Source organism: Streptomyces sp. ADI95-17 (assembly GCF_003846175.1).
GTDB classification, from domain to species: Bacteria; Actinomycetota; Actinomycetes; order Streptomycetales; family Streptomycetaceae; genus Streptomyces; species Streptomyces sanglieri.
Genome location: NZ_ML123047.1, coordinates 21,228 through 77,849 on the forward strand (window position 1 = coordinate 21,228; position 56,622 = coordinate 77,849).

A 56,622-nucleotide genomic window follows, 5' to 3' on the forward strand; every position below is an offset into this window, starting at 1 on the left:
GGGGCCGGGCGCGGCGCCGGCCCGCCGCTCCCGGCGACGCGGCAAGCGGCACTGACGGCCCGGAGGAGCCCGCTTGGGCCGGTTGCCGGACCCCCGGGGCTCGGACGGGTGGCATTATCACCCCAAGGGCCCCCACACGGCGCGACACCACCGTGCGCTCAACCGTCGTCCGCTCGTCCGTGCCAGGATCGGCGGTGCGATGACTGCCATGACTGCGACACAGACGCCCCCCGCCTCCCTCCACTCTCCCGTCATCGGGTGGTTCGACCAGCACGCCCGCGATCTGCCCTGGCGCCGCCCCGAAGCGGGCGCCTGGGGTGTGATGGTGAGCGAGTTCATGCTGCAGCAGACCCCCGTGAACCGGGTCCTCCCGGTGTACGAACAGTGGCTGGCCCGCTGGCCCCGCCCCGCCGACCTGGCCGCCGAGCCGCCCGGCGAGGCGGTCCGTGCCTGGGGCCGGCTCGGCTACCCCCGCCGGGCGCTCCGCCTGCACGGGGCCGCGCAGGCCATAACGGAGCGGCACGGCGGCGACGTACCGAGCGAGCACGGTCAGCTGCTCGCACTGCCCGGGATCGGTGAGTACACCGCGGCGGCCGTGGCCTCGTTCGCGTACGGACAGCGGCATGCCGTGCTCGACACCAACGTCCGCCGGGTGTTCGCCCGGGCCGCGTCCGGGATCCAGTACCCGCCGAACGCGACCACCGCCGCCGAGCGCAAGCTCGCCCGCGCGCTCCTCCCCGAGGAGGACGAACGGGCGGCCCGCTGGGCCGCCGCGACGATGGAGCTCGGCGCCCTCGTCTGCACCGCGAAGAACGAGGACTGCAACCGGTGCCCGATCTCCGGGCAGTGCGCCTGGCGGCTGGCCGGGAAGCCCGCCCATCAGGGGCCCCCGCGCCGCGGCCAGACCTACGCCGGAACCGACCGGCAGGTGCGCGGACGGCTGCTCGCCGTGTTGCGCGACGCCATGACACCGGTGCCGCAGTCGGCACTGGACGCGGTGTGGGACGAGCCGGTGCAGCGCGCCCGCGCACTGGACGGCCTGGTCGCCGACGGCCTGGTCGAACCGCTGGCCGGCGGGCAGTACCGGCTGCCGCTGAGCTGAGCTCCGTACCCGCCCCGCTCCCCCGTTGTTACACAACCGATGGACAGCCGTGCGTCGGCGTATGGCTGCTCCGCACAACCCCGTGACAACAGCTCCGTAGCGTCTTCTCCGTCAGCCCGACCGAACGATGGCCGGCGGCGGTTCTACGGGGATCCACGGGGACGGAGGCGGTTGGAATGGCGCACGGCGAGGTGCTCGAATTCGAGGACTACGTACGCACTCGGCACGACGCGCTGCTGCGCAGCGCGCGACGCCTGGTCCCCGACCCGGTGGACGCGCAGGACCTGCTCCAGACCGCCCTGGTCCGTACGTACGGCCGCTGGGACGGCATCGCCGACAAGTCCCTGGCCGACGCCTATCTGCGCCGCGTCATGATCAACACCCGTACCGAGTGGTGGCGGGCCCGCAAGCTGGACGAGGTTCCCACCGAGCAGCTTCCCGACGCGAGCGTCGAGGACGGCACCGAGCAGCGCGCCGACCGCGCCCTGCTGATGGACGTGCTCGGCGTACTGGCTCCGAAGCAGCGCAGCGTCGTCGTGCTGCGACACTGGGAGCAGATGAGTACGGAGGAGACGGCTGCCGCGCTCGGCATGTCGGCCGGTACGGTGAAGAGCACGCTGCACCGTGCGCTGGCACGGCTGCGCCAGGAGCTGGAGAGCCGTGAGGCGGCGAACCGGGAGACCGTGCTCGCCGAGGAGCGGCGCCCGGCCGCCGACCGTGCTCCGGCACGTGCGCGGACGCGGGCGGGCAGGCATATGGACGAACGGGGGCGGGAGCGTTGCGCGGCCTGACAGCCAGCGACGGCGGTGGCGGCGGCGACCGTGGCGGTGGAAGAGACGACGGTGGCCGTGCGGCCACCGTTCGACGTGGCCGGATCCTGACCGGCTGGGCGGCGAGCGCCACGACCCTGGTCGGCCTCGCCGCCTTCGGGCTGCTCACCGTCAGCTGCTCGACCGGCGGTACCGGCACCCGGGACGAGGGCCCGGCCGGCACCCAGCCCGTCGCCCAGGTCACGCCCAGCGGCGAGCCGTCCTCCTCCGCCCGGCCCTCCTCGCGGATCGACCCGGTGACGCTGCTCAAGCGGGACCCCAAGGTCAGCGAGCGGGTCCGGACGGATCTCAAGCCCTGCACCGGCTCCGAGTACCCGGTGGACACCTCGTACGGCACCATGACCGGCGGCCCCTCCCCCGATGTCGTGGTGAACGTGATGACCTGCGGCGATTCGGTGGGCGTGGGCACCTATGTGTACCGTCCGCGAAGCAACGGCTCGTACGAGAACGTGTTCGCCATCGAGCAGCCCGCGGTCTACGGCACCATCGACCGCGGTGATCTGGTGGTCACGACCCAGGTGTACGAGAAGAAGGACTCGGTCGCTTACCCCTCCGGCGAGGAAGTGATCACCTACCGCTGGGCGGGCAACCGGTTCAACGAGCACGACCGGGTGCACAACGACTTCAACCGAGCCGTCGGCAGCGGCGGAGCGGCTCTGCCAGGAGACGCCGAACCGGCGGGGAACTGAGAGCAGTCTGATGGCCGAGACCCACGTCCTGTTCGTCGAGGACGACGATGTCATCCGCGAGGCCACCCAGCTGGCGCTGGAGCGCGACGGCTTCGCGGTCACCGCCATGCCCGACGGCCTGTCGGGGCTGGAGGCGTTCCGGGCCGACCGCCCCGACATCGCCCTGCTCGACGTGATGGTGCCGGGGCTGGACGGGGTCAGCCTCTGCCGGCGGATCCGCGACGAGTCGACCGTGCCCGTGATCATGCTGTCGGCCCGCGCGGACTCGATCGACGTGGTGCTCGGCCTGGAGGCCGGTGCGGACGACTACGTCACCAAGCCCTTCGACGGGGCGGTCCTGGTCGCCCGTATCCGTGCCGTGCTGCGCCGCTTCGGCCATGCCACGGGCGGCCGGCCGGGCATCGGGGAGCCGGAGCCGCAGCCGGTCGGCGGGGTGCTGGTCTTCGGTGATCTGGAGGTCGACACCGAGGGCATGGCGGTTCACCGCGCCGGTGAACAGGTGGCGCTGACCCCGACCGAGATGCGGCTGCTGCTGGAGTTCTCCGCGGCGCCCGGCACGGTGCTCTCCCGGGACAAGCTCCTGGAGCGGGTCTGGGACTACGGATGGGGCGGTGACACCCGGGTCGTGGATGTCCATGTGCAGCGGCTGCGCACCAAGATCGGCCAGGACCGGATCGAGACGGTCCGCGGCTTCGGCTACAAACTCAGGCCATGAAGCGGCCCGCCCTGCGGACCGGAGTCCGCTGGAAGATCAGCATCGCGATCGCGGCGGTCGGCGCGCTGACCGCGGTCGCGCTCAGCTTCGTCGTCCACAACGCGGCCCGGGTCTCGATGCTGGAGAACGCCCGTGAGGTCCAGCTGGAGCGGCTGACGTACGCGCAGCTGTTGTACGAGGCGACGAAGACGAAGAAGACCGACCCCCGGTTCGGCGCCAAGCTCAACGATCCGACGATGCCGCGCAGCCTGCGCACGGAGACCGGCCGCAACCGGCGCGCCACCCATGTCGAGGAGACCGCCAAGGGCGTGCCCGACGTGTGGGCGGCCGTGCCGGTCGGCAACGGCGACGTGCTCTCGCTGCACACCCGGTTCGCCGGCCGCTCCTCCACGATCATGCGCGATCTCGACCGGGCGCTGATCATCGGCTCGGTCTCGGTGGTGTTCGGCGGCTGTGCGCTGGGCGTGCTGATCGGCGGTCAGCTGTCGCGCCGGCTGCGCAAGGCGGCGGCCGCGGCGGGCCGGGTCGCGCAGGGCAACACCGAGGTACGGGTCCGGGAGGCCGTCGGCGGTGTCGTCCAGGACGAGACCGACGAGCTGGCCGGTGCGGTGGACGCGCTGACGGACGCGCTGAACGCGCGGATCGAGGCGGAGCGCCGGGTCACCGCGGACATCGCGCACGAGCTGCGTACGCCGGTGACCGGTCTGCTGACGGCGGCCGAGCTGCTGCCGGACGGCCGCCCCACCGAGCTGGTACGGGACCGGGCGCAGGCGATGCGCACGCTCGTCGAGGACGTGCTGGAGGTGGCCCGGCTGGACAGTGCCTCGGAGCGGGCCGAGCTCCAGGAGATCGCGCTGGGCGAGTTCGTCAGCCGGCGGATCGCGCTGCTGGACCCGGATGTGCGGGTGCGGGTCGTCCACGAGTCCTGGGTCAACACCGATCCGCGCCGGCTGGAACGCATCCTCGGCAATCTGCTGGGCAACGCCGCCAAGCACGGCGCCACCCCGGTGGAGGTCACGGTCGAGGGCCGGGTGGTACGGATCCGCGACCACGGCTCCGGGTTCCCGGCGGCGCTGCTGCGGGAGGGGCCGAGCCGGTTCCGTACCGGGAGCAGTGACCGGGCCGGGCGCGGGCACGGTCTCGGGCTGACCATCGCCGCCGGTCAGGCGCGGGTCCTCGGGGCCCGGCTGACCTTCCGCAACGCGGCGCCGGAAGGGGCGGCGCCGGGGACGAACGGGGCGATCGCGGTGCTGTGGCTGCCCGAGCACGCGCCGACGAACACCGGCAGCTTCCCGATGCTCCAGGTGTCCGAGCAGCGGAGTCCGGACGAGGACGAGGGTGCGAAGGGTACGAAGGGCGCGAAGGCCGCGAAGGCCGGCCGCGGGCGGACCGGCGCCTGAGCCGGATATGACGGGAGGCTCCCGGGGCGCGCCCCGGGAGCCTCCTTCGTACACCGCTGTGGATCAGACGGACTCGGCCTGCTTGGTGGCCGGGCCCGCGCCGCGCAGCGGCACCTCCTTGACGAAGACCGAGGCGAACAGGGCGATCAGCCCGGCCACGACGCCCACCAGGAACGCGATGTGCGTGCCGGACGACACCGCGAACTGGTAGGCCTCACGCGCCGCATCCGGCAGCTTCGCCAGGCTCGCCGCGTCCAGCTGAGCGGACTTCTCGGTGGCCGCGCCGCCGCCGCGGGCCGCCATCTCGTCCTGCACCCGCCCGGTGAACAGCGCGCCCATGATCGCGACGCCGAAGGAGCTGCCGAGCGTACGGAAGAGGGTCGTCGCGGAGGAGGCGACGCCCATGTCCTTCATCTCGACGCTGTTCTGCGCGACGAGCATCGTGATCTGCATCAGGAAGCCCATGCCCGCGCCGAGCACCGCCATGTAGATGCCGGAGGTGAACCGCGTGGTGTCGACGTCCATCTGCGAGAGCAGGAACAGCCCGGTCGCCATCAGTACTGAGCCCACCACGGGGAAGACCTTGTACTTGCCGGTGCTGGTGGTGACCCGGCCCGCGACGAGCGAGACGACCATCATCGACAGCAGCATCGGCAGGAGCAGCAGACCCGAGTTGGTCGCCGAGGCACCCTGGACGGACTGCTGGTACAGGGGCAGGAAGAGCACCGCACCGAACATCACGAAGCCGGACATGAAGCCGACGACGGACATCAGGGTGAAGTTGCGGTTCTGGAAGATGTGCAGCGGAATGATCGGTTCTGCTGCCTTCGTCTCGACGAAGAGGAAGCCGACGAGCGAGGCGACACCGATCGCGGAGAGCTCCATGATCATGGCGGAGTTCCAGTCGTACTCCGTGCCGCCCCAGGTGGTCACCAGGACGATCGCGGTGATGCCGAGGGTCAGCAGCCCGGCGCCGAGGTAGTCGACCTTGGCCTGGGCGGCCCTGCGCTTCGGCAGGTGCAGCACGATGGTGACCATGGCGAGGGCGACCGCGCCCAGCGGCAGGTTTATGTAGAAGCTCCAGCGCCAGCCGAGGTGGTCGGTGATGGTGCCACCGACCAGCGGTCCGCCGATCATGGCGACGGCCATGACGCCGGCCATCATGCCCTGGTACTTACCGCGCTCGCGGGGCGGTACGAGGTCGCCGATGATCGCCATGACGCCGACCATCAGGCCGCCCGCGCCGAGTCCCTGGACCGCCCGGAAGCCGATCAGCTGGCCCATGTCCTGGGCCATTCCGCTCAGCACCGAGCCGATCAGGAAGATCACGATGGACGTGAGGAAGATGCCCTTGCGCCCGTACATGTCGCCGAGCTTGCCCCAGATGGGGGTGGAGGCCGCGGTGGCCAGGGTGTACGCGGTGACGACCCAGGACAGGTGCTCCAGGCCGCCGAGGTCGCCGACGATGGTCGGCATGGCCGTACCGACGATCAGGTTGTCCAGCATGGCCAGCAGCATCGTGATCATCAGTGCGAGCATCACCACCCGGACACTGCGCTGCGGCGTCTCGGGTTTCTCCGCCGGACGGTCGGCGACGGCCGCCTTCCCGCCGGCCGCCTTCTTCAGATCGGACATTGGTCCCCACTCCCCTGATCCCCTGTGCGGGCCGGACACTTACTTGCCGCCCGGCTAGTAACTACACTGGGGAAAGTAGACCCCCAACTAGCCGGGCGTCAAGTAAGTTTGTAGCAAAGGAGAGCTTCATGGGGAGCACGCCGCAGCAGCGCCGTGGAAACACGCGCCAGCGCATTCAGGACGTCGCTCTGGAGCTCTTCGCCGAACAGGGCTACGAGAAGACCTCGCTCCGCGAGATCGCCGAGCGGCTGGAAGTCACCAAGGCGGCGCTGTACTACCACTTCAAGACCAAGGAAGACATCCTGGTCAGCATCTTCGAGGACCTCAACCGCCCGGTCGAGGAGCTGCTCGCCTGGGGCAGGGAACAGCCGCGCACCCTGGAGACGAAGAAGGAGATCCTCGTCCGCTACAGCGCCGCCCTGGCCGCCGCCGCCCCGCTGTTCCGCTTCATGCAGGAGAACCAGGCGGCCGTACGCGACCTCAGCATCGGGAAGACCGTCAAGGAACGCGTCATGGGTCTGGTCGACCTGTTCATGGAGCCCGACGCCTCGCTGGCCGATCAGGTGCGCTGCTCCACCGCGCTCTTCACGCTGCACGCCGGCATGTTCACCATCAAGGACCTCGAAGGCGACCCCGAGGAGAAGCGCAAGGCCGTCCTCGAAGTCGCCTTCGAACTGGTCACCCGGGCACACCGCGTGGAATCCGCCGGGTAGCGGGACCGTCCCGGCCGGATCGGACCGAGACGCCCCTCTTGTACAGGGTCAGACCGAGACGCCCTTCTTGTGCAGGAAGCCGACCGGGTTGACCGCGGAGCCGTAGTCGGCGGTGTGCCGGATCTCGAAGTGCAGGTGCGGGCCGCTGGAGTTGCCGGTGTTGCCGGAGAGCGCGATCTTCTCGCCCGTCTTCACGGCCTCGCCGATCCGCACCTCGATCTTCGACAGGTGGGCGTACTGCGAGTACGTGCCGTCGGCGTGCTTGATCACCACGGCGTTGCCGTACGCGGGACCGTCGCCGCCGCCGTTGGGGCCGGCCTTCACCACGGTGCCGGCGTGCGCGGCCTCGACCTTGGTGCCGATCGGCACGGCGAAGTCCTGGCCGGAGTGCTTGTGGGCCCAGCGGCTGCCGTCGTTGCCGAAGCTCGCGCTCAGCTCGTAGCGGCTGACCGGGGCCTCCCAGCCGTGTGCCTTCTTCAGAGCGGCCTTCTTCGCCGCGGCCGCCTTCTTGATCGCCGCCGCCTTCTTGGCCGCGGTCTTCTCGGCGACCTTGCCCTGTACGGCTGCCTGCCGGGCGACCGAGTCGGCCGTGCCGGCGTCGATCAGGTTCACCGAATCCGGGGCGCCCGCGGTGCCGGCCGCGAACGCAGCGCCCGCACCGAGAACCATCGACGTCCCCAGACCGGCCGCCACGACGGCGCCACGGACACGGGACAGGGACGGGCGGCGGGAGTGCTGGAACGAAACGCGCTTCGACATATGCGGAGAACCTCCGGAGATGACTGGACCCGGCGCTTCGACCGGGCTGGCCATCCCTTGGTAACCCGCGCCCCGGCCATTGCTCAAACACCCCATCTACGAACAAAAGCCGTATCCGACGGCTCGGGAATTCGCCGCGACGGGTTTACGCCGACCCACTCCCGAACCCGTCGAAACTCTTGTTCCGGCCAGGTTTAACCCCAGTTCCAAACCGCTCGAACCGGACAGATCCCGGCGATCCAGGCATCGACCACTCCCGCACCGAAAGCCCCCTCCACCACGGGGCCGAAGGTCCCCGCCACGATCACGACACCCCCTCCTACCGCCCCTAGTAGGCCCGGAACGGGCTGTGCGCCTTGTCACCGCCGGCGGCCCCAGGGCTGTCCGTTTCAGGACCTTCGGCCTGTGCGCTGGCTAGGCTGATCCGACGACCACTCCGGGGGGGGCAGGCCATGGCCACTGACGGCGCAGGGACCAGCGACATGGACGGCATCGAGCTCGCCGATGCCGTCGAGTCGATCCGCAACCAGCTCATCGACGCCGCGGGCCGTGCCACCGGCCGCCCCGTGGCCTTCGAGGTCGGTGACATCCAGATGGAGTTCACCCTCGAACTCCGCAAGGAGATCAAGGGCGGCGGCAAGGTCAAGGCCTGGGTGGTCGAGGCGGGCGCCGACGCCTCCCGTGCGACCGGGCGCACCCACAAGGTCGCGTTCACCCTGAAACCGCGTGACGCCGCTACCGGCGGCCCCTGGCAGATCGGCCACGAGGACCCGGGCAGCACCGCTCACTTCGGCGGCGGGGCGCCCCGGCCGTGAGCACCGCGCCGCCCGCCGCACCCGCGGCACGCACGGTCGTCGTCCTCGGCGCCGGAACGGTCCAGGGCAGCGGCACCCTGCTCACCGACCGGCTCGTGCTGACCTGCGCCCATGTGGTCAAGGGCGGCGGCCGGGCCACCGTCGCCCACCCGCGCCTGCCGGGCCACCGGGCGGCGACGGTCGCCTGGATCGACCACGACCTCGACGCCGCCCTCCTGCTGACCGCCGACCCGGTGCTCCCGTACGCCCCGGTACGGCTCGGCGTCCTCCACGCCGAGCAGGCGCTCTCCGGCTGCGAGATCACCGGCTTCCCCGACATCCAGCGGTACGGCCCCGATGGGCGCCTGGAGGCCGACCAGTACACGGCCACCGCCCTGCCGATGGCCGGGCACCTGCGCGGACTGCTGGTCTGCGAGCTGGACGGCCCGCCACCGCCGGGAAGCGACCTGGAGCCCCCGTCGCTGCGCGGCATGTCCGGCGGCCCGGTCTTCGCCGGGAACATCCTCATCGGCATCGCCCGGCAGATCCCCCGGCAGCGCGGCGGCCGGCGCGTGGAGTGCGTACCGCTCGCCCCGCTCGTCGCCTCGCAGCCGTTCGAGCTGGTCTACCGGCAGACCGGCACGGCACTGCGCCACGAGCGGGTGCACGGCCGCTTCCCCAGGGACGCGCGGTACGAGGAGGAGTACGCGACGGCGCTCGGGGCCGCGTACCGCCGTACGAAGATCTTCGGCCTCGACGAGCTGGGCCGGCGCGACTCCGAATGGGACCTGGACACCGCGTACCTGAGCCTGGAGGCCCAGCAGAACCACGGGCGCACGGAGCTGCCGCCCACCCGGATCGACGCCCTGCTCCCCGACCGCCCCCGGGTACTGCTGCGCGGCGAGGCCGGCGCCGGCAAGACCACGCTGCTGTGGTGGCTGGCCGCCCACGCCTCGGCCGGCACGCTGGGCGCGGCGCTGGCCCCGCTCAACGGCCTGGTCCCGTTCGTCGTGCCGCTGCGCACCCTGCGCGCCGAGGGCGGCACGTTCCCCGCCCCCGCGCAGCTGCCCGACGCGGCCCGGCTGGTGATCGACGCGGCCCCCGAGGGCTGGGTCGGCCGGGTGCTGGAGTCCGGCCGGGCGCTGCTGCTGGTCGACGGTCTGGACGAGGTCCCGCAGGAAGACCGGGAGCAGGCCCACCAGTGGCTGTCCCGGCTCCTCGACCGGTACCCGGACATCCGCTGCGTGGCCACGGTGCGCCCGCTGGCCGTCGAGCCGGGCTGGCTGGACTCCCAGGACTTCGAGGAGCTGCGGCTGCTGCCGATGGAGGACCGGGACATCGATGCCTTCGTCGCCGCCTGGCACCGGGCCGCCCGGCTGGACGACGACGACCACGAGACGCTCGGCCGGCTGGAACGGGATCTGGTCCAGCAGTTCGCCCAGAACCCGGCCCTGCGCGATCTGGCCCGTACGCCACTGCTCTGCGCGGTGATCTGCGCCCTGCACCGCCGACGCCAGGGCCTCCTGCCGGAGACCCGCTGGAGTCTGTACGACTCGGCCCTCACCATGCTGCTCGGCGACCGCGACAAGCAGCGCCGGATCGAGGCCCCCGAGGGCATCACGATGAACGTGGAGGAGCAGGCCCAGCTCCTCCAGCGGATCGCGATCTGGCTGGTCCGCGGCGGCCAGTCGGAGCTGCACCGCTCAGCGGCACTGCGCCAGCTGGAACGCGCCCTGCCCGGCATGGAGCGGCTGCGCGGCCAGGGCTCGCCCGAGGCGATCCTGACCCATCTGCTGAACCGCAGCGGAGTCCTCCAGGAACGCGCCGACGACATCTACCAGTTCGCCCACCGCACCTTCCAGGACTTCCTCGCCGCGAAGGAGTTCGTCGAGGGCGACCAGCTGAACGAACTGCTGGGCCGGGCGGGCTCCCAGCAGTGGTACGACGTCATCCTGCTGTCGGCCGGCCACTGCGGCCGCCGCGAACACCCCGTACTGGTCAACGGCCTGCTGGACGCGCGGCCCGGCCCCGCCGACACCGTCACCCGGGACGAGATCACCGTCCTGGCCGCCCTCTGCGCCCAGCACGCGACCTGGCTGGACGGGACGACCCGGGACAGGGTCAACTCGGCCGTCGCGGCGCTGTTCCCACCGAAGGACGACGGGTACGTACGGCTGCTTGCCCGCCTCGGTCCGGCCGCCCTGGCCCATCTGCCCGACCCGGCCCAGGTCTCCGGCAGGGGGCAGGCTGGCCTGTTCATCGACCTGATCAGTGAAATCGGCGGGGCGGAGGCCGTACCGCACGCCCGCCGCTGGGCACTCGCCCACCCGGATCACAGCCACCTGTTCGAGGCGTACTGGAACAGGTACCCGGCACGGGCATACGCCCAGCAGGTCCTTGCCGCCTGCGATCTGACGCACGACGCCCTGCAGATCGACGCCCCGGAGAAGCTGGCGGCACTGCGCGACCTGCCGTCCGCCACGAACCTGGAGATCGCCGGGACCCTCGCTGCCGCCGAACTCCACGCCGCCCTGCGCGACGGTCCATGGACCGGACTGGCCTTCCTGCGGAACCCCTGCCTGACCGACCTCTCGTTCCTGACGGACTGCGCCGAGCAGCTGGAGTCCCTGTCCCTGAGCGACTGTCCTGGCGTACGGGACCTGGGCCCGCTCACCGGGCTCCCCTCGCTGAAGGCGGTCGAGCTCGACATGAGCCACCTCCCCGGCAGTGCGTTGGCCACCACGGCTTCGGGAGCGCTGCACTCCCTGTGGCTCAGTCGCCTGACGGCCGAACGGCTCTCCCAGCTGCCCGCCCACCCCGAGCTGAACACACTGACCATCGAGCATGCAGCCTCGCTGGAGGTGGACTCGCTCGACGGCTGGACGAACCTGCGCCGGCTCGGGCTGGGAACCCGCACCCCGGTCCGACCGCTGCTCGCCGCTCTCCGGCGGGCTCCGCAGGTGAACCACCTCACCCTGCCCCTGTCGTCCGCGACGGAGCTCACCGGGGAACAACCCGTGCCTTCCCTCGGCAGCCTGGACCTCTACCTCGACACCGATGTGCTCGAATTGGAACAGATCCCCCGGGTCTTCCCCTCTCTGGAGCGAGTGGTGATCGTTTCGCCCAGGCATGTCGACCGCATCGACATTTCCCCGATCCGGGCGATGCCCAACTGCGAGGTGTCGGCCGGCCCCGCAGCGGTCGCGGGCGACGACCCACTCCACTGACCCCTCGACACAGCGAAAGGGGCTGCCCCGGACCGTTTCGCACGGTTCCGGGGCAGCCCCTTCACTTCTGTTCAGGCGCTCGGGGGCGTCCTCACACGTCCTTCGACATGTTCGGGCCCGCGCCGCCTGCCGCCTGCTCGATCGGCGGGACGTCGGGCAGTGCCGACTTCTCCTCGCCGCGGAAGGTGAAGGTCTTCTCCTCACCCTCGCCCTCGGTGCCGACGACCACGATGTGACCGGGGCGCAGCTCACCGAAGAGGATCTTCTCGGAGAGGATGTCCTCGATCTCGCGCTGGATCGTCCGGCGCAGCGGCCGGGCGCCCATCACGGGGTCATAGCCCTTCTTGGCGAGCAGCGTCTTGGCGTCACCGCTGAGCTCGATGCCCATGTCGCGGTCCTTCAGACGCTCGTCCACCTTGGCGATCATCAGGTCGACGATCTGGATGATGTCTTCCTCGCTGAGCTGGTGGAAGACGACCGTGTCGTCGACACGGTTGAGGAACTCGGGCCGGAAGTGCTGCTTGAGCTCCTCGTTGACCTTGTTCTTCATCCGCTCGTAGCCGGTCTTGACGTCGCCCTGGGCGGCGAAGCCCAGGTTGAAGCCCTTCGAGATGTCCCGCGTCCCGAGGTTGGTCGTCATGATGATGACCGTGTTCTTGAAGTCCACGACCCGGCCCTGGGAGTCGGTCAGACGACCGTCTTCCAGAATCTGGAGCAGGGAATTGAAGATATCGGGGTGGGCCTTCTCGACCTCGTCGAAGAGGACGACGGAGAACGGCTTGCGGCGCACCTTCTCGGTGAGCTGGCCACCCTCTTCGTAACCCACGTAACCGGGGGGCGAACCGAAGAGGCGGGAAACCGTGTGCTTCTCGCTGAACTCCGACATGTCGAGGGAAATCAGCGCGTCCTCGTCGCCGAAGAGGAATTCGGCGAGCGTCTTGGAGAGCTCCGTCTTACCGACACCGGACGGACCGGCGAAGATGAACGAGCCACCGGGGCGCTTCGGGTCCTTCAGGCCGGCCCGCGTACGGCGGATCGCCTGCGAGAGGGCCTTGATGGCGTCCTTCTGCCCGATGACGCGCTTGTGGAGCTCGTCCTCCATGCGCAGCAGACGGGAGGACTCCTCCTCCGTCAGCTTGAAGACCGGGATGCCGGTGGCGGTGGCCAGGACCTCGGCGATCAGCTCGCCGTCGACCTCGGCCACGACGTCCATGTCGCCGGCCTTCCACTCCTTCTCGCGCTTGGTCTTCGCGGCGAGGAGCTGCTTCTCCTTGTCGCGCAGGGACGCGGCCTTCTCGAAGTCCTGCGAGTCGATCGCGGACTCCTTGTCGCGGCGGACGCCGGCGATCTTCTCGTCGAACTCGCGGAGGTCCGGCGGCGCGGTCATCCGGCGGATGCGCATCCGGGAACCGGCCTCGTCGATCAGGTCGATCGCCTTGTCCGGCAGGAAGCGGTCCGAGATGTACCGGTCGGCCAGCGTCGCGGCCTGGACCAGCGCCTCGTCCGTGATGGAGACGCGGTGGTGGGCCTCGTAGCGGTCGCGCAGACCCTTGAGGATCTCGATGGTGTGCGGCAGCGACGGCTCCGCGACCTGGATGGGCTGGAAGCGGCGCTCCAGCGCGGCGTCCTTCTCCAGGTGCTTGCGGTACTCGTCGAGCGTGGTGGCACCGATGGTCTGGAGCTCACCGCGGGCCAGCATCGGCTTGAGGATGCTGGCGGCGTCGATCGCGCCCTCGGCGGCACCCGCACCCACGAGGGTGTGGAGCTCGTCGATGAACAGGATGATGTCGCCGCGGGTGCGGATCTCCTTGAGGACCTTCTTCAGGCGCTCCTCGAAGTCACCGCGGTAGCGGGAGCCGGCGACCAGCGCGCCGAGGTCGAGGGTGTAGAGGTGCTTGTCCTTGAGGGTCTCGGGCACCTCGCCCTTGACGATGGCCTGCGCCAGTCCTTCGACGACCGCCGTCTTGCCGACGCCGGGCTCGCCGATGAGAACCGGGTTGTTCTTGGTGCGGCGGGACAGCACCTGCATGACCCGCTCGATCTCCTTCTCGCGCCCGATGACCGGGTCGAGCTTGGATTCGCGAGCGGCCTGGGTGAGGTTCCGGCCGAACTGGTCGAGCACCAGGGACGTGGAGGGCGTGCCTTCCGCGGGGCCGCCCGCGGTCGCCGCCTCCTTGCTGCCCGAGTACCCGGAGAGCAGCTGGATGACCTGCTGCCGCACCCGGTTCAGGTCGGCGCCCAGCTTCACGAGGACCTGGGCGGCGACGCCCTCGCCCTCGCGGATCAGGCCGAGCAGGATGTGCTCGGTGCCGATGTAGTTGTGGCCGAGCTGAAGGGCCTCGCGGAGCGACAGCTCCAGGACCTTCTTGGCCCGGGGCGTGAAGGGGATGTGCCCGGACGGGGCCTGCTGGCCCTGGCCGATGATCTCCTCCACCTGCTGGCGGACCGCCTCGAGCGAAATCCCGAGGCTCTCCAGGGCCTTAGCGGCGACACCCTCACCCTCGTGGATAAGGCCCAGGAGGATGTGCTCGGTGCCGATGTAGTTGTGGTTGAGCATCCGGGCTTCTTCCTGAGCCAGGACGACAACCCGCCGCGCGCGGTCGGTGAACCTCTCGAACATCGTTAATCGCTCCTCAGAGCGGTCAGGCAGTAAGGGGTCGGTCCCCTCCCTGTCCTTCCGCAGCTTAGTCCCGCAAGCGGGGACCGCTCATTCCAACTGCCGACACCGTCCTTGGCCTCCTGCCCCGAACGCCGACAACTTCTCCAACCCGATGGTGCGAGACGATGTTCCCGCAGGCCAGGCAGATACCCCTTTCGCCAGTACGCCGATGGCGAACGTGAGATGCCCGAACCTGCGTGTCGCCCCTCCCCACTAGGGATGTCTTACCCGCAATTACAGACAGTCCATGCGGCGCGCACCGGTTCCCTCCGCTACGGGCGAACATATTGACGCTCCCGAATACGCCCCTACACGCCCATCCCGGACACATCGCGCACCCGCCCGCGGACTCTGCGTAACCCCGGGGGCGTCCGGGCCGTTCTTCCGGCATGGCCATCACCGTCCCGTACCCCGCGCCATCGGTCACCGGCGAGCGGGAGAGCGGCGACTGTGCCCGCTGGGCGCAGTGGTACGAACGCGAACTCGGCTGGGCGACGGCGGGGACCGCACCGGTGCGGTTGCTGACCGGGCTGCGGTTCGACGTGCTCCAGGTTCCCGCGGCCGCCGGTCACGCGGCGCTGCGGCGGCTGGACCGCACGGGGCCCGTGGCGCTGTCGGGGGCGCGGATGAGCCTGCTGGTCGCGGTGGGGAGCGCCGACGAACTTCCCGGGCTGCTCGACTGGCTGGAGTGGGGCGGTGTCGCCCTCTCGCTGACCGCCATCGGCGCGGGCGGCCGGATCACCGCACCGGTGCCGCCCGGACGGATGGCGGGCCGGCCGGGGACCGCTGCATGGCTGCGGCCCCCCGGGCTTCGACACGAGGAAGGGTCGGAATTCCCGGCCCTCGCCGGCCTCGGGAGCAGGGGTGGGGGTGCTCCCGATCTCGTACGGCTGGTGGACGCGGTGGCTACGGAATGCCACCGGGCCCGGTTGATGCGTGCCCGAACGGGGCCGTCGACGGATGGGTCGACAGCTCAGCCGTTGGCCTTCTCGTAAAGGTCACGGATCTCCGCGGGTACACGGCCACGGTCATTCACATTGTGGCCGTTCTCGCGGGCCCACTTACGGATCTCGGCAGTGTCCTTGTTGCCACCCGCAACGGCGCGACCCTTGCCACGGCCGGACGCGGCGCGGCCACCCGTACGCCGGCCACCCTTGGTGTACGGCTCAAGAAGACCACGGAGCTTGTCCGCGTTGCTCGTCGTGAGGTCAATCTCGTACGTCTTGCCATCGAGAGCGAACGTGACCGTCTCGTCCGCCTCGCCGCCGTCGAGGTCATCGACAAGAAGGACCTGAACCTTCTGTGCCACTGGATTCCCTTTCATCGAAAATGCAGTACGCGGAAAGGAAACCGCTTTTCCCCGGAAAACACAAACCCCCGGGAGAGGTTCAGGATCGCGGGAACGCGGGAAACATGCGCGATTCGGACATAGGGCTCCGGTTTCTTGTGACAGCCACAGATCACGGTCACAGATCGCGGTCACAGATGCAGAAGCATCCGGCTGTTGCCCAAGGTGTTCGGCTTCACTCGTTCGAGACCCAGGAACTCTGCTACACCCTCGTCATAGGAACGCAGCAGCTCACTGTAGACATCTCCGTCGACCGGTGTCTCTCCGATCTCCACGAAGCCGTGCTTCGCGAAGAAGTCGACTTCGAAGGTGAGACAGAAAACCCGTCGCACGCCCAGCCAGCGGGCGGTCTGCAACAACTTGTCCAGCACTTGATGGCCGGCTCCGGCCCCCCTGATGCTGTGGTCGACGGCGAGAGTACGTACTTCGGCGAGGTCTTCCCACATCACGTGCAGTGCGCCGCAGCCGATGACCCGGGCGTCCTCGTCGCGTTCCGCGATCCAGAACTCCTGGATGTCCTCGTAAAGCGTCACGGTCGCTTTGTCGAGCAGGATGCCTTCGCGTACGTACCCGTCGAGGAGACGGCGGACCGATGCCACATCGCTGGTCCTGGCCCGTCGGACTGTGATGGCCGTGTTTATGGCCGGCGGTTCGGTACGGGAATCGGCATGCGGAAGCTCTGAGGACATACCCCGACGCTATCGCCCGGCCTCCGGGCCCGCCCCATCGGCCGGATCTTCGGCCGCTTCGCCGGTTGCTTCGTCGCTTGCCGCGCCGACGGGCTCGCCGGCCGGTTCGCCGGACTGCGGCTCGGAGGTCGCGGAGAGGTTGGGCTGAACGATCCGCATGGCGTCCTGGAGGGCTTCGCGCTGCTCGGCGGACATCATGCCGAAGAAGGCGACAAGAGCGGCCGCCGGGTTGTCACTGCGCGACCAGGCTTCGTTCATCAGTGCGGCCGAGTAGGCGGCGCGAGTGGAGACCGCCGTATATCTATATGCGCGGCCGTCGACTTCCCTGCGCACCCAGCCCTTCTGATGGAGATTGTCCATTACCGTCATGACGGTGGTGTAGGCGATGGAGCGTTCCTGCTGAAGGTCCTCAAGGACTTCCCGCACGGTGACCGGACGGTTCCATTGCCAGACCCGTGTCATCACGGCGTCTTCCAGATCTCCCAATTGGCGGGGCACAATGTCACTTTAGTGCCACATGCCTTGAATGACCGGTTTATTGATCAGGCAAAAGGGCGCACGGCTCCTCGGGAGCCGTGCGCCCTTCGTGTACTGCGGGGTGCCGGATCAGGCGCCGTCGGCGCGCGGGGCCTGCTGGACCGACTCGGCGCGACCGATCGCCAGATCCACGGCCGCGTCCTCCTTGGCCTTGTTGGGACCGCCCTGGCTCTTGACGATCGTCACGACGAGACCGATGAAGAAGACGGCCATCACCACGGGGGGAACGAGCGCGGATACGTAGTCCATGCCGTCCAGAGTAGCGAGGCCGGTACGGGCCCTCGCGCCACCCCTCCGCTATCCCGCGGCGCGCTGCTGCGGCGGCGGGACCGGGCGGCGGCGGGGCGGGAAGACCTCCGAGGGCTTCGGCGCGGGGCGTCCGGCCGGGCGAGTGGGCCGGGCGGGTTCCGCCGGGGCCTTGGGCCGTTCGGGTTCCGCTTCGGCGGCCCGGCCACCGGGCAGGGCGAGCAGCCTGCTGCGCGGCGCGGGGGCCTTCGCCGGCACGGCGCGTCCGGCGAGGCGGGCGCGTACCGACCGCTCGGCGAGCACCTGACAGCGCTCCAGGAGCGCCGCGGCCACCGGCCTGTGGCGCAGCGCCCGCAGTGCGGCGAGGTCGTCGGGGCCGGGGTCGTATCCGCCCGCCAGAGCGTCCTGGAGCAGTTCCAGGTAGCCGCTGACGGAGCCGGGGAGGGCGTTGCGGTAGCGGACGAGGTCGGCGAGGAGGAACGCGCGCAGCCGTCCCGCCTCGCCGACCGCCTCGTCCACGGCGCCGGCCAGCCGCAGGCAGTCCTGGACGTCCTCGTCCGGCAGGGGCATGGGGTGGAGGGCGATGGCGAGGGTGCGTCGGAGCACACGCAGCTCGTCCGCGCTGAACGCCATGCCGCCGCGTGATCCGTATGGCGTGGGCATGAAGCGACAATACGTGCTAAATGGACAAAATCGGCTTAACTGGCCGTCGGCGGCGCGGCGGCGGGCCCCGCCGCCGCGAGCCGTTCCCGCAGGTACGGCCCGTGTCCGCTACATCCGGGACACGTTCCGCTCGTACACCAGGCGCAGTCCGATCAGGGTGAGCCAGGGCTCGTGCTCGTCGATCACGGAGGACTCCCCCAACACCATCGGCGCAAGGCCGCCCGTCGCGATGACGGTGACGTCCTCCGGGTCGGCCGCCAGCTCCTTCTTCATCCGGGCCACGACGCCGTCGACCTGGCCGGCGAAGCCGTAGATGATGCCCGACTGCATCGCCTCGACCGTGTTCTTGCCGATCACGCTGCGCGGCCGGGCCAGCTCGATCTTGCGCAGCTGGGCGCCCTTGACGCCGAGCGCCTCGACCGAGATCTCGATGCCGGGGGCGATGACACCGCCGGTGTACTCGCCCCGGGCGGAGACCGCGTCGAAGGTGGTGGCCGTGCCGAAGTCGACGACGATCGCCGGACCGCCGTACAGGTCGGCGGCTGCGGCCGCGTTGATGATGCGGTCCGTGCCGACCTCCTTCGGGTTGTCCATCAGGATCGGCACCCCGGTCTTGATGCCCGGCTCGACGAGGACCGCGGGGACGTCGCCGTAGTAGCGGCGGGTCACCTCGCGCAGCTCGTGCAGGACGGCCGGGACCGTGGAGCAGATCGCGATGCCCTCGATGCCGTCGCCCAGCTCCATGCCGAGCAGCGGGTGCATGCCCATCAGGCCCTGGAGCAGCACGGCCAGCTCGTCGGCGGTGCGGCGGGCGTCGGTGGAGATCCGCCAGTGCTCGACGATCTCCTCGCCGTCGAACAGGCCGAGGACGGTGTGGGTGTTGCCGACGTCGATGGTGAGCAGCATCAGGCGCCGGCCCCGTCGGTGTCGCGGAAGTCCAGGCCGATGTCGAGGATCGGCGAGGAGTGGGTGAGCGCGCCGACGGCCAGGTAGTCGACGCCCGCCTCGGCGTAGGCGCGGGCGGAGTCCAGGGACAGCCGGCCCGAGGACTCCAGGACCGCGCGGCCGCCGACGAGCGCGACCGCCTCGGCGGTCTGGATCGGGGTGAAGTTGTCCAGCAGGATCAGGTCGGCGCCCGCGTCGAGCACCTCGCGGACCTGCTGGAGGGTGTCGACCTCGACCTCGATCGGTACGTCCGGGAACTCGTCCCGTACCCGCTTGAAGGCCTCGGCGACCCCGCCCGCGGCGATGACGTGGTTGTCCTTGACCAGCGCCGCGTCCGACAGCGACATCCGGTGGTTGACGCCGCCGCCGCAGCGCACCGCGTACTTCTCCATGGCGCGCAGGCCCGGGGTGGTCTTGCGGGTGTCGCGGACCTTGGCCCCGGTGCCTTCGAGCACGTCGGCCCAGGCGCGGGTGGCGGTCGCGATGCCGGAGAGCCGGCACAGCAGGTTGAGCGCGCCGCGCTCGCCGGTGAGCAGGTCGCGGGTGCGGGTGGTGACGGTCAGCAGCTTCTGGCCGGGGGCGACCCGGTCGCCGTCCTCGACGTGCCGCTCGACCGCGAACTCATCCGTGCAGACGATGGACAGGACGGCCTCGGCGATGCGCAGACCGGCCACGACGCCCGCCTCGCGGGCGGTGAAGTCACCGGTGGCCACGGCGTCCTCGGCGACGGTCGCGACGGTGGTGACGTCCACCCCGCCGTCCAGGTCCTCCGCGATGGCGACGTGCGCGACGTCCTCGACCTGGACCGGGTCCAGGCCCGCGTCGGCGAGGAGCTGGGCGAGGGCCGGGTCGAGGCCGCACTCCAGCGCGTCGAGCTCGTAGTCCCCGCCGCAGCCGCAGCCGTCCCCGCAGCCTCCCTCGGACGGTGCGGGCGCGCCGATCCGGACCAGCGGTACGTCCACGGGTGTGGGGCGCGGATTCTCTTCGGGCGTGCTCACGGTTACGGCTCCTCGGTGACGTCGGCGGGGTGGGTGGGGGGTGCTGCTGCGCAGTCTGGTGCCTGCGCGGGGCCTACGGGCCCGAATGCCTCGGTCTCCGTCCGACGGAGGACGGGACGGCGCTCCGGGGTGAGCCGTACGACGAGGTGGCGGCGCCAGTTCTCGTCGTCGCGTTCGGGCCGGTCCTCGCGCCAGTGGCAGCCGCGGGTCTCCTCGCGCTGCCGGGCGGCGGCGACCAGGACGCGCGAGACGAGCAGCAGGTTGGTGACCTCCCACGCCTCGACGCCGGGCACCGCGACCTTGGGCTCGTCCGCCTCCACGGCCAGCGCGGCGCTGTTGTGCAGGGCCTCCAGCTCGTCGGCGGCGGTGGCCAGGCTCTCCGCGGAGCGCAGCACTCCGGCGCCCCGGGTCATGATCCGCTGGATCGTGGACCGGGCCTCCGGGGCGATCAGCGGGGACGGCGCGCGGTGGTCGCCGGCTTCGGCGGGGCCCGCGCCGGGCCGCTCCTCGACGATGTCCGCCGCGATGCGCTCGGCGAAGACGAGGCCCTCCAGGAGGGAGTTGGACGCCAGCCGGTTCGCGCCGTGCACACCGGTGCAGGCGACCTCGCCGCAGGCGTACAGGCCGGGCACCGTGGTACGTCCGCGCAGGTCGGTGCGGATGCCGCCGGAGGCGTAGTGCGCGGCGGGGGCGACCGGGATCGGTTCGGTGATCGGGTCGATGCCGTGGGCCCGGCAGGCCGCCAGGATCGTGGGGAAGCGCTGCTCCCACATCTCGGCGCCGAAGTGGCGGGCGTCGAGGTACATGTGCCCGGTGCCGTGCAGTTCCATCTGCCGGGTGATGGCCTTGGCGACGATGTCGCGCGGGGCCAGCTCGGCCAGCTCGTGCTGCCCCAGCATGAAGCGGGTGCCGGACGCGTCGACGAGATGGGCGCCCTCGCCCCGCACCGCCTCCGACACCAGCGGCTGCTGGCCCTCGGAGCCGGCGCCGAGGAAGAGGACCGTCGGGTGGAACTGGACGAATTCCAGGTCGGAGACCTCGGCCCCGGCGCGCAGCGCCAGCGCCACGCCGTCGCCGGTGGAGACCGCCGGGTTGGTGGTGGCGGAGAACACCTGGCCCATGCCGCCGGTGGCCAGGACCACCGCGGGGGCGCGGACCGCGCCGACGCCGTCGTGCTGGCCCTCGCCCATGACGTGCAGCGTGACGCCCGCGGTACGCCCTTCGGCGTCGGTGAGGAGGTCCAGGACGAGCGCGTTCTCCACGGTGTGCAGGGCGGCCTCGCGGACCGCCTCGACCAGGGCCCGGGAGATCTCGGCGCCCGTGGCGTCGCCGCCCGCGTGGGCGATGCGGCGGCGGTGGTGGCCGCCCTCACGGGTCAGCGCGATGTCGCCGCTGTCCGTGGTGTCGAAGTGGGCGCCGGTCCCGATCAGCCGGCGTACGGCGCCGGGGCCCTCGGTGACCAGCATCCGGACCGCCGCCTCGTCGCACAGGCCGGCGCCCGCGACCAGGGTGTCGTCCAGGTGCTGCTCGGGGGTGTCGCCCTCGCCGAGGGCGGCCGCGATGCCGCCCTGCGCCCAGCGGGTGGAGCCGTCGTCGAGCCGGGCCTTGGTGACGACGACGGTGGCGAGGCCGGCGGCCGCGCAGCGCAGTGCGGTGGTGAGACCGGCCACGCCGGAGCCGACCACCACGACGTCGGCGTCGATGGACCAGCCGGGGGCGGGGGCGGTCAGCCGTATTCCGGTCACGTGGTGGCTCCGAAGGTCAGCGGGATGTTGTCGATGAGGCGGGTCTTGCCGACCCGCGCGGCGACGGCGAGGATCGCCTCGCCGGTGGTGCGGTCGTCGGGGACCTCGGTGAAGTCGGCCGGGTCCACCAGCGCCAGGTAGTCCAGGACGAGCGGGGGCTGTGCCGCCGCCGCGTCGTCGAGGATCAGCAGCGCGGCGGCCCGTACCGCCGAGGGCCCGTCGACCGGGCGGGCCAGGGCCACCGCCTGGGTGTCGGCGGCGGCGCGGGCCTCGCCGAGCGCGGTGAGCGCGGCGGCCCGGCCGGTGGTGGCCGAGGTGGTCTGTGCGCGGGCGTGCAGCGCCTGCTGGGCGGCGAGCCGGTCGCGGGCGGCGAACAGGGCCTTGGACAGGGCGAGGGCGGTGTGCCGCTCCTCGGCGTCCAGGAAGCGGTTGCGGCTGGAGAGCGCGAGGCCGTCCGGCTCGCGGACCGTCTCCACGCCGGCGATCTCCACCGGGAAGTTCAGATCGCGCACCATGCGGCGGATCAGCGCCAGCTGCTGGGCGTCCTTCTGCCCGAAGAACGCGACGTCGGGGCGGGTGAGGTGGAGGAGCTTGGCGACGACGGTGAGCATGCCGTCGAAGTGTCCGGGGCGCGATGCCCCTTCGAGCCGCTCGCCCATGGGCCCGGCCGAGATCCGGACCTGCGGTTCGCCGCCGGGGTAGACCTCGTCGACGGACGGCGCGAAGACCGCGTCCGCCCCGGCGGCGGCCGCCACGGCGAGGTCGGCGTCGAGTGTGCGGGGGTAGCGGTCCAGGTCGGCGGCCTCGCCGAACTGGAGCGGGTTGACGAAGACGGTGACGACCACCTGGCCGTCGGGGCCCGCCGCCGCGCGGGCGGCGCGGATCAGGGTGGCGTGGCCCTCGTGCAGGGCGCCCATGGTCATGACGACGGCCCGCGTCCCCTTGAGCGCGGCGGACGCGCCGAGCTCGGCGGCGGTACGGAGCAGGGCGGCCGCGGGCGGGGCGGTGGGGCGGGGGGTGCCGGGCGTGGTGCCGGGGCGGGGCGTGCCGGGCGTGCCGGGCGTGTCGGCGGGGGAAGCGTCGGACGTGCCGGAGCGGGAGGCGTCGGGCGTACCCGGGCGGGGGGTGCCGGTCGTGTCGGTCATCGGGGCTCCTGTGATCCGGTGCCGTCCGTGGTGCCGGGGCCGGTGCCGTCGGCCAGGACCCCGAGCAGGTCCTCGGCCAGCTCCGGCTTGAGCATGCCGTGGGCGAGGGCGCGGTCGGCGGTGGCGCGGGCCATCGCGACGTATCCGGCCACGGTCTGCGGGGCGTGCCTGCGCAGCTCGCCGATGTGCGCGGCGACCGTGCCCGCGTCACCGCGGGCCACCGGGCCGGTCAGCGCGGCGTCGCCGGAGCGCAGGGCGTTGTCGAGGGCGGCGCCGAGGAGGGGGCCGAGCATCCGGTCGGGGGCGGTGACCCCGGCCGTACGCAGCAGCTCCATCGACTGGGCGACCAGGGTGACCAGGTGGTTCGCGCCCAGCGCCAGCGCCGCGTGGTAGAGCGGACGGGACTCCTCGGCGATCCACTCGGGCTCGCCGCCCATCTCGATGACCAGCGCCTCGGCGGCCAGCCGCAGCTCCTCGGGGGCGGTCACGCCGAAGGAGCAGCCGGCCAGCCGCTGGACGTCGACGGAGGTGCCGGTGAACGTCATCGCGGGGTGCAGCGCGAGCGGGAGTGCACCTGCCCGCCGCGCCGGGTCCAGGACCCGTGTCCCGTACCGCCCCGAGGTGTGGACGAGCAGCTGTCCCGGCCGCACCGCGCCGGTCTCGGCGAGGCCCTCCACCAGCCCGGGCAGGGCGTCGTCCGGGACGGTCAGCAGCACCAGCTCGGCGCGCGCGAGGACCTCGGCGGGCGGCACCAGCGGTACGTCGGGCAGCAGTGCGGCGGCCCGGCGCACGGACGCGTCGGAGACACCGGAGACGGCGACCGGCCGGTGCCCGGCGAGCTGGAGCGACGCGGCGAGAGCGGGGCCGACACGGCCCGCGCCCACGACGCCGACCGTGAGGCGGGCGGGGCGGTCCCTCGCTTCGAGGGGGTCATGGGGGGCTGTTGCATTCACGCGGCGGCGGCCTTCCGTTCCAGTCCGCGGGGGGTACCGGACGATTTCTCTGCATGCTACGCCAGCGTTTCGTCCGGGCCCCCGGCTGTCCACAGCCTGTGGGAAAAGTCCGGGCGGGGGCGCGCGGCCCCGGGCCGGGAGCGCCCGTAAATCGTGCGGGTCCGGGCCGCACGCTGCGTGATGATCGTCCCATGGCAGACACAGCAGACACGGACGGGCAGTCGCAGTCGGCAGCACCGGAGGATCAGGCATCACCGGGGGATCAGGCATCACCGGAGGATCAGACATCACCGGAGGATCAGGAAGAGCAGGGGAATCAGGAGGAGGGGGATCAGGAGGACGCGCAGCGGCTGCGCAGGATCAACGCCTGGGCCGCGGCCGAACGGGTCCTGATCCGGGCGCCCATGAACCTCTCGCTCGGTGAGCGGCTGACCGCGCTGGCGGCCGGGGCCGGGGCCGTCACCGATCTCGACCGCCCCGCGGACATCTACGGCGACGGCGTCGTCGCCGAGCTGGAGGAACGGATCGCTGGCCTGCTGGGCACGGAGGCCGCCGCGTTCTTCCCGACCGGGACGATGGCGCAGCAGGTCGCGCTGCGGTGCTGGGCCGGGCGGACCGGCAACCCCACGGTGGCACTGCACCCGCTCGCCCACCCCGAGGTCCACGAGCGCGGCGCGCTGGGGGCGGTGAGCGGGCTGCGCACCGTCCACCCGACCTCCGCGCCCCGGCTGCCCACGGCGCAGGAGATCCGCGACTTCGAGGAGCCGTTCGGCACGCTGATGCTGGAGCTGCCGTTGCGCGACGCCGGTTTCGTCCTGCCGACGTGGGAGGAGCTCCAGGACGTGGTGGCGGCCGCCCGGGAGCGCGATGCGGTGGTGCACATCGACGGCGCGCGGCTGTGGGAGTGCGCCCCCCACTTCGGGCGGGAGCTGCCGGAGATCGCGGCGCTCGCGGACAGCGTGTACGTGTCGTTCTACAAGACCCTCGGCGGCCTCTCCGGCGCCGCGCTGGCCGGTCCCGCCTCGCTGATCGAGGAGGCCCGCACCTGGCGCCACCGTTACGGCGGGCAGCTCTTCCAGCAGTTCCCGGCGGCGCTCGCGGCCCTGATCGGCCTCGATCAGGAGCTGCCGCAGCTGCCTTCGTACGTGGCACAGGCCAAGGTGGTGGCCGGGGCACTGGCCGAGGGCTTCTCGGCGGCCGGCGCCCCTTGGTTCCGGGTGCATCCGGAGCCGCCGCACACGCACCAGTTCCAGGTGTGGCTGCCGTACGGGGCGGACGTCCTCACGGAGGCGGCGGTGCGGCAGGCGGAGGAGACGGGCGTCTCCCTCTTCCGCAAGTGGTACCCCGCGGCCGCCGGACCGCCCGGGACGTCGTTCACCGAGATGACGGTGGGACGTGAGGGGCTGCAGTGGACCGCCGACGACGTACGGGACGCGGTGCGGGAGTTCATGGAGCGGCTGGTCTGAGGACGGAGCGGCTGGTCCGAGGACTGTCGCGCGGCGCGGGTTCGGTGCCGTACTCAGGCACCGGACGGGCGGCACTTCCCGAGCTTCCCGGACTTCCCGGACTTCCCGGGCCTCCCGGATCTCCCGGACCTCCCGAGCTTCCCGAGCAGGGAGCGGAGCGCCGCCCACCGGCGGCCGTACGCCGGGCGGCCCGCGATCACCGCTTCGAAGCGGCGCCGTTCGCGGGCCTCGCGCACCACACCCCAGTCGTGCCGGCCCGGCAGTGGCGGCGGCAGCTCGCCCCGCTGGGCCGCGCGATAGCTGTCGATCATGTGCTGCTGAATGGCGTCCATGGCCTCAGCGTGGGCCGGTCCCGGCCGGCCCCGCCCGCCGATTGACGAGCCCCGTCAAATGGCGCCGGGCCTTTCGCTGGCACCCCGCACTATGGAGGGGTGAGCGTGCACATCGACATCGCCGGGCTGAGTCCCGACCGCATCGTCTTCGAGACCTCCCCCCTCGCCGAGCTGGGGCTGGCCCTGCATGCCCTCTCCGAGCCGGGACACCACCCGGGCCTGCACGGCTGGGCGACGGCGACCTCCAGCGCGCTGGAGCCGGACCTCGCCGACCGGCTGCACGAGGCCGATTTCCTGTGGCGCCACACGTTCTCGGACGTCTTCATGCCGTTCGCCGGGGTCCGCCGCGGCAACGGCAGGACGGGCGCCAACCTAGCCGAGGACCTCGACATCCTCGACCGGCTGGACGACGAGCGGTTCGTCGCCGCCGCCCTGGAATTCACCTGCACCAGCTTCTACGGGCTCGGCGCGCCCTCCCCGCTCACCGATCCGACGATGCGCGCCCGCGCCCTGGAGATGGCGGCGGCGCGCGGCCCCCGGCAGGTGGAGTTCGCCCAGCAGCTGCTGACCGATCCGGCGCCCGTGCGCCGCTGGGTGCGGCGCCTGTTCGAGGACTGCGAGCGGGCGTTCTTCGCGGACACCTGGCGCCGGGTGCAGGTCCAGCTGGCGGCCGACGCCCGGCACAAGAACGATCTGCTGCGGCGCAAGGGGATCGGCGAGGCGATGGGCGCGGTGTCCACGGCGCTGACCGTCGACGAGGCCGGGACCAGGATCAGCGCCGACAAACTGAGCGAGGGCCGGACCAGCGCCGTCGGCCCCGGGCTCACCCTGATCCCGTCCACCTTCGGCTGGCCGCACCTCAACCTGCTGCACGCGCCGGGCTGGCGCCCGGTGATCCACTACCCGGTGCACCAGCCCGAGCTGCCCTCGCCCGCCTCCGTGGAGCTGCTCCAGCTGCGCATGGAGGCGCTGGCCCACCCGATGCGGATGCGGCTCTGCCGCCACCTCGCCCGTTCCCCGCACACCACCGGCCAGCTCGCCGACACGCACGGCATCACGGCGCCCGAGGTCTCCCGGCATCTCGCGGTGCTGAAGAAGGCGGGCCTGGTCAACACCCGGCGGCGCGGCCGGTACGTACTGCACCAGCTGGACCTGACCTCGGTGGCACGGCTCGGCAGCGACTTCCTCGAAGGCATCCTGCGCTGAACCGCCGGGCCCCCCGGTCGGCTGAACCCCCGGGCCGCCCCGGTCAGACGGAGCCGCCGCCGGCCCGGACCATGCCCGTCTCGTACGCGAGAACCACGACCTGCACCCGGTCGCGCAGACTCAGCTTGGTGAGGATGCGGCCCACGTGCGTCTTCACGGTCGCCTCGGAGAGCACCAGGCGCGCCGCGATCTCGCCGTTCGACAGGCCCTGGGCGACCAGCAGCATCACCTCGCGCTCGCGTTCGGTGAGCCGGGCGATGTCCTTGTGCTGCGGTTCGCTGTTGCCGCTCGGCAGCATCGGGGAGAAGCGGTCGAGCAGCCTGCGGGTGGTGGACGGGGCGACGACGGCGTCCCCGCTGTGCACGGAGCGGATGGCGGCGAGCAGCTCGGCGGGCGGCACGTCCTTGAGCATGAAGCCGCTGGCCCCGGCCTTCAGCCCGGAGAAGGCGTACTCGTCGAGGTCGAACGTGGTCAGGATGAGCACCTTGGGCGCGTCCGGCTCCGCGCACATCCGCCGGGTGGCCTCGACACCGTCCAGCCTCGGCATCCGTACGTCCATCAGCACCACATCGACGGCGGTGGAGCGGAGGTTCTCGATCGCCTCCGCGCCGTCGCCCGCCTCGGCCACGACCTCCATGTCCGGCTGGGCGGCGAGCACCATCCGGAATCCGGTGCGCAGCAGCACCTGGTCGTCGACGAGCATCACGCGGATGGCCATGAGGTGTCCTGTCTCCTGTCTGTTCCTGCAGATCCGAAGTTCTGCCCTGCAAGTCCGAGGTCCGAGCTCCGAGGTCCGAAGTCCGAGGTCCGAAGTCCGAGGTTCTGTCCTGTGGCGATTCCGAAGAACCAGGCCCTAGTGGGCCGGCTTGAGCGGCAGCAGCGCGCTGATCCGGAAGCCGCCGCCGGGGCGCGGCCCGGCGTCCAGCGTGCCGCCGACCATGCCGACCCGCTCGCGCATCCCGATCATTCCGTGGCCCGCGCCGTCTGCGCCGCCGTCCTCGTACAGTTCGTGCGCCGCGCCCCGGCCGTCGTCCTCGACCAGCAGCCCGAGCCCGTCGTCGAAGTAGACCAGACGCACGCTGGCCCCCGCGTCGGGACCGCCGTGCTTGCGGGTGTTGGTCAGGGCCTCCTGCACGATGCGGTACGCGGTCAGCTCGACCCCGCTGGGCAGCGGGCGCGGGGTGCCCTCGACCTTGAAGTCGACGGCCAGGCCGGTCTGCCTGACCTGCTCGATCAGGTCCTCGATCTGGTCCACGTCCGGCTGCGGGACGTACTCCCCGCTCTCCTGCGCATCGCCCGTCCGCAACACCCCGAGCAGCCGCCGCATCTCGGCGAGCGCCTGCCTGCCGGTGCTGGAGATGGTCTCCAGTGCCTGCCGGGCCTGGTCGGGTGCGGCGTCCATGACGTACGCCGCGCCGTCGGCCTGCACCACCATCACCGACACGTTGTGCGCGACGACATCGTGGAGCTCGCGGGCGATCCGGGCCCGCTCGGCCGCCACCGCGACCTTCGACTGCGCCTCGCGCTCCCGCTCCAGCCGGGCGGCGCGCTCTTCCAGCTGGCTGAAGTAGGCACGCCTGGTCCGCATCGAGTCGCCGAGCACCCAGGCGAGCACGAACGGCACGGTCAGCACGACGACGATGAAGACCTGCTCCGGCCACCCGGTGTCCGGCATCTCGTTCTGCCAGCGCAGCTTGGACAGGCCCGCCGCGCACAGACTGCAGACCAGCGCCAGCCGGGACGCCCAGCGCTCCCCGACGGTGGCCACGGTGAAGACGATCACCAGCATCGCGAAGTTCATGACGCCGGGCCCGAAACCGGTCACCAGCTGCGCCACCCCCATCGCGATGGCGAGCAGCAGCATCTTCTCCGGTGCGCGCCGGCGCAACGCCACGACGACACAGAGGCCGAGGGTGATCGGAACGGCGGCGACGCGCTCCAGTCCGCTCGCCGGGCCACCCACCATGGACAGGCCGGAGAGCCCGAGGAGGACGACGGCCCAGAAGCAGTCGACGCCCGTCGGGTGTCTGCGGATGAAGTCGTAGAGGCGCTGCACGTGACCCAGCGTAGGGACAGGCGAGGGGCGCCCGGGTCAGCCGAAGGGCCGATCCGGCTCGGGGGACCGTACTCCCCAAGGTGGAGACTTGGACAGGTGACGGATGAGTGGCGTGGGTGGCAGGTGGCGGCGGAGACCGCTTTGTACGGGGACGGGGGGTTCTACCGGAGCCCCGAAGGGCCGGCGGGCCACTTCCGTACCTCCGTCCACGCGTCCCCGCTCTTCGCCTCCGCCGTCGCCCGGCTGCTGGTCAAGACGGCACACGAACTGGGCACCGGCTCGGTCGACCTGGTGGACGTGGGCGCCGGCCGGGGCGAGCTGCTGACAGGGGTGCTGGCCGCTCTGCCGGCGGCGGGCGGCGACGGCCTCGACGTAAGGGCGTACGCCGTGGAACGCGCCGGCCGTCCGCCCGGCCTGGACCCCCGGATCGAGTGGTGCGCCGAACCGCCGCCGCGGACGTACGGGCTGCTGTTCGCCAACGAGTGGCTGGACAACGTCCCGACCGAGGTCGCCGAGACCGGCCCGGACGGCGTCGACCGGTACGTCCTGGTCCGGGCGCAGGACGGCACCGAGCGGCTGGGCGAGCCGGTGACCGGGGCGGACGCCGAGTGGCTGCGCCGCTGGTGGCCGTCGGCCGGTCCGGGCTCCCGCGCGGAGATCGGCCGCCCCCGCGACGAGGCCTGGGCGCGGGCGGTGTCCACGGTGGCCGGGGGGCTGGCCGTGGCGGTGGACTACGCCCATGTGCGCGACGCCCGGCCCCCGTTCGGCACCCTGACCGGCTTCCGGGGAGGCCGCGAGGTCCGGCCGGTGCCGGACGGCAGCTGCGACCTCACCTCGCACGTGGCGCTGGACGCCTGCGCCGCGGCCGGGTCCTTCGCCGGTGCGCCGCCCGAGCTGCTGAGCCAGCGCGAGGCGCTGCACCGCCTCGGCGTCAGCGGCGGACGCCCGCCCCTGGCCCTGGCGTCGGCCGACCCGGCCGGCTACGTACGGGCGCTCGCCTCGGCGGGCGAGGCGGCGGAGCTGACGGCCCGGGGCGGCCTCGGCGACTTCGGCTGGCTGATGCAGCGCAGCGGCTGAACGACGGGCGCCCCGGGCCCTGGGATCGGAACCCCGGCGCGTTCACGCGATACTGGCCGCATGACGGAGACGACGGTCGGCATCGGCGGCGCGGCGGAGAGCACCGACATGGTGCTCAACATCGGCCCGCAGCACCCCTCCACCCATGGCGTGCTCCGACTGCGCATCGTCCTGGACGGCGAGCGCATCCGGCACGCCGAGCCGGTCATCGGCTACATGCACCGCGGCGCGGAGAAGCTGTTCGAGGCCCGCGACTACCGGCAGATCGTGATGCTCGCCAACCGCCACGACTGGCTGTCGGCGTTCTCCAACGAGCTGGGCGTCGTGATGGCCGTGGAACGCATGCTCGGCATGGAGGTCCCGGAGCGCGCGGTCTGGACCCGCACCCTGCTCGCCGAGCTGAACCGGGTCCTGAACCATCTGATGTTCCTCGGTTCGTACCCGCTCGAACTCGGCGGGATCACCCCGGTGTTCTACGCCTTCCGCGAGCGCGAGGAGCTCCAGGCCGTGATGGAGGAGGTCTCCGGCGGCCGGATGCACTACATGTTCAACCGGGTCGGCGGCCTCAAGGAGGACCTGCCGGCGGGCTGGCTCGGCCGCGCCCGGGACGCCGTCGCCTCGGTCCGGTCCCGGATGGACGTCTACGACGACCTGGTGCTCGGCAACGAGATCTTCCGGGGCCGCACCCGCGGCGTCGGCGTACTGTCCGCCGAGGCCGTGCACGCGTACGGGGTGTCCGGGCCGATCGCCCGCGCCTCGGGCGTCGACTTCGATCTGCGGCGCGACGAGCCGTACCTGGCGTACGGGGAGCTCCAGGACACCCTGAAGGTGGTCACCCGCACCGAGGGCGACTGCCTGGCCCGCTTCGAATGCCTGCTGGAACAGACGCACAACGCCCTGGACCTCGCGGACGCCTGCCTGGACCGGATGGCCGACCTGGCGCCCGGCCCGATCAACCAGCGGCTGCCCAAGGTGCTGAAGGCCCCCGAGGGCCACACCTACGCCTGGACCGAGAACCCGCTCGGCGTCAACGGCTACTACCTGGTGTCCAAGGGCGAGAAGACCCCGTACCGGCTGAAGCTCCGCTCCGCCTCGTACAACAACATCCAGGCGCTCACCGAGCTGCTGCCGGGCACACTGGTCGCCGACATGGTGGCGATCCTGGGCTCGCTCTTCTTCGTCGTCGGCGACATCGACAAGTAGCGGCCGCCGTCCCGGGGCCCGGGCCGGCCGCCGCCCCGGGGCCCGGGACGGCGACCGGCCCGCTACGAGATCGCGCTGCGCAGCTCCGCCACGTCCAGCTGCTCGGTCTCGTCGTGCGCGGTCAGGTCGATGACCTCGCCGACGGCCCGGTTCTCGGCCTTGCCGGTGCGGTGCGCGGCGAGCGCCTCCTCGCCCACCACGTCGGCGAGGTCCTCGTTCTGCACGGACTCGATCGCGGCCCGCGCCGCCTTCTGCGTACCGAAGAAGTCGAAGCTGCCCTGCGGCACCGGATGGCGGCGGGACGCCGCGTACGGGGCGACGGCGGTGGAGGCCGGTGCGGTGCGTGCCGGGGGCAGCGCGGCGGACTGCCGGGGCGCGGGCAGGGCGGCCGGCGGACGCAGGTGCTGCGCGCCGGTCCGGTCCTCGGCCGCGGCGTGCCTGCCCCGCTGCTCCTCCGCCTCCCGGGACCGCTCCGCGAGATCACGCTTCCTGGCCTGCTCGGCGGTGCGGCGCGCCTCCTGGAGCGCCCCGTTGCGGGAGAGGTCCTCCAGCGCCTGGGCGGCACGCAGATAGGCGGCCGGCGTCGGGGTGGAGCGGGCGGCGGGCAGCTCCCGGGGCGTGGCGGCGGCTTCGAGCGCGAGCTGCCTGCGGCCCTCCAGGGCGCTGGCCCGCTCGGTCTCGGCGGTGGCGTACCGGCGCAGCAGGGCGGCGTGCTCGCCGCGCAGGTTGGCGAGCTCCACGCGCTTGCGGCGCAGCTTCGTCTCCAGCCGGGTGCGCAGCTCCCGCGACTCCTCCAGGTCGGACTCCAGCTCGGCGATCCGCTCCTCGGCCCGCCATTCGTCGCTGGCCCGGGCCCGGGTCAGCTCCGCGACCCGGCGGCCGGCCTCCCGGTCCCAGCTGCGCATCAGATACGCGCCGGTCACGGCGGCGGCCGCGGCGGCTGCCGCCAGACCGCGCAGGACCAGGGGCTCGGCGAGCAGCCAGGTGCTTCCGGCACAGAGGACCGAGACTCCGACGACTGCCGACGACGGAAGGATTCTGTGCAGAGGTGGCGAATGGCGATGGCGTCCACGTGGCATGGCCTGAAATTTACCGTGTGTACGGGGCACTTGGGGGGCCGCCCGGCAATCTGTTCCCTCCCGGTTACCTGACGGCCCCCATTCTCCTGCCCGACGGCCCCTTTCCCCCTGATTTCCTACTTCTGGACGAGGCCCTTCGAGCGCAGATACTCCTTGGCCACATCCGCGGGCTTTGCGCGCTCCGCGTCGACCTTGCGGTTCAGTTCCGCGAGATCTTCGGTGGTGAGCGCCTTGGTGAGCTTGCCGAGCGCGTCGGCGATGTCCTGCGAACCGGCGTCCTCGGCATTGAGGACCGGCAGCACGTTGTCGGCGTTCTGGAGCTTCTTGTCGTCCTCCAGGAACACCAGGCCGTAGCCGTCCAGCACCGCGTCCGTGGTGGTGGTGAGGACCAACTGGTCCTTGCCGTCCTTGACCGCCTGCTTGGACTGCGGCGTACCGACTCCCTTGGGGTCGATTCCGGTGACATCGATGCCGTACGTCTTCTTCAGACCCGGTGCGCAGAACGGCCGCACCTCGCACTCGTCACCTGCCGCGATCTTCACCGCGACCTTCGACCTGCCGAGGTCGGAAAGGGTCTTGAGCTTGTTCTTCGCGGCGAATTCCTTCGTCACCGCGAAGGCGTTCTGGTCGACGGCCGCACCGGCCGGGAGCACCTTCAGTCCGCGCGGGGTGGCGAGCTTCTCCAGCGCGGCGACCGTGGCCGCCGTGTCACCGGAGGCGACCGGCGCCTTCTCGGCCTTCTTCGCGCCGTTCACCTTGGCATTGAGGAATTCGGCGATCGTCGCGGCGTATTCCGGGACGACATCGATCTCGCCCTTCTCCAGCGACGGCTCGTACAGTTCCCGGTTCGCCACCGTGGTGATCGAGGTGCTGTATCCGGCGTCGCCCAGGATCTGCGCGTACAGCTCCGCGAGCACCTTGGACTCGGTGAAGGAGGCGGCGCCGACGACGAGCGAGCCCTTCTTGCCGGAGCCCGCTCCGGAGGACGCCGAGCCCGACTTGTCCTTGTCCTTCTCCAGGCTGTCGCCGCCGCAGGCGGCGAGCGAGCCGGCCAGCGCGACCATGCCGATGACCGCGCCGGCTATGCGCGAGGTCTTGCTCATTCTGTTCTCCGTTTCATGTGGCGTAGCTGCCATGCAGCCGTCATGCCGTCCGGCGGCGGCGCAGCGGTGACAGCAGCCGGTCCAGGCCCACCAGCACCGCCTCCACCAGCAGCGCGAGCACGGCGACCAGCACCGCCCCCGCGACCACCTGCGGTGTGTTGTACGTGTTGAACCCGGCGGTGATGATCCGGCCGAGGCCGCCCTGGCCGACCATCGCGGCGATCGTCGCCGTGGCGACCACCTGGACGGCGGCGGAACGCAGCCCGGTCATGATCATCGGGTAGGCGAGCGGAAGCTCGACCCGTACGAAGAGCTGCCCTCCGGACATCCCCATGCCCCGCGCCGCCTCCGTCACCGACCGGTCGACCTCCGTCATCCCGACGTAGGCGTTGGTCAGCAGCGGTGGCACGGCGAACAGCACCAGCGCGATGACCGTCGGCACATATCCGGCGTTGCGCAGCGGCGAGACCATGAAGAGGGCCAGCACCGCGAAGACCGGGACCGCCCGCCCCACGTTGGAGAGGTTGACGGCCAGCGCGCCGCCCTTCCCGATGTGCCCCAGGTACAGCGCGACCGGCAGCGCGATCGCGCAGGCCAGGGCGAGCGAGACACCGCTGACGTACAGATGCTCACCGAGCCGGTGGGCCGCCCCGCTCTCCCCCGACCAGTTGGCGCCGGTGGTGAGCCAGGTCCAGGCCTCGCCGAGAACTCCCATGGATCAGACCGCCTTTGCCACGGTGTCCGCGTCCGTCCGCACCGCACGTATTCGGGTCCAGGGGGTCAGCAGCCGCTGCACACCGAGCAGCAGCAGATCCGCGACGACCGCGAGCAGGACGCACAGGACCGAGGCGGTGAGCACCTGGGCCTTGAAGAAGCTGGGGAGCGCGTCACCTATGAGGTTGCCGAGGCCGCCCCTGCCGATGATCGAACCGACCGTGGTCAGCGCGATCGTCGACACCGTGGCGATCCGCACACCGGCCATCAACGCGGGCATCGCCAGCGGGAGTTCGACCTCCCAGAGCAGCCGCACCGGCCCGTACCCCATCCCCTTCGCGGCCTCCTTCGCCTCCTGGGGGACGGCTTCGAGGCCGGCCAGGATGTTCCGCACGAGGATGGTCAGCGAATACAGCACCAGGCCGGTGACCACCAGCGCGGCGGAGAGCCCGAACAACGGCAGCAGCAGCGAGAACATGGCGAGCGAGGGCACGGTGTAGAGGATCGTCGTCAGCCCGAGCACCGGTCCGGCGAAACGGCGGCTGCGGCGCGCGAGCAGCGCCAGCGGAAAGGCCACCAGCAGTCCGATCACCACCGAGACCGCGGTGATCCAGATGTGCTGGACCGTCGCGTCGGTCAACTCCTGACTGCGGGAACGGAGATACTCCCCGCAGATCCAGTCGTTCGTCACCAGGCAGTTCTGTCCCGCGGCCATCCGTCCCCACCTCCCGGTCACCGTCTCGTACGTATGTATGGGCGACCCTATCCTCGACCACTGACAATCGCGGGGGCCGTTGTATTTCAGCAACACGTCCTTCACAGAACACGCGTCACAATGGGGAACCATGATCCGTTTCGAGCACGTCACCAAGCGGTACGCGGACGGCACCACCGCCGTCGACGACCTTTCCTTCGACGTCGCCGAGGGTGAACTGGTCACGCTCGTCGGACCGTCGGGGTGCGGCAAGACGACCACCATGAAGATGGTGAACCGGCTGATCGAACCGACCGAGGGACGGATATTCCTCGACGGGGACGACATATCCGCCATCGACCCCGTCCGACTGCGCCGCCGTATCGGTTATGTGATCCAGCAGGTCGGACTCTTCCCGCACCGCACGGTGCTGGAGAACACCGCGACCGTCCCGCATCTCCTGGGCTGGAAACGGGGAAAGGGACGGGAACGCGCGGCGGAACTCCTCGACCTTGTCGGACTTGACCCTTCCGTTTATGGCGACCGCTATCCGGAACAGCTCTCCGGAGGTCAGCGTCAACGCGTCGGCGTGGCAAGGGCACTGGCCGCTGACCCGCCGGTGCTGCTGATGGACGAGCCTTTCGGCGCGGTCGACCCGGTCGTACGGGAACGGCTGCAGAACGAATTCCTGAAACTTCAGGAACAGGTCCGTAAAACCGTCCTGTTCGTCACGCACGACATCGAGGAAGCGGTCCGGCTCGGCGACCGGATCGCCGTCTACGGGCAGGGTTCCATCGAGCAGTTCGACTCCCCGGCCACCGTGCTCGGCGCACCCGCCACCCCCTATGTCGCGGACTTCGTCGGCGCCGACCGCGGCCTCAAGCGGCTCTCCGTCACCCCCATCGAGGAGGGCGACCTCGACCAGCCGCCCGTCGTCCACCTCGACGACTCCCTCGCGAAGGCGACCGAGCGGCTGCGGGCCGAGGGGGCGCGCTGGGCCGTCGTGCTGGACGGCCAGGACAATCTGCACGGCTGGATCCCCGCCGACGGAGCCGGGGCCGGGGCCGACGGCACGGTGCGCGCGCACGCCCGCCGGATGGAGGCGTGGCTGCCCGTCGGCGCCCCGCTCAAGCAGGCGTTCGCCACCATGCTCCAGCACGACGCGGGCTGGATCGCCGTCATCGACGCGGAGTCCACCGGCCGGTTCCTCGGCGTGCTCACCCCGGCCCGGCTGCACGAGGCGCTGCGCCGCTCGATCGACGCGGACGCCCAGGACGTGCCGCGCGCCGAGGTGGCGGTCGAGACCGTGGCGAGCGTCGGCAAGACCGCCGCCGGGTGAGCCGGGAGACCCCGCGCGTCAGTTCTCGCTGAGCCGGCTGCTCATCCAGTCCAGCGCCGAGGGGATCTCCCGCCGCCAGGTGTTGAAGTTGTGCCCGCCGCTGTCGAGCACGATCGAGGAGACCTGGGCGGGCGACTTCACCTTGGAGATGAACTGCTGGGTGGAGCGGTAGTTCCCCTCGCCGTGCCTGGACGTCGTGACCAGGAAGGACGAGTCGGGCTGCTTCGGCAGGTGGTCCAGTGTCCACATCAGATCGGCGCGGTTGCGCGCCTGCTGGTCGCCCTGGAAGAGGTCACCGGTCGTCGGGTCCTCGGCCGCCTTGTAGTACGCGGAGAGCCCGACGCTCGCGGCGAACCGGTCCGGGTGGTGGAGGCCGATCTTCAGCGCGCAGTAACCGCCGGTCGAATTGCCCATGATGCCCCAGTTGTGGGCCAGCCTTCCGACCCGGTACCCGTCCGAGACCACGTTCGGCAGATCCTCCGCGAGGAACGTCTCGGTCTGCGGCCCGCCCTTGATGTCCACGCACTCGGTGTCCCTCGGCGGCGCCAGCGTCGGCCGCAGCATCACCAGGATCATCGGCTGTGCCCGGCCCGCCTTCACCCGTTCATGCGCCGTACGCGGATATCCGAGACCCTTCAGGAGGTTCTCCGGGATGCCCGGGTACCCGGTGAGGACGACCACGGCGGGGAACTTGCGGCGGGCGAACGCCGGCTGGAAGTACTCGGGCGGGAGGTACACGTACGCCGAGCTCTCGATCCCCGACCGCCGGCCCGAGATCACCACCTTGTCGATCCGTCCGCTCTTCGCCGGCCGCGAGGCGCCCGGCACGTCCGGCAGCTGCATCCCGACCCGGACGATGTTCTTGGCCGCCAGGGTCCCGGCCGCGTGGTCCGTGACGACGCCCAGATCCTGCTTCTGGCCGAGCAGATCGGCCCACGATCCGTAGAAGAGGAAGGAGTTGTTGGCCAGCAGACCGACCGAGGAGAAGACCATCACCTGGGTCACCAGCAACAGGCCGACCCGGCCCAGCACCGCGCGCACGCTGCGGCGGGCCAGCCGGGGCCAGAGCCAGATCGTGGCGGCGAAGAACACCAGGGCCAGTCCGATGACCAGACCCAGGAACACATTGCTGGTGAGACCCATGGGGGTGAGCTTTCTTGTCTGGAAATTTCCGGCTGTCGGGTGAACCCCGGATCCGGAAGCCTCGTCCTACAAGTCGCACATCGTCCTGAGGGCTACGACCGAAGGACTCAAGAATCTCTCGCGGAACCACGGGAAGCGATGTCTGTCACGCTAGATGGGGATAAATCGGGATCGGTTCCGAGCTCTGTACGCAAGTTCGTACGCGGCCCGCGCCCCGAATCCGTACCGACGCTGGTCGGTACCGCCTGCACCGTCGTCGGCCTGATCGATGTCGCCGCAGGCGTTTTCCCGCGCTTCCGGCACAGCCGGATGCACACCCTCGCCGAGGTGCTGCCCGGCGCCCTCGGGCCGTTCGCCGCCGCGCTCTCGCTGAGCGCCGGCGTACTGCTGCTGCTGCTCGCCCACGGCCTCAAGCGGCGCAAGCGGCGGGCCTGGCGGGCCGCCGTCGTACTGCTGCCGGCCGGAGCGCTGGCGCAGTTCACCTACCGGCACTCGGTCATCGGCACGCTCGTCTCGCTGGTGCTCTGCCTGCTGCTGGTCCGCAACCGCGGCGAGTTCGCCGCGCTCCCCGACCCCCGCAGCCGCTGGCGGGCACTGGCCAACTTCGTGCTCCTCGGCGCGGGTTCGCTGGCCCTCGGGCTGGTCGTCGTCAGCGCCCACCCCGGCCGGGTCGTCGGCAGCCCCAGCGTCGCCGACCGGCTCCAGCACGTGCTGTACGGAATGCTCGGCTTCGAGGGGCCGGTCGAGTACGCCGGCGACACCTCCTGGACCGTGGCGTACTCCCTCGGCGCCCTCGGCCTGCTGACCGCCGTCACCACCATCTACCTCGCCTTCCGCCCCGAGCACCCGGCCGCCCGCCTCACCGAGGACGACGAGGCCCGGCTGCGCGCCCTGCTGGAGAAGCACGGCGGCCGCGACTCGCTCGGCCACTTCGCGCTCCGCCGCGACAAGGGCGTCGTCTTCTCCCCCAGCGGCAAGGCCGCCGTCTGCTACCGCGTGGTGTCCGGGGTGATGCTGGCCAGCGGCGACCCGATCGGCGACGTGGAGGCCTGGCCCGGCGCCATCGAACGGTTCATGGACGAGGCCAGGGCCCACTCCTGGACCCCCGCGGTGATGGGCTGCAGCGAGACCGGTGGCGAGGTCTGGACCCGCGAGACCGGGCTCGACGCCCTGGAACTGGGCGACGAGGCGGTGGTGGATGTCGCGGATTTCTCGCTCGCCGGGCGCGCGATGCGCAACGTACGCCAGATGGTGAAGCGCATTGAACGCCTCGGCTACGAGACCCGGGTCCGGCGCGTGAGCGAGATCGGCGAGGACGAACTCGCCCGCATCCGCCGGGCCGCCGACGACTGGCGCGGCACCGACAACGAACGCGGCTTCTCCATGGCGCTCGGCCGGATCGGCGACCCGGCCGACGGGGACTGCGTCATCGCCACCGCCCACAAGGCCGACGAGCACACAGACGGCTCCCCCTACGGCGACGTGAAGGCCGTACTCCACTTCGTCCCGTGGGGCCGCGACGGGATGTCCCTCGACCTGATGCGCCGCGACCGCTCCGCCGACCCCGGCATGAACGAACTGCTGATCGTCGCCGCCCTCCAGGCGGCCCCCCGGCTCTCGGTCGAGCGCGTCTCGCTGAACTTCGCGATGTTCCGCTCGGCGCTCGCCCGTGGCGAGAAGCTGGGCGCCGGACCGGTGCTGCGGACCTGGCGCGGACTGCTGATCTTCCTCTCCCGCTGGTTCCAGATCGAGTCGCTGTACAAGTTCAACGCCAAGTTCCGCCCTCGCTGGGAGCCCCGCTTCGTCGTCTACCGCGCCGCCCGCGACCTGCCCCGCATCTCCCTCGCGGCGATGCAGGCGGAGGGCTTCGTGAACCTGGCGCTGCCCCGCCCCTTCGCCCGCCGCTTCCCGGCCCCGCGGCCCCGCCCCTGCGCCCACACCGCCGCGCCGGGCCGGGAGCAGCACGCGCGCGCGGCGTAGCTCCGCTCCGTACGGGGCCTACGCTGGTCGCATGAGTACGTTGCGTGGACGAGGCACGGTCCAGGGCCTTCCGGAGTGGGACCGCTGCGCGGTCATGGGTGTCGTGAACGTGACCCCGGACTCCTTCTCCGACGGAGGGCGCTGGTTCGACACCACGGCCGCGGTCAAACACGGCCTCGACCTGGTGGCCCAGGGCGCCGACCTGATCGACGTGGGCGGCGAGTCGACCCGCCCCGGCGCCAGCCGGGTGGACGCCTCGGAGGAGCTGCGGCGCGTGGTTCCGGTGGTTCGGGGTCTGGCGTCCGAAGGGGTCACGGTCTCCGTGGACACCATGCGGGCCCGGGTCGCCGAGGAGGCGGTCGCGGCCGGAGCCGCCCTGGTCAACGACGTGAGCGGCGGCCTCGCCGATCCCGACATGGTCCGGGTCGTCGCCGCGGCCGGCACCCCGTTCGTCGTGATGCACTGGCGCGGCTTCAGCGAGTCCATGAACAGCCGGGCGGTGTACGGGGACGTCGTCGCCGAGGTCGCCCGGGAACTGCGGGAACGCATGGACGCCGTGGTCGCGGGCGGCATCGCCCCGGAACGGATCGTGATCGACCCCGGGCTCGGCTTCGCCAAGGACGCCGCCCACGACCTCTCCCTGGTCGCCCACCTCGACGAGCTGCGCGCCCTGGGCCGCCCGCTGCTGGTCGCCGCCTCCCGCAAGCGCTTCCTCGGCCACGTACTGGCCGGTGAGGGCGCCGCCCCGCCGCCCGCCCGCGAACGCGACGCCGCCACCGCGGCGATCTCCGCGCTCTCCGCCCACGCCGGTGCCTGGGCCGTCCGGGTCCACGAGGTACGGGCCACGGCCGACGCCGTGCGGGTCGCCCGCGCCGTCGAGGGAGCCGCGTGAGCGGGCCCCGCGACGAGCACGCGGAGGCGGCCGCCGACATCGCGGCCGTCGAGCAGGCCAACACCGCCTTCTACGAGGCGATGGAGCGCGGCGACTTCGAGGAGCTCTCCGGGCTCTGGCTGCCGGGCGAGGACCTCACCGTCTCCTGCGTCCACCCGGGCTGGCCGGTGCTGAGCGGCCGCGGCGAGGTGCTGCGCAGTTACGCGCTGATCATGGCGAACACCGAGTACATCCAGTTCTTCCTGACCGACGTCGGGATCTCGATGACCGGTGACACGGCCCTGGTGACCTGCACGGAGAACATCCTCAGCGGTGGCCCCGCGGAGGACGGGAACGCGCTCGGACCGCTGGTCGGCCAACTCGTCGTGGCCACCAATGTGTTCCGTCGCACACCCGACGGCTGGAAGCTCTGGTCCCACCACGGCTCGCCCGTACTGACCGAAACCGGCGAGGAAGAGGACGAAGAGACGCCCTCCTGACCCGCCTGTCGGGCGGCCGCGCCCCCGAACGGGGTTGGAACGGGACAGCGCGGGTATACGCGGCTACCAGTCCCGTGGAGCCGCGTCCACGGCCCCCGCGGGCGAGCACTGTCGGTGCTCGCAGGTAGATTCGAAAGAGAGCACCTCGCCGTCCGCACGCGGCCCCGTGTCTCTACGACCAACGACAGCAGGAGTGATTCGCGTGGATCGTGTCGCGCTGCGCGGCCTCAAGGCCCGTGGGCACCATGGCGTCTTTCCCAAGGAACGGGAAGAGGGCCAGACCTTCATCGTGGACCTGGTGCTCGGCCTGGACACCCGCCCCGCGGCAGCCTCCGACGACCTGACGAAGACCGTGCACTACGGCGTCGTCGCGGAGGAGGTCGTCGAAGTGGTGCAGGGCGACCCCGTCGACCTGATCGAAACGCTCGCGGAGCGCATCGCCCAGCAGTGCCTCAAGCACGAAGGAGTCGAGGAGGTGGAGGTCGTGGTGCACAAGCCGGATGCGCCGATCACCGTCCCCTTCGACGATGTGACCATCACCATCACCCGGAGCCGAGTATGACTGCGTTTTCCACCGAAGGGCAGAGCGACCCGACCGTCCAGCCGGTGCCCGCCTCCGTGGTCGAGCAGGTGGACGCGGCGGACGTCACCCTCTCCAACCCCAAGCGCGCCGTGATCTCCCTGGGCTCCAACCTCGGCAACCGCCTGGAGACCCTCCAGGGCGCCATCGACGCCCTGGAGGACACCCCCGGCCTGCGGGTCAAGGCGGTCTCCCCGGTGTACGAGACGGAGCCCTGGGGCGTCGCCCCCGGCTCCCAGCCCTCGTACTTCAACGCGGTGATCGTCGTGAAGACGACGCTCCCCCCGTCCTCCCTCCTGGAGCGCGGCCAGGCCATCGAGGAGGCCTTCGACCGGGTCCGCGAGGAGCGCTGGGGCCCGCGCACCATCGACGTCGACATCGTGGCGTACGCGGACGTCGTCTCCGACGACCCGGTGCTCACCCTCCCTCACCCCAGGGCCCGTGAGCGGGCCTTCGTCCTCGCCCCGTGGCACGACGTCGACCCCGAGGCCCAGCTGCCCGGCGCCGGCCCCGTCGCGGAGCTGCTGGCCGGAGTCGGCCGCGACGGCGTGCTGCCCCGGGCCGATCTGGAACTCCGCCTGCCCGAGTAGTCGTTAGTCTCAGTCGTTAGGCTCGACGGAAACGGATCACCGGCGGCGAAGGGCGGATCACTCGGTGAAGCAACTCAGGCTCGGGGTACTGGTCGCCCTCTTCGCCGCTGCCGGGGTGCTCTCCTGGGGCGGTGCCCGCCTCTGGGACTCCCTGGGCAGCCTGCCGAGCGTTCCCCTCGCCGCGCCGATCGTGCTCGCGGTGATCGCCGTCATCCTGCTGGCGACGGCGCTCTCGATCCGTTCCCGGCTGCGCGCCCAGCGCGAGCGCCGGCCGGGAGCCAAGGGCATCGAGCCACTGATGGCGGCACGCGCGGTCGTCTTCGGCCAGGCCAGCGCCCTGGTCGTCTCCCTGGTCTCCGGCATGTACGGCGGCACCGGCGTCTTCCTGCTCGGCTCCCTCGACATCCCGGCCCGCCGCGACCAGGCGATCTACGCGGGCTTCGCCGTCCTGGCAGGCGCCGCGGTGGTCGCCGCGGCCCTCTGGCTGGAACGCATCTGCAAGCTCCCGGACGACGAGGACAACGACCGGAGCTCGGCGGCCGCGTAGGCCCACCGAGCTCCTGTGGTACGGCTGCGCCCCGGTGCTCCGGTCAGCGCGCCATGATCAGGCTCATGGCCTCGGCGCGCGTCGCCGGGTCGCGGAGCTGTCCGCGCACCGCCGAGGTCAGCGTCTTCGCCCCCGGCTTGCGGATACCGCGCATCGACATGCACATGTGCTCGCACTCGACGACGACGATGACGCCGCGCGGCTCCAGGATCTCCATCAGGGACTCGGCGATCTGCGTGGTGAGCCGCTCCTGGACCTGCGGACGCCGGGCGTAGACATCGACCAGCCGGGCCAGCTTGGAGAGGCCGGTGATCTTTCCGCTGGTGGCCGGGATGTACCCGACGTGCGCGACGCCCCGGAACGGCACCAGGTGGTGTTCACAGGTGCTGAAGACCTCGATGTCCTTGACCAGCACCATCTCGTCGTGGCCGAGGTCGAACGTGGTCGTCAGGACGTCCTCGGGCTCCTGGTGGAGGCCCGCGAATATCTCCTTGTACGCCCGTGCCACCCGGCCCGGCGTCTCGCGCAGTCCCTCGCGGTCCGGGTCCTCGCCCACCGCGATGAGGAGTTCGCGTACGGCGGCCTCGGCCCTCTTCTCGTCGAACTCGCCGATCGAACCCTGGCCGTCCAGCGTCACCGGGTCGGTCATCTGTGCCTCGTTCCTCTGAGCTGTCACGCGCCATACCTCCGCACGGACGTACGAAAAAGCCGCGCCCCCACAGGCTAGAACCTGTGGGGGCGCGGCTTCCATTCCGGGCCCGGTGCGATCCCCGTGAAAGGGGCCACACCGGGGAACGGGATCAGCTCTCGGGCCGGTCCTCCGGGACGACCTCGGTGGCCGGGACGGTGTCCGTGGGGACGACCGAGCCGTTCGCCGTGGTGGCGCCGTTGGTGAGGGCGAGCTCCTTCGGCGAGAGCACCGGGGGACGCGTCGAAGGCGTACGCCGGGCCGAACCGGTCCACGCCGGACGGGCCGGGCGCTTCACGATCGGGGCGAAGATCTCGGCGATCTCCTCCTTGCCGAGCGTCTCCTTCTCAAGGAGCTGGAGCACCAGGTTGTCCAGGACGTCGCGGTTCTCGACGAGGATCTCCCACGCGTCGTTGTGGGCGGTCTCGATGAGCTTCTTGACCTCCTCGTCGACGAGGGCCGCGACCTCTTCCGAGTAGTCGCGCTGGTGGCCCATCTCCCGGCCCACGAAGGGCTCGGTGTTGTCGCCGCCGAACTTGATCGCGCCGAGCCGCTCCGTCATGCCGTACTGCGTGACCATCGCGCGGGCCGTTGCGGTGGCCTTCTCGATGTCGTTGGCGGCGCCGGTGGTCGGGTCGTGGAAGACCAGCTCCTCGGCCGCGCGCCCGCCCAGCATGTAGGCCAGCTGGTCGAGCATCTCGTTGCGCGTCGTGGAGTACTTGTCCTCCTCCGGGAGCACCATCGTGTAACCGAGGGCGCGGCCGCGGGAGAGGATCGTGATCTTGTGGACCGGGTCCGCCTGGGGGGAAGCCGCCGCGACCAGGGCGTGTCCGCCCTCGTGGTACGCGGTGATCTTCTTCTCCTTCTCGGACATGATCCGGGTCCGCTTCTGCGGGCCCGCCACGACGCGGTCGATGGCCTCGTCGAGCATCTTGTTGTCGATCAGCTTCAGATCGGCGCGCGCCGTGAGGAGCGCCGCTTCGTTCAGCACGTTCGACAGGTCGGCACCGGTGAAGCCGGGCGTACGACGGGCGACGGCGCCGAGATCGACGTCCTTCGCGACCGGCTTGCCCTTCTGGTGCACCTTGAGGATCTCCAGACGGCCCTGCATGTCCGGCCGGTCGACCGCGATCTGCCGGTCGAAACGGCCCGGGCGCAGCAGCGCCGGGTCGAGGATGTCCGGCCGGTTCGTGGCGGCGATCAGGATGACGCCGCCCTTCACGTCGAAGCCGTCCATCTCGACGAGCAGTTGGTTCAGCGTCTGCTCGCGCTCGTCGTGCCCGCCGCCCATTCCGGCACCGCGGTGCCGGCCGACGGCGTCGATCTCGTCGACGAAGACGATCGCCGGGGCGTTCGCCTTGGCCTGCTCGAAGAGGTCACGGACCCGGCTGGCACCGACACCGACGAACATCTCGACGAAGTCGGAACCGGAGATCGAGTAGAACGGGACGCCCGCCTCGCCGGCGACGGCGCGTGCGAGCAGCGTCTTGCCCGTACCGGGAGGCCCGTACAGCAGGACGCCCTTGGGGATCTTGGCGCCGACGGCCTGGAACTTCGCCGGCTCCTGGAGGAACTCCTTGATCTCCTGGAGCTCCTCGACGGCCTCGTCCGACCCCGCCACATCGGCGAACGTCGTCTTCGGGGTGTCCTTGGTGATCAGCTTGGCCTTGGACTTCCCGAACTGCATGACCCGGGAGCCGCCGCCCTGCATCTGATTCATCAGGAACAGGAACACGACCACGATCAGGACGAACGGCAGCAGCGAGAGGAGGATCGAGATGAACGGGGACTGCTTGGACGGCGAGACCGTGTAGCCCTCGTCGATCTTGCCGCTCTCGAACTTCTGCTGCAGCGTGTCCGCGAGCTGGACACCCTGGTTGCCGATGTAGCTCGCCTGGAACTTGGTGCCGGACTCGCCCGAGAGCTTCTGGCCCTTCTTCAACTCGATCTTGATGATCTGATCGTCACCGGTGGTCAGCTTGGCCTGCGCCACCTGGTCCTTGCTGATCGCCTGGATCACCTTGCCGGTGTCCACCGATTTGTAGCCGCCCGACGAGCCGACGACTGTCATCAACACGACCACGGCGAGGACGGCCAGCACGATCCACATGACCGGCCCACGGAAGTATCGCTTCACGTCCATCCATACGGGGCGAAGCCGCCCCGTCCCTCCTGCCCGTAGGTAAATGCTGCTGTGAGAAAAGACTGTTCTTCGGACGGTACCCCAGCATTGTCACCCGCGACTGCCGGGGACGTCTGTCAAAACCCGCCTTCGAAGGCTCAACGGCGGGGATCCCGTGAAAGGTTCCCCGCCGCCGGCTCCGGTCGGTCCGGGCACCGCCGGTGCCGGGCGAAGGGCTCCGTACGGAGGTCAGCCCCCGTAGACGTGCGGGGCGAGGGTGCCGACGAAGGGGAGGTTGCGGTACTTCTCGGCGTAGTCGAGGCCGTAGCCGACGACGAATTCGTTGGGGATGTCGAAACCGACCCACTTGCAGTCGAGCGCGACCTTGGCCGCGTCCGGCTTGCGCAGCAGGGTGCAGATCTCCAGGGACGCGGGCTCCCGCGAGCCGAGGTTCGACATCAGCCACGACAGGGTCAGCCCCGAGTCGATGATGTCCTCGACGATCAGGACGTGCTTGCCCTTGATGTCGGTGTCCAGGTCCTTGAGGATCCGGACCACTCCGGAGGACTGGGTGCCGGCGCCGTACGACGAGACGGCCATCCAGTCCATGGTGACGGGGGTGGACAGCGCGCGCGCCAGGTCCGCCATCACCATCACTGCGCCCTTGAGGACGCCGACGATGAGCAGGTCCTTGCCCGCGTACTCCGCGTCGATCTTCGCGGCCAGTTCGACGAGCTTCGCGTCGATCTCTTCCTTGGTGAGGAGCACCGACTGAAGGTCGGTGCCCATGTCCTTCTCGTTCACCCGCGTCTCTTTCTCTGCCTGCCGGGTCCGGGGTGTTGCCCCCGCACCTGCGCGGCCGCTCGCCTGCGTGTCAGCCGCTTGTGCTTCAGCTCTGCCGAATGACCAGTCTGCCACCCTGCCGCATGGCTTCGACCCGACCGGGCAGGTTGATGGCCCGCTGGCCGCGCCAGCCGGTGATCAGACGGTCGACTTCCTCGATGTGCCGGGCGAAGAGCGAACCGGCCGGGGAGCCGGCCTCCATGGCGGCCCGGCGCAGGACCCGGCGGCGTACGGCGGGCGGCAGCGCGTACAGCTTGGCGCACTCCAGACGGCCCGCGTCGTCCCGGGCGGCGCGGTCGGCCTGGGCGGCCCAGGTGTCCAGCGCGTCGGCGTCGTCGCGGGAGAGCTGCGCGGTCCGGGCGAGCGCCTCGACGACCCCTTTGCCCAACGCCTTCTCCAGGGCGGGCAGGCCCTCGTGGCGCAGCCGGGAGCGGGTGTAGGCGGGGTCGATGTTGTGCGGGTCGTCCCAGACGGGCAGCGACTGGACGAGGCAGGCCTTGCGGGCGGTCTGCCGGTCGAGCTGGAGGAAGGGGCGGCGGTAGCGGCCGGCCGGTCCGGACGCGGCGGCCATGCCGGAGAGCGAGCGGATGCCGGAGCCGCGGGCGAGGCCGAGCAGCACCGTCTCCGCCTGGTCGTCGCGGGTGTGCCCGAGCAGGACGGCGGCGGCGCCGTGCCGCTCGGCCGCCGCGTCCAGGGCGGCGTAGCGGGCGTCCCGGGCCGCGGCCTCGGGGCCGCCGTCGTGGCCGACCCGCACGGCGACGGACTCGACCGGGTCGAGGTGCATCGCGGTGAGGCGGTCCACGACCTCGGCGGCCCGGGTGTCGGAGCCGTCCTGGAGGCCGTGGTCGACGGTGATCCCGCCGGCCCGGACGGAGAGCTTGGGGGCCTCGAAGGCGAGGGCGGAGGCGAGTGCCATGGAGTCGGCGCCGCCGGAGCAGGCCACCAGCACCAGCGGGGTGTCGGGGCGTTCGGGGAGTGCGGCGCGCTGCCTGCCCGCACCGGCTTCGGCGAGCTCGGGGTGCGGGGTGCGCCGGGAGAGGTCGGCGCTTCGGATGTGATCGGTGAGTACGTCGTGGAGTACGCGGCGGACCGCCAGGCGTATCGCCGCGACCGCAGGATGGGGACCCATGTCCGGTGCCCTTCGTGGAGTTCGGTGAGGTGCCTCGAAGTGGCGGACCGGAGATCTGCCGTCACTCAGAGTGCGTCGATGGTGACAGAGGCAAGCCGTCCATCGAGCATTGCACGCCTTCCCATGCCCCTACGGTCCCTCGGATGGGTGATTACCGGCGCGTTCTCATCCTGTCGTCCGCCGTCGGACCGGCCATGATCAGGACTCTGCCTTACGGTGCACCCTCGCGATCCAGTCGGCGGGCTTGGCGATCTCCGCCTTGGTGGGCAGGGTGTTCGGCGAGGTCCAGACCCGGTTGAAGCCGTCCATGCCGACCTCGTCGACCACGGCGCGGACGAACCGTTCGCCGTCGCGGTACTGGCGCAGCTTGGCGTCGAGGCCGAGGAGCTTGCGCAGCGCCTGGTCGAGCCGGCCCGCGCCGCGTGCCCTGCGCTGCTGGAACTTCTCCCGGATCTCGCCGACGGAGGAGACCACCTCCGGGCCGACGCCGTCCATCACGTAGTCGGCGTGGCCTTCGAGCAGGGACATCACGGCGGTGAGCCGGCCGAGGATCTCGCGCTGGGCGGGCGTCTGGACGAGTTCGACCAGGCTGCGGCCGCCGTCCTCGCCCTCCTCGCCCTCGGGGCGCCCCCCGGCAAGGGACTGGGCGGCCTCGCGGAGCCGTTCCAGCACGGTCATCGGGTCGATGTCGGTCTCGTCGAGGAATGACTGGATCTCGCCCTGCAGATGGTCGCGGAGCCAGGGCACCGCGGTGAACTGGGTGCGGTGGGTCTCCTCGTGGAGCGCGACCCAGAGCCGGAAGTCGTGCGGGTCGACGTCCAGTTCGCGCTCGACGTGCACGATGTTCGGGGCGACGAGCAGCAGCCGGCCGCCGCCGTCGGCCGAGGCGGGGAGCTCGCGGGTGGCCGGGGCGAACGTCTCGTACTGGCCGAGCACCCGGGAGGCCAGGAACGACAGCAGCATCCCGACCTCGACGCCGGTGACCTTGCCGCCGACCGCGCCGAGCACGGCGCCGCCGGGGCCGCCCGCGCGCCGGTCCTGCATCTTCCCCAGCAGCGGGCGGAGCAGTTCGCGGAAGCCCGCGACATTGGCCTTGATCCAGCCGGCCCGGTCCACGACCAGGACCGGGGTGTCCTCCGGTTCGGTCCCCTCCGGGATCATCCGGGTGAAGGAACGGACGTGCTCCTCCGCGGCCTTGGCATGCCGACGCAGCTCCGCGACGACCTCGCGGGCCTCCTCGCGGCTGATCTCCGGCCCCGGCCGCACAAGTCGGGTCGCGGTCGCGACCGCGAGATTCCAGTCGACCATCTCGGCACCACCGATGCTCGTCATGCGTCAACCGTACGTGCTCGGGTCCGTCCGCGGTGCGGTGTTGACGGCTCAGCCGGTACCGGAGGCGAGGGTGGTGGCGAGGGTGTCGAGCGCGGTCTGGGCCTCGGACGGGGAGGTCGTGCCGGATGCCAGGAAGGCGAAGGCGAGCAGCCGGCCCTGCCGGTCGACGACCGTTCCCGCGAGGGTGTTCACGCCGGTGAGGGTGCCGGTCTTGGCGCGGATCAGGCCGGTGCCCCCGGACTTCCCGGTGAAGCGGTCGCTGAGCGTGCCGCTGAAACCGGCCACCGGGAGGCCGGTGAGGACGGGGCGCAGTTCGGGGTGGTCCGGGTCGGCCGCTCGGGCGAGGAGGCCGGCCAGCAGTCCGGCGGTGACCTTGTCCTTGCGGTTCAGTCCGCTGCCGTCGGCGAAGTCCGCGCCGGTCAGCGGCAGGTGGAGCTTCCTGAGCTGTGCGGTGACGGCGCGTCGGCCGCCCGCGAAGTCGGCCGGTTCGCCCGCGGCGAGCGCGGTCTGCCTGGCGAGTGCCTCGGCGATGTCGTTGTCGCTGTTGGTCAGGGCCCGTTCGACCAGGGCGGAGAGCGGTACGGAGCGGTGTTCGGCGACCTTGCCGGAACCGGTGGCCGGGCGGCCGGGCTTCGGCTGCGCCGCGGTGTCGATCCCGGCGTCGTCGAGGAGCTCGGCGAAGGTACGGGCGGTGTCCCCGGCCGGGTCGTCGCTGCGCGGGGCGGGTCCGCTGGTGGTGTCGTCGAGCCTGCCCTCGTCGGTCATCAGGGCGCTGACGGGCGCGATGTTCTCGTTGGGGCCGATCGGGTGCCGGGCCGGGCCGGAGTAGCGGGAGGTGTCGTAGACGAGGCGGGCCTTCTCGACTCCGTGGTCCTTCAGGGCGCGGGCGGTGTCGGCGGCCAGCCCGCGCAGGGCGGCCCGGTCGAGGACGGGGTCGCCGCCGCCGACCAGGGTGAGGCGGCGGAAGTCGGGGGACGCCCGGACGGTGGTGGCGATGCGGTGGTCGGGGCCGAGGGCGCTCAGGGCGGCGACCGCGGTGGCGATCTTGACGGTGGAGGCGGGCGTCATGGGTGTGCCGGCGCCCTGGCCGTACAGCCGCTCGCCACTGGCGGTGTCGATGACGACGGCGGCGCGCCGCTCGCCCAGGGCGGGGTCCTTCAGCAGTGGGCCGAGGGTGGCGCGGAGGGCGGCGGCCGCGCTGTCCGGGGTGTCGCGGGTGTCCGGGGCGGAGTTGTCGACGGCGGCGGAGAGGGCGGCCAGGACGGCCGGGGCGCTGGGTGCGGGCGCCGGTCCGGACGGGGCGGCGGATTCGTGATGTGCGCCACCTGTACCGTTCCGGGCGGCGGCCCAGTCCCTCTCGGCCTTACGCTGACCCGAGTCCCAGGGGCCGGCGGCAAGGACGACGCCGGCTGCGAGCGCCAGGCCCAGGCCGGCGGAGACGGCGGTGAACTGCCGGTCGTTCAGTCCCCTCGACCTGATCATGCCGGCCCGACGGGCGAGCCTGCTCAGCTTGTCCAGCGGGTTGACCGACGGTCTTTTCACCGGCTCGTCCACCGTTGACCAGCCCCTTTCGCGAGCACACATCTGCGTGGGGGACACTTAATCACCAGTCGTATGTGTTGATCATGGAGGAGCCACCCGTGGAGTTCGACGTCACCATCGAGATCCCGAAGGGTTCGCGGAACAAGTACGAGGTGGACCACGAGACCGGTCGGATCCGCCTGGACCGTCGACTCTTCACCTCGACCAGCTACCCGGCGGACTACGGCTTCGTCGAGAACACCCTCGGCGAGGACGGTGACCCGCTGGACGCGCTGGTCATCCTGGACGAGCCGACCTTCCCCGGCTGCCTCATCAAGTGCCGCGCCATCGGCATGTTCCGGATGACGGACGAGGCCGGCGGCGACGACAAGCTGCTGTGCGTGCCGGCCTCCGACCCCCGGGTGGAGCACCTGCGCGACATCCACCACGTGTCGGAGTTCGACCGCCTGGAGATCCAGCACTTCTTCGAGGTCTACAAGGACCTGGAGCCCGGCAAGTCCGTCGAGGGCGCCGACTGGGTCGGCCGCGCCGAGGCCGAGGCCGAGATCGAGGCCTCCTACAAGCGTCTTGAGGCGCAGGGCGGCGCGCACTGACCCCAGGGTCGCGGCCGGTTTCCGGCCGAGGTACGTGACACGGTTCCGTTTGCGGTTCCGTGCCGGAACGGGCGGTACTCCTTCTGTGGAGTGCCGCCCGTTCCGCGTGTCCTTCCCCGGCCCGTGTGCCGCCCTCCTGGCGTCCGCGCCCCCTCCCGTGGCCATACTGGGCACAAGTGCGGCCGACGGTGCGCAGCTGAGGAGGAGCGAGGTCGAGTGGTGGCGGAACAGGGCGGTCCGGAGGACCAGAAGCCCCAGTCCGACGAGGCGCGCAGCGCCTTCGTCCCGCCGGCCGGGGTGGACAGACGCTCGTCCGCGCCGGACGACGACCACCCGACCTCGGAGTTCGCCGTTCCGGCCGGTCTGACGGCCGAGCCCCAGGGGCCGGGAGCAGGTTCCGCTTCGGGTTCCGCCCCGGGGCCGGTTTCGGGATCGGACACGATCGGTTCCGCCTTCGCCCCGCCGCGCACCTACAGTGCCCAGCACTCGCCGCCCGCCTTCACCCCGGCCCACGGCAGCCCGATGATCCGGCTGACCAAGGAGGCCCCCTGGCAGGACCGGATGCGCACGATGCTGCGGATGCCGGTCGCCGAGCGCCCGGCGCCCGAGCCGGTGCAGAAGGCCGACGAGGCGGGGCCCGCGGTGCCGCGCGTGCTCGACCTGACGCTGCGTATCGGCGAGTTGCTGCTGGCCGGCGGCGAGGGCGCCGAGGACGTCGAGGCGGCCATGTTCGCGGTGACCCGCAGCTACGGCCTGGACCGCAGCGAGCCCACGGTCACCTTCACCCTGCTGTCGATCTCGCACCAGCCGTCGCTGGTCGACGACCCGGTGACGGCGAGCCGTACCGTACGCCGCCGCGGCACCGACTACACCCGGCTGGCCGCCGTCTTCCGGCTGATCGACGACATCACCTCCGAGGACGTCGAGGTCTCCCTGGAGGAGGCCTACCGGCGGCTGGCGGAGATCCGGCGCAACCGTCACCCGTACTCCGGCTGGGCACTGACGCTGGCCGGCGGCGGCCTCGCGGGAGCGGCATCGGTGCTGGTCGGCGGTGGTCCGCTGGTGTTCGTGGTGGCGGCGGTCGGCGCGATGCTCGGCGACCGGCTGGCCTGGCTCTTCGCGGGCCGGGGGCTGCCGGAGTTCTACCAGTTCGTGGTGGCGGCGATGCCGCCCGCCGCGATGGGTGTGGCGCTGACCCTCACCCACTGGTCGGACGTACGGCCGTCGGCGGTGATCACCGGTGGGCTGTTCGCGCTGCTGCCCGGGCGGGCGCTGGTGGCGGGGGTGCAGGACGGGCTGACCGGCTACTACATCACCGCGGCGGCGCGGCTGCTGGAAGTGATGTACCTGTTCATCGGCATCGTCGTCGGTGTGCTGCTGGTGCTGTATCTGGGGCTCCAGCTGGGCGCCCAGCTGAACCCCGAGGCCAGATTCGTCCCGCACGACCGGCCGGTGGTGCAGATCCTGGCGTCGATGGCGCTCTGTCTCGCCTTCGCGATCCTGCTCCAGCAGGACCGGTCCACGGTGCTGGCGGTGACCCTCAACGGCGGTGTGGCCTGGGTGATCTACGGGGCGATGGCCCGTACCGGCAACATCTCGCCGGTGGCGGCGACGGCGACGGCGGCCGGTCTGGTGGGGCTGTTCGGGCAGCTGTTCTCGCGCTACCGGTACACCTCGTCGCTGCCGTTCATCACGGCGGCGATCGGTCCGCTGCTGCCCGGTTCGGCGACGTACTTCGGTCTGCTGGCCGTGGCGCAGGGGAGGGTGAACACCGGGCTCGCCTCGCTGTCGACGGCGGTGGCCACGGCCCTGGCCATCGCGATCGGGGTGAACCTGGGGAGCGAGATCTCCCGGCTGTTCATGCGGGTGCCGGGTGCGGTCGGCGGGGCCAACCGCCGCGCGGCCAAGCGGACGCGCGGCTTCTGAGGCCCGGCGGGCGGTACGTACGTCAGCGCTTGGCGTGCCGGCCGCGCTGGCCCGGGGACGGGCTGCCTCCGGCGGACGGGCCCTGGCCCTCGCCGCCGCCGGACGCCGCTTCCTTCTTCGACTTGGAGCGGGCCCGCAGGAACTCGATCGCGATCGGCACCACCGAGATGAGCACGATCAGGATGAGCATCGCCTCGATGTTCTCGTGGACGAAGTCGATCTTGCCGAGGGCCGAGCCGAGCAGCGTGACGCCGACGCCCCAGAGCACCCCGCCGATGATGTTGAACACGATGAACGAGCGGTAGTTCATCCGGCTCACACCGGCGATGATCGGCGTGAACGTACGCACCACGGGCACGAAGCGGGCCAGGATCAGCGACTTCGGACCGTACTTCTCGAAGAAGTCGTGCGCCTTCTCGACGTTCTCCTGCTTGAAGAGGCGGGAGTCCGGGCGCTTGAAGAGCGAGGGGCCGACCTTGCGGCCGAAGAGATAGCCCACCTGGTCGCCGATGATCGCCGCCAGCGCCACCAGCAGGCAGACCAGCCAGAGCGGGGTGTCCAGCTGGCCGGTGGTCACCAGCAGACCGGTGGTGAACAGGAGCGAGTCGCCGGGGAGGAAGAAGCCGATCAGCAGTCCGGACTCGGCGAACACGATGAGGAGTACGCCGGGAAGTCCGAAGGTGTTGATCAGATAGTCCGGGTCCAGCCAGCTCGGGCCGAGCGCAAGCGTATTCAAGGGTCCGGGGCTCCTGGATCGATCGATGGCGGCTGCGTGGCCGCCCAAAGCTATCAACGCAGGATGACACGCCCGGGTTCCAGCCGGTCCCCGCGAGGACGCGCACCGGGCCTGCCCGGGATGCACACCGGGGCAACCGGGACAAAGCTGTCCCCAGGAGGTGCCACGCGATGGGCATTGAGGATTACGGCGGCGGGCAGACGGACCGGTCGGACGTCCTGATCGTCACGACGAACGATGTGCCGGGCTTCCAGGTGACGCAGGTGATCGGGGAGGTGTTCGGCCTCACCGTCCGCTCCCGTCATCTGGGCAGCCAGATCGGCGCCGGGCTGAAGTCCATGATCGGCGGCGAGCTGAAGGGGCTGACCAAGACCCTCGTCCAGACCCGCAACCAGGCGATGGAACGGCTCGTCGAGCAGGCGAAGGCGCGGGGCGCCAACGCGGTGCTGATGATGCGCTTCGACGTGACCGAGGCGGCCGACGTGGGCACGGAGGTGTGCGCGTACGGAACGGCGGTCGTGATCAGCAGGAGCTGAGCGGGCATGGCCGCGGGGGCGGGGCGCGGTCGTCCGGCCGTCCCCGCCCCCGCGGCCGTCACGCCAGGCGCCGGGCGTTGGCGTCTATCGCGTCCCGCAGATGCTCGGCCAGGCCCGGCCGCATCGACTCGTAGAACGCGCGGAACCTCGGGTCGGACACATACATCTCGGCGAGCCCCCGGTGGAACTCTGCGGTGCACTCGTAGAACCACCTGCCGATGTGCAGCCGGTGGGCCTCGGCCAGGTCCATCGCCCGCTCACCGGTGGCCGGCTCCCCGGCCTCCATCAGCGCGTCGTAGGCGGCGCTCCACTCGGCGACCTCCGCCTGTATCCGCTTCCAGTCGTCCTTGGTGTATCCGGCGGCCCGGCGCTGCGACTCGGCGTAGGCGTCGGTGCCGCCCCAGCGGCGTTCGGCCTCCTCGGCGTGCTCCTCGGGGTCCTTGTCCCCGAAGACCTCGAACTTCTCCTCGGGTGTGAGGTTGATGCCCATCTTCCGTGCCTCCATGGCTGTTTCGACGGCGGCGGCCATTCTTCGAAGTTCGGCGATCCGGTCGGAGAGCAGCCGGTGCTGGCGCCGCAGGTGCTCCTGCGGGTCCGCTCCCGGATCGTCGAGCAGTACCGCGATCTCGTCGAGCGGGAAGCCGAGTTCCCGGTAGAACAGGATCTGCTGGAGCCGGTCGAGGTCGCCGTCGTCGTAACGGCGGTGCCCGGCCCGGCTGCGCCCGCTGGGCGAGAGCAGTCCGATTCCGTCGTAGTGGTGCAGGGTGCGCACCGTGACTCCGGCGAATCCGGCGACCTGTCCCACGGGGTACTCCATGGCTGTCCCGCTCCCTTCTCCGATCGGGTACGTCCCGAGCCTGGGCCCTGACGTGACGTGAGGTGCAAGCCCGAACCGGCGCCGCCCTCGGCGCCATTCGATGGGTTATGTTCCTTTTAGGCCGTTATGGTGAGCCGGTGGCCACCGAATCCTCCACCCTCGCCGGATCCGCCCCCGAGCCCACCCCCGTACAGCGGCTGCTGCCCGTCATCGTGCCCGCGCTGGCCGTCGGGATCCTCTGCGCCCTCGTCCTGCTCGGCATCAGCCTGCTCGCGGAGAGGCTTCAGGGCGTGCTCTGGGAGACGCTCCCCGACGCGCTCTCCGTCGGCCGTTACTCCACGCTCTGGATGATCGTGATGCTCACCGCGAGCGGTCTGGCGGTCGGGCTGCTCGTCCGGGCGGTGCCCGGTCACGCGGGCCCCGATCCGGCGACCACCGGGCTGGTCGATCCGCCGCTGCCGCCGGGTGTGGTCCCGGGGCTGCTGCTGGTCACGGTCCTGACCCTGGCGGGCGGGGTCAGCCTCGGTCCGGAGAATCCGATCACGGCCGCCAACATCGCGCTGGCCTGCTGGCTCGGCCGCCGCTTCCTGCCCCGCACACCGGCGGCGCTCTGGCTCTCGCTCGCCGCGGCCGGCACCATCGGGGCGCTCTTCGGCACCCCGGTCGCCGCCGCACTGATCCTCACCGAGACCCTCGCCTCCCGCGCCGAACCGGGCGCGCTCTGGGACCGCCTCTTCGGCCCGCTCGCGGCGGGCACCGCGGGCGCGCTCACCATGACCCTGCTGGCCCACCCCAGCTTCGACCTGGCGCTGCCGGCCTACGACCGCCCGCGCTGGGGCGACCTGCCCGCCTCCGTCGTCATCGCGCTCACCGGGGCGGTGCTCGGCCTGCTGGCGGTGTACGCCTTCCCGTACGTGCACCGGCTCTTCCGGGCCCTGAAGCACCCGGTCCTGGCGCTGACGGCCGGCGGGCTGCTGCTCGGACTGCTGGGCGCGCTGGGCGGCCATCTCACCCTGTTCAAGGGGCTCGACGAGGTGAAGGAGCTGGCCGCCGACCCGAGCGGCCGGCCGGCCGGGCAGTTCGCGGTCATGGCCGTGGTGAAGACGGCCGCGCTGGTGATCGCGGCGAGCTGCGGCTTCCGGGGCGGGCGGATCTTCCCCGCCGTCTTCGTGGGCGCCGCGCTGGGGCTCTGCGCCCATGCCCTGGTCACCTCGGTGCCGGTGGCACTGGCGGTGACCTGCGGGGTGCTGGGGGTGCTGCTGGCCATCACCCGGCAGGGCTGGCTGAGCCTGTTCACCGCGGCGGTGCTGGTGGGCGACGCGGCGGTACTGCCGATGCTGTGCGTCGCCTCGCTGCCCGTCTGGCTGCTGGTGACCGGGCGGCCGCAGATGCAGCTGCACGAGGACGGTACGCCGCTGAAGTGAGCCGGGGTGCCCGTCCGACGCGCCGGATGCCCGACCCTTCCGTATCGTCGCAACCGTATGGATTCGTCTGGATTCATCCCGTCAGGTCCGTCGGAGGTCCGCACCATGCCCACGCCCGTCAACGTCGCCGTCATCTACTACTCGTCGACCGGAACCGTCGCCACGATCGCCAAGGCCGTCGCGCAGTACGCCGAGAAGGCCGGTGCCGAGGTGCGGCTGCGCAAGGCCCGCGAGCTGGCCCCGCAGGCGGCCATCGACTCCAACCCGGCCTGGGCGGCCAACGCGAAGGCCACCGCGGACATCGCCGAGGCCTCGCCCGACGACATGGTCTGGGCGGACGCCGTGATCCTCGGTACGCCGACCCGGTTCGGCAACGTCACCGCCCAGCTCAAGCAGTTCCTCGACACCCTCGGCGGCCTCTGGCAGGCGGGCCACCTCGCGGACAAGGTCTACAGCGGCTTCACCGCCACCAGCACCGCGCACGGCGGCCAGGAGTCCACGCTGCTCGCGCTCTACAACACGATCCACCACTTCGGCGGCATCCTGGTCGCCCCCGGCTACACGGACCCGTCGAAGTTCGTCGACGGCAATCCGTACGGCACCTCGCACGTCGCCGGCCAGGGCGACATCCCGGTCGGCGAGCAGACCCTGACCGCCGCCCG

General features: G+C 71.3%; 54 protein-coding genes (1 of these 54 cut by a window edge). 25 read left to right on the forward strand and 29 right to left on the reverse strand.

Translation table 11 applies throughout. The features are described 5' to 3' along the window. Positions 1–199 precede the first annotated feature (199 nt). From EES42_RS18995 to cseC, 5 genes are all read left to right on the forward strand, one after another. Positions 200–1,102, forward strand: coding sequence for an HhH-GPD family protein (locus tag EES42_RS18995; RefSeq protein ID WP_124719462.1), 903 nt, complete (start codon positions 200–202; stop codon positions 1,100–1,102). Positions 1,103–1,278: 176 nt separating this feature from the next. After that, positions 1,279–1,893, forward strand: a complete 615-nt coding sequence (locus EES42_RS19000) for a SigE family RNA polymerase sigma factor (RefSeq protein ID WP_124719463.1) — start codon at positions 1,279–1,281, stop codon at positions 1,891–1,893. Between the two features lie 83 nt (positions 1,894–1,976). Next, positions 1,977–2,621: a hypothetical protein gene (locus EES42_RS19005; protein WP_241196520.1), complete on the forward strand. Its 645-nt coding sequence runs from the start codon at positions 1,977–1,979 to the stop codon at positions 2,619–2,621. 10 nt (positions 2,622–2,631) lie between these two features. After that, positions 2,632–3,336 carry a two-component system response regulator CseB gene (cseB, locus tag EES42_RS19010; RefSeq protein ID WP_124719464.1) on the forward strand — a complete coding sequence of 235 codons (705 nt, stop codon included), beginning with the start codon at positions 2,632–2,634 and terminating at the stop codon, positions 3,334–3,336. Next, a complete protein-coding gene (gene cseC, locus EES42_RS19015) occupies positions 3,333–4,736 on the forward strand; it encodes a two-component system sensor histidine kinase CseC (RefSeq protein WP_124719465.1) in 1,404 nt (467 codons plus the stop codon). The genes cseB and cseC overlap by 4 nt, the downstream gene beginning before the upstream one ends. 63 nt (positions 4,737–4,799) lie before the next feature. On the opposite strand, the gene EES42_RS19020 is transcribed toward cseC, so the two are convergent. Then, entirely contained in the window at positions 4,800–6,371 is a 1,572-nt protein-coding gene (locus EES42_RS19020; RefSeq protein ID WP_124719466.1) for an MDR family MFS transporter, read from the reverse strand. Between the two features lie 128 nt (positions 6,372–6,499). Between EES42_RS19020 and EES42_RS19025 the strand changes: the two genes are divergently transcribed. After that, a complete protein-coding gene (locus EES42_RS19025; protein WP_124719467.1) occupies positions 6,500–7,084 on the forward strand; it encodes a TetR/AcrR family transcriptional regulator in 585 nt (194 codons plus the stop codon). Positions 7,085–7,132: 48 nt separating this feature from the next. On the opposite strand, the gene EES42_RS19030 is transcribed toward EES42_RS19025, so the two are convergent. Then, positions 7,133–7,843 carry a M23 family metallopeptidase gene (locus EES42_RS19030; RefSeq protein WP_124719468.1) on the reverse strand — a complete coding sequence of 237 codons (711 nt, stop codon included), beginning with the start codon at positions 7,841–7,843 and terminating at the stop codon, positions 7,133–7,135. 452 nt (positions 7,844–8,295) lie between these two features. Between EES42_RS19030 and EES42_RS19035 the strand changes: the two genes are divergently transcribed. Beyond that, positions 8,296–8,658 (forward strand): trypco2 family protein, encoded by a 363-nt coding sequence (locus EES42_RS19035; protein ID WP_124719469.1) that lies wholly within the window; start codon positions 8,296–8,298, stop codon positions 8,656–8,658. Next, the gene (locus EES42_RS19040) at positions 8,655–11,864 is read left to right on the forward strand and encodes a serine protease (RefSeq protein WP_241196468.1); all 3,210 of its coding nucleotides are present in this window, start codon (positions 8,655–8,657) and stop codon (positions 11,862–11,864) included. Before EES42_RS19035 ends, EES42_RS19040 begins: the two co-directional genes overlap by 4 nt. 91 nt (positions 11,865–11,955) lie before the next feature. On the opposite strand, the gene EES42_RS19045 is transcribed toward EES42_RS19040, so the two are convergent. Then, the gene (locus EES42_RS19045; RefSeq protein ID WP_124719470.1) at positions 11,956–14,484 is read right to left on the reverse strand and encodes an ATP-dependent Clp protease ATP-binding subunit; all 2,529 of its coding nucleotides are present in this window, start codon (positions 14,482–14,484) and stop codon (positions 11,956–11,958) included. Between the two features lie 428 nt (positions 14,485–14,912). Here EES42_RS19045 and EES42_RS19055 point away from each other — a divergent pair, with 428 nt between their 5' ends. Next, positions 14,913–15,518, forward strand: coding sequence for an SCO3374 family protein (locus EES42_RS19055; RefSeq protein WP_124719471.1), 606 nt, complete (start codon positions 14,913–14,915; stop codon positions 15,516–15,518). Here EES42_RS19055 and EES42_RS19060 read toward each other — a convergent pair. The 10 genes from EES42_RS19060 to EES42_RS19105 form a co-directional block, all read right to left on the reverse strand. Then, positions 15,497–15,832 (reverse strand): histone-like nucleoid-structuring protein Lsr2, encoded by a 336-nt coding sequence (locus EES42_RS19060; RefSeq protein WP_124719472.1) that lies wholly within the window; start codon positions 15,830–15,832, stop codon positions 15,497–15,499. The two genes, EES42_RS19055 and EES42_RS19060, sit on opposite strands and share 22 nt — an antisense overlap. A gap of 170 nt (positions 15,833–16,002) precedes the next feature. Then, positions 16,003–16,560: an amino-acid N-acetyltransferase gene (locus EES42_RS19065; RefSeq protein WP_124719473.1), complete on the reverse strand. Its 558-nt coding sequence runs from the start codon at positions 16,558–16,560 to the stop codon at positions 16,003–16,005. Between the two features lie 9 nt (positions 16,561–16,569). Beyond that, entirely contained in the window at positions 16,570–17,058 is a 489-nt protein-coding gene (locus tag EES42_RS19070; protein WP_124719474.1) for a BlaI/MecI/CopY family transcriptional regulator, read from the reverse strand. 108 nt (positions 17,059–17,166) lie between these two features. Further along, entirely contained in the window at positions 17,167–17,346 is a 180-nt protein-coding gene (locus EES42_RS19075; protein ID WP_124719475.1) for a hypothetical protein, read from the reverse strand. 48 nt (positions 17,347–17,394) lie between these two features. Continuing rightward, positions 17,395–17,976, reverse strand: coding sequence for a hypothetical protein (locus EES42_RS19080; protein ID WP_124720128.1), 582 nt, complete (start codon positions 17,974–17,976; stop codon positions 17,395–17,397). Between the two features lie 138 nt (positions 17,977–18,114). Continuing rightward, positions 18,115–18,912, reverse strand: coding sequence for a type III pantothenate kinase (locus EES42_RS19085; protein ID WP_124719476.1), 798 nt, complete (start codon positions 18,910–18,912; stop codon positions 18,115–18,117). Beyond that, entirely contained in the window at positions 18,912–19,949 is a 1,038-nt protein-coding gene (gene nadC / locus EES42_RS19090; RefSeq protein ID WP_124719477.1) for a carboxylating nicotinate-nucleotide diphosphorylase, read from the reverse strand. Before nadC ends, EES42_RS19085 begins: the two co-directional genes overlap by 1 nt. Positions 19,950–19,951: 2 nt before the next feature. Then, complete coding sequence (locus EES42_RS19095) at positions 19,952–21,694, reverse strand: L-aspartate oxidase (RefSeq protein ID WP_124719478.1); 1,743 nt, start codon at positions 21,692–21,694, stop codon at positions 19,952–19,954. Next, entirely contained in the window at positions 21,691–22,839 is a 1,149-nt protein-coding gene (gene panC / locus EES42_RS19100; protein ID WP_124719479.1) for a pantoate--beta-alanine ligase, read from the reverse strand. Before panC ends, EES42_RS19095 begins: the two co-directional genes overlap by 4 nt. Then, positions 22,836–23,792: a Rossmann-like and DUF2520 domain-containing protein gene (locus tag EES42_RS19105; protein ID WP_124719480.1), complete on the reverse strand. Its 957-nt coding sequence runs from the start codon at positions 23,790–23,792 to the stop codon at positions 22,836–22,838. Before EES42_RS19105 ends, panC begins: the two co-directional genes overlap by 4 nt. 191 nt (positions 23,793–23,983) lie before the next feature. Between EES42_RS19105 and EES42_RS19110 the strand changes: the two genes are divergently transcribed. Beyond that, a complete protein-coding gene (locus EES42_RS19110; protein WP_124719481.1) occupies positions 23,984–25,258 on the forward strand; it encodes a threonine aldolase family protein in 1,275 nt (424 codons plus the stop codon). Positions 25,259–25,311: 53 nt separating this feature from the next. On the opposite strand, the gene EES42_RS19115 is transcribed toward EES42_RS19110, so the two are convergent. Then, positions 25,312–25,590: a hypothetical protein gene (locus EES42_RS19115; RefSeq protein WP_124719482.1), complete on the reverse strand. Its 279-nt coding sequence runs from the start codon at positions 25,588–25,590 to the stop codon at positions 25,312–25,314. Between the two features lie 105 nt (positions 25,591–25,695). Here EES42_RS19115 and EES42_RS19120 point away from each other — a divergent pair, with 105 nt between their 5' ends. Next, on the forward strand, positions 25,696–26,796 hold the full coding sequence (locus tag EES42_RS19120) for a DUF5937 family protein (RefSeq protein ID WP_124720129.1): 1,101 nt from the start codon (positions 25,696–25,698) through the stop codon (positions 26,794–26,796). A 43-nt stretch (positions 26,797–26,839) separates the two neighbouring features. Here the strand turns inward: EES42_RS19120 and EES42_RS19125 are convergent, their stop codons facing one another. Further along, complete coding sequence (locus EES42_RS19125; RefSeq protein ID WP_124719483.1) at positions 26,840–27,514, reverse strand: response regulator; 675 nt, start codon at positions 27,512–27,514, stop codon at positions 26,840–26,842. A gap of 135 nt (positions 27,515–27,649) precedes the next feature. Next, the gene (locus EES42_RS19130) at positions 27,650–28,852 is read right to left on the reverse strand and encodes a sensor histidine kinase (RefSeq protein ID WP_124719484.1); all 1,203 of its coding nucleotides are present in this window, start codon (positions 28,850–28,852) and stop codon (positions 27,650–27,652) included. Positions 28,853–28,948: 96 nt separating this feature from the next. Between EES42_RS19130 and EES42_RS19135 the strand changes: the two genes are divergently transcribed. Next, on the forward strand, positions 28,949–29,929 hold the full coding sequence (locus EES42_RS19135; RefSeq protein ID WP_124719485.1) for an SAM-dependent methyltransferase: 981 nt from the start codon (positions 28,949–28,951) through the stop codon (positions 29,927–29,929). 60 nt (positions 29,930–29,989) lie between these two features. Continuing rightward, on the forward strand, positions 29,990–31,132 hold the full coding sequence (locus EES42_RS19140; RefSeq protein WP_124719486.1) for an NADH-quinone oxidoreductase subunit D: 1,143 nt from the start codon (positions 29,990–29,992) through the stop codon (positions 31,130–31,132). 62 nt (positions 31,133–31,194) lie between these two features. On the opposite strand, the gene EES42_RS19145 is transcribed toward EES42_RS19140, so the two are convergent. From EES42_RS19145 to EES42_RS19160, 4 genes are all read right to left on the reverse strand, one after another. Then, positions 31,195–32,211 carry a hypothetical protein gene (locus tag EES42_RS19145; protein ID WP_206433517.1) on the reverse strand — a complete coding sequence of 339 codons (1,017 nt, stop codon included), beginning with the start codon at positions 32,209–32,211 and terminating at the stop codon, positions 31,195–31,197. A gap of 116 nt (positions 32,212–32,327) precedes the next feature. Next, the gene (locus EES42_RS19150; protein WP_124719487.1) at positions 32,328–33,314 is read right to left on the reverse strand and encodes an ABC transporter substrate-binding protein; all 987 of its coding nucleotides are present in this window, start codon (positions 33,312–33,314) and stop codon (positions 32,328–32,330) included. Between the two features lie 40 nt (positions 33,315–33,354). After that, on the reverse strand, positions 33,355–34,029 hold the full coding sequence (locus EES42_RS19155) for an ABC transporter permease (protein WP_124719488.1): 675 nt from the start codon (positions 34,027–34,029) through the stop codon (positions 33,355–33,357). Between the two features lie 3 nt (positions 34,030–34,032). Continuing rightward, positions 34,033–34,743 (reverse strand): ABC transporter permease, encoded by a 711-nt coding sequence (locus tag EES42_RS19160; protein ID WP_124719489.1) that lies wholly within the window; start codon positions 34,741–34,743, stop codon positions 34,033–34,035. Between the two features lie 130 nt (positions 34,744–34,873). On the opposite strand from EES42_RS19160, the gene EES42_RS19165 reads away from it, so the two are divergent. Then, positions 34,874–36,061, forward strand: coding sequence for an ABC transporter ATP-binding protein (locus tag EES42_RS19165; protein WP_124719490.1), 1,188 nt, complete (start codon positions 34,874–34,876; stop codon positions 36,059–36,061). A gap of 18 nt (positions 36,062–36,079) precedes the next feature. Here EES42_RS19165 and EES42_RS19170 read toward each other — a convergent pair whose 3' ends face one another. Beyond that, on the reverse strand, positions 36,080–37,204 hold the full coding sequence (locus tag EES42_RS19170) for an alpha/beta hydrolase (RefSeq protein WP_124719491.1): 1,125 nt from the start codon (positions 37,202–37,204) through the stop codon (positions 36,080–36,082). Positions 37,205–37,342: 138 nt separating this feature from the next. Between EES42_RS19170 and EES42_RS19175 the strand changes: the two genes are divergently transcribed. From EES42_RS19175 to EES42_RS19200, 6 genes are all read left to right on the forward strand, one after another. After that, positions 37,343–39,184, forward strand: coding sequence for a phosphatidylglycerol lysyltransferase domain-containing protein (locus EES42_RS19175; protein ID WP_124719492.1), 1,842 nt, complete (start codon positions 37,343–37,345; stop codon positions 39,182–39,184). Positions 39,185–39,278: 94 nt separating this feature from the next. Beyond that, a complete protein-coding gene (gene folP, locus EES42_RS19180; RefSeq protein ID WP_241196522.1) occupies positions 39,279–40,076 on the forward strand; it encodes a dihydropteroate synthase in 798 nt (265 codons plus the stop codon). Beyond that, positions 40,073–40,555 (forward strand): nuclear transport factor 2 family protein, encoded by a 483-nt coding sequence (locus EES42_RS19185; protein ID WP_124719494.1) that lies wholly within the window; start codon positions 40,073–40,075, stop codon positions 40,553–40,555. The genes folP and EES42_RS19185 overlap by 4 nt, the downstream gene beginning before the upstream one ends. A 202-nt stretch (positions 40,556–40,757) precedes the next feature. Beyond that, positions 40,758–41,117 carry a dihydroneopterin aldolase gene (gene folB / locus EES42_RS19190; RefSeq protein WP_124719495.1) on the forward strand — a complete coding sequence of 120 codons (360 nt, stop codon included), beginning with the start codon at positions 40,758–40,760 and terminating at the stop codon, positions 41,115–41,117. Continuing rightward, complete coding sequence (folK, locus tag EES42_RS19195; protein WP_124719496.1) at positions 41,114–41,725, forward strand: 2-amino-4-hydroxy-6-hydroxymethyldihydropteridine diphosphokinase; 612 nt, start codon at positions 41,114–41,116, stop codon at positions 41,723–41,725. The genes folB and folK overlap by 4 nt, the downstream gene beginning before the upstream one ends. 64 nt (positions 41,726–41,789) lie before the next feature. Next, positions 41,790–42,272: a DUF3180 domain-containing protein gene (locus EES42_RS19200; protein ID WP_124719497.1), complete on the forward strand. Its 483-nt coding sequence runs from the start codon at positions 41,790–41,792 to the stop codon at positions 42,270–42,272. Positions 42,273–42,315: 43 nt separating this feature from the next. Here the strand turns inward: EES42_RS19200 and folE are convergent, their stop codons facing one another. The 6 genes from folE to dacB all read right to left on the reverse strand — a co-directional run bounded on the left by folE (position 42,316) and on the right by dacB (position 49,868). Then, positions 42,316–42,921 (reverse strand): GTP cyclohydrolase I FolE, encoded by a 606-nt coding sequence (gene folE / locus EES42_RS19205; RefSeq protein ID WP_093547466.1) that lies wholly within the window; start codon positions 42,919–42,921, stop codon positions 42,316–42,318. A 151-nt stretch (positions 42,922–43,072) separates the two neighbouring features. Continuing rightward, entirely contained in the window at positions 43,073–45,103 is a 2,031-nt protein-coding gene (gene ftsH / locus EES42_RS19210; RefSeq protein WP_124719498.1) for an ATP-dependent zinc metalloprotease FtsH, read from the reverse strand. 228 nt (positions 45,104–45,331) lie between these two features. Next, on the reverse strand, positions 45,332–45,871 hold the full coding sequence (hpt, locus tag EES42_RS19215; RefSeq protein ID WP_072487175.1) for a hypoxanthine phosphoribosyltransferase: 540 nt from the start codon (positions 45,869–45,871) through the stop codon (positions 45,332–45,334). A gap of 100 nt (positions 45,872–45,971) precedes the next feature. After that, complete coding sequence (gene tilS, locus EES42_RS19220; RefSeq protein WP_124719499.1) at positions 45,972–47,054, reverse strand: tRNA lysidine(34) synthetase TilS; 1,083 nt, start codon at positions 47,052–47,054, stop codon at positions 45,972–45,974. A 198-nt stretch (positions 47,055–47,252) separates the two neighbouring features. Beyond that, on the reverse strand, positions 47,253–48,386 hold the full coding sequence (locus EES42_RS19225; RefSeq protein ID WP_124719500.1) for a zinc-dependent metalloprotease: 1,134 nt from the start codon (positions 48,384–48,386) through the stop codon (positions 47,253–47,255). Between the two features lie 48 nt (positions 48,387–48,434). Beyond that, entirely contained in the window at positions 48,435–49,868 is a 1,434-nt protein-coding gene (gene dacB / locus EES42_RS19230) for a D-alanyl-D-alanine carboxypeptidase/D-alanyl-D-alanine endopeptidase (RefSeq protein WP_241196523.1), read from the reverse strand. A 158-nt stretch (positions 49,869–50,026) separates the two neighbouring features. Here dacB and EES42_RS19235 point away from each other — a divergent pair, with 158 nt between their 5' ends. Both EES42_RS19235 and EES42_RS19240 read left to right on the forward strand, forming a co-directional pair. Next, complete coding sequence (locus EES42_RS19235) at positions 50,027–50,521, forward strand: inorganic diphosphatase (protein ID WP_003968257.1); 495 nt, start codon at positions 50,027–50,029, stop codon at positions 50,519–50,521. 216 nt (positions 50,522–50,737) lie between these two features. Further along, positions 50,738–52,447, forward strand: a complete 1,710-nt coding sequence (locus EES42_RS19240) for a threonine/serine exporter family protein (protein ID WP_124719502.1) — start codon at positions 50,738–50,740, stop codon at positions 52,445–52,447. 22 nt (positions 52,448–52,469) lie between these two features. Here EES42_RS19240 and EES42_RS19245 read toward each other — a convergent pair whose 3' ends face one another. Continuing rightward, positions 52,470–53,183, reverse strand: coding sequence for a DedA family protein (locus tag EES42_RS19245; RefSeq protein ID WP_124719503.1), 714 nt, complete (start codon positions 53,181–53,183; stop codon positions 52,470–52,472). Positions 53,184–53,353: 170 nt separating this feature from the next. On the opposite strand from EES42_RS19245, the gene EES42_RS19250 reads away from it, so the two are divergent. Next, positions 53,354–53,719 carry a YbjQ family protein gene (locus EES42_RS19250; RefSeq protein WP_124719504.1) on the forward strand — a complete coding sequence of 122 codons (366 nt, stop codon included), beginning with the start codon at positions 53,354–53,356 and terminating at the stop codon, positions 53,717–53,719. Positions 53,720–53,777: 58 nt separating this feature from the next. Here the strand turns inward: EES42_RS19250 and EES42_RS19255 are convergent, their stop codons facing one another. Then, the gene (locus EES42_RS19255) at positions 53,778–54,536 is read right to left on the reverse strand and encodes a MerR family transcriptional regulator (RefSeq protein ID WP_124719505.1); all 759 of its coding nucleotides are present in this window, start codon (positions 54,534–54,536) and stop codon (positions 53,778–53,780) included. Between the two features lie 137 nt (positions 54,537–54,673). On the opposite strand from EES42_RS19255, the gene EES42_RS19260 reads away from it, so the two are divergent. Next, positions 54,674–55,960, forward strand: a complete 1,287-nt coding sequence (locus tag EES42_RS19260) for an ion channel protein (RefSeq protein ID WP_241196470.1) — start codon at positions 54,674–54,676, stop codon at positions 55,958–55,960. Positions 55,961–56,065: 105 nt separating this feature from the next. Continuing rightward, positions 56,066–56,622 carry the 5' portion of an NAD(P)H:quinone oxidoreductase gene (wrbA, locus tag EES42_RS19265; protein ID WP_124719507.1) on the forward strand. 67 nt of this gene lie beyond the right edge of the window, so 557 of the gene's 624 nt are visible here — the first part of the coding sequence; its start codon is at positions 56,066–56,068; the stop codon falls past the right edge of the window.

Coding starts and splice junctions, on each gene's coding strand:
- EES42_RS18995 (WP_124719462.1), top strand. CDS start 200: ATGACTGCCATGACTGCGACACAGACGCCCCCCGCCTCCCTCCACTCT.
- EES42_RS19000 (WP_124719463.1), top strand. CDS start 1,279: ATGGCGCACGGCGAGGTGCTCGAATTCGAGGACTACGTACGCACTCGG.
- cseB (WP_124719464.1), top strand. CDS start 2,632: ATGGCCGAGACCCACGTCCTGTTCGTCGAGGACGACGATGTCATCCGC.
- cseC (WP_124719465.1), top strand. CDS start 3,333: ATGAAGCGGCCCGCCCTGCGGACCGGAGTCCGCTGGAAGATCAGCATC.
- EES42_RS19020 (WP_124719466.1), bottom strand. CDS start 6,371: ATGTCCGATCTGAAGAAGGCGGCCGGCGGGAAGGCGGCCGTCGCCGAC.
- EES42_RS19025 (WP_124719467.1), top strand. CDS start 6,500: ATGGGGAGCACGCCGCAGCAGCGCCGTGGAAACACGCGCCAGCGCATT.
- EES42_RS19030 (WP_124719468.1), bottom strand. CDS start 7,843: ATGTCGAAGCGCGTTTCGTTCCAGCACTCCCGCCGCCCGTCCCTGTCC.
- EES42_RS19035 (WP_124719469.1), top strand. CDS start 8,296: ATGGCCACTGACGGCGCAGGGACCAGCGACATGGACGGCATCGAGCTC.
- EES42_RS19045 (WP_124719470.1), bottom strand. CDS start 14,484: ATGTTCGAGAGGTTCACCGACCGCGCGCGGCGGGTTGTCGTCCTGGCT.
- EES42_RS19055 (WP_124719471.1), top strand. CDS start 14,913: ATGGCCATCACCGTCCCGTACCCCGCGCCATCGGTCACCGGCGAGCGG.
- EES42_RS19065 (WP_124719473.1), bottom strand. CDS start 16,560: ATGTCCTCAGAGCTTCCGCATGCCGATTCCCGTACCGAACCGCCGGCC.
- EES42_RS19075 (WP_124719475.1), bottom strand. CDS start 17,346: ATGGACTACGTATCCGCGCTCGTTCCCCCCGTGGTGATGGCCGTCTTC.
- EES42_RS19080 (WP_124720128.1), bottom strand. CDS start 17,976: ATGGCGTTCAGCGCGGACGAGCTGCGTGTGCTCCGACGCACCCTCGCC.
- EES42_RS19085 (WP_124719476.1), bottom strand. CDS start 18,912: ATGCTGCTCACCATCGACGTCGGCAACACCCACACCGTCCTCGGCCTG.
- panC (WP_124719479.1), bottom strand. CDS start 22,839: ATGACCGACACGACCGGCACCCCCCGCCCGGGTACGCCCGACGCCTCC.
- EES42_RS19110 (WP_124719481.1), top strand. CDS start 23,984: ATGGCAGACACAGCAGACACGGACGGGCAGTCGCAGTCGGCAGCACCG.
- EES42_RS19115 (WP_124719482.1), bottom strand. CDS start 25,590: ATGGACGCCATTCAGCAGCACATGATCGACAGCTATCGCGCGGCCCAG.
- EES42_RS19125 (WP_124719483.1), bottom strand. CDS start 27,514: ATGGCCATCCGCGTGATGCTCGTCGACGACCAGGTGCTGCTGCGCACC.
- EES42_RS19140 (WP_124719486.1), top strand. CDS start 29,990: ATGACGGAGACGACGGTCGGCATCGGCGGCGCGGCGGAGAGCACCGAC.
- EES42_RS19145 (WP_206433517.1), bottom strand. CDS start 32,211: ATGCCACGTGGACGCCATCGCCATTCGCCACCTCTGCACAGAATCCTT.
- EES42_RS19150 (WP_124719487.1), bottom strand. CDS start 33,314: ATGAGCAAGACCTCGCGCATAGCCGGCGCGGTCATCGGCATGGTCGCG.
- EES42_RS19155 (WP_124719488.1), bottom strand. CDS start 34,029: ATGGGAGTTCTCGGCGAGGCCTGGACCTGGCTCACCACCGGCGCCAAC.
- EES42_RS19160 (WP_124719489.1), bottom strand. CDS start 34,743: ATGGCCGCGGGACAGAACTGCCTGGTGACGAACGACTGGATCTGCGGG.
- EES42_RS19165 (WP_124719490.1), top strand. CDS start 34,874: ATGATCCGTTTCGAGCACGTCACCAAGCGGTACGCGGACGGCACCACC.
- EES42_RS19170 (WP_124719491.1), bottom strand. CDS start 37,204: ATGGGTCTCACCAGCAATGTGTTCCTGGGTCTGGTCATCGGACTGGCC.
- EES42_RS19175 (WP_124719492.1), top strand. CDS start 37,343: ATGTCTGTCACGCTAGATGGGGATAAATCGGGATCGGTTCCGAGCTCT.
- folP (WP_241196522.1), top strand. CDS start 39,279: ATGGGTGTCGTGAACGTGACCCCGGACTCCTTCTCCGACGGAGGGCGC.
- folK (WP_124719496.1), top strand. CDS start 41,114: ATGACTGCGTTTTCCACCGAAGGGCAGAGCGACCCGACCGTCCAGCCG.
- folE (WP_093547466.1), bottom strand. CDS start 42,921: ATGACCGACCCGGTGACGCTGGACGGCCAGGGTTCGATCGGCGAGTTC.
- ftsH (WP_124719498.1), bottom strand. CDS start 45,103: ATGGACGTGAAGCGATACTTCCGTGGGCCGGTCATGTGGATCGTGCTG.
- hpt (WP_072487175.1), bottom strand. CDS start 45,871: ATGGGCACCGACCTTCAGTCGGTGCTCCTCACCAAGGAAGAGATCGAC.
- tilS (WP_124719499.1), bottom strand. CDS start 47,054: ATGGGTCCCCATCCTGCGGTCGCGGCGATACGCCTGGCGGTCCGCCGC.
- EES42_RS19225 (WP_124719500.1), bottom strand. CDS start 48,386: ATGACGAGCATCGGTGGTGCCGAGATGGTCGACTGGAATCTCGCGGTC.
- dacB (WP_241196523.1), bottom strand. CDS start 49,868: ATGATCAGGTCGAGGGGACTGAACGACCGGCAGTTCACCGCCGTCTCC.
- EES42_RS19250 (WP_124719504.1), top strand. CDS start 53,354: ATGGGCATTGAGGATTACGGCGGCGGGCAGACGGACCGGTCGGACGTC.
- EES42_RS19255 (WP_124719505.1), bottom strand. CDS start 54,536: ATGGAGTACCCCGTGGGACAGGTCGCCGGATTCGCCGGAGTCACGGTG.